Source organism: Kaistella sp. CFF1-2 (assembly GCF_059509915.1).
In genome coordinates, this window is record NZ_JCAKLF010000004.1 from 115343 (window position 1) to 170202 (window position 54860).

Below are 54860 nucleotides of genomic sequence, written 5' to 3' on the forward strand. Positions count from 1 at the left end.
CATTTTATTTTAACCAAAAATTTACGCTTGGGAACGCATATTTTGTCCATCCGAAACATGAAGTCTTCGAAAAACCAAACCTGAAAAAAGTGTCATCACGCCCATAACCAAGAATGTATAACGAAACGATTCGTGAACATGCTCTTTTCCTACAAACCCAGAATGTTGAAAGAAATTAAGGATTACCAAACCAAATGCAATCCCGAAACCAATCGCTAATTGCTGGTTTACCGAGATTAATGAGTTGCCACTACTCTCCTGAAATTGTCTTAAATCGGCAATGGAAATGGTATTCATAGAGGTGAATTGAATGGAATTGAAAAAGCCCATCAAGCCCAAAATAGGAATAAACCAATAAATCGATGTGTGAATATTCGGAATGGCTAAAAGACAAATTAAAAATCCAATAATCATGGTATTCACCATTAAGGTTTTTCGGTAGCCAAATTTGTTCAAAATTTTAATAACATAGGATTTCCCGAACATGGCTGTTAAGGCCATCGGTGCAACAATCCAGCCCGAAATCACCGCGGATTCTTTGTACGCCAATTGAATCATCAATGGTAATAATAACGGTATAGCACTAATTCCAAGTCGCGTGGCTAAGTTTCCTAGAATCCCAACTCGAAACGTTCGCACTTGAAATAAATTCAGTGGAAAAATCGGTTTGTCGGATTTTTTGGCGTGAACAAAATAATAATACAACAACAAAAAACCCAATATCAAAATGATTAAAACAGGTGTTGTTCCTTTTCCCGCACCCAATAATTCTAAGGAAATGGACAGCAATAAAGAAGCTGATGCGAAAATTAAAAAGCCTTTCAGATCAAAATTTACTTTGTCGGATTTATAATTCGGCATGTATTTCAAACTCAGGACAATTCCTAAAACCCCAATCGGAATATTAATTAGAAAAATCCAATGCCACGATAGATAATCAACCATGTAACCACCAACTAATGGACCGAGAACCGGACCAATAAGAGCAGGAACGATGGCGTAGTTCATCGCTTTGACGATTTCGTTCTTGTTAAAGGACTTTATAAGCGCCAATTTTCCAACGGGCGTCATCATACTCCCACCAATTCCCTGAACGACGCGAGCTACGACTAATTGAGTAAGATTTACAGACATCGCACAAAGAATAGAACCGACACTAAAAAAGATCAACGAAATAATAAAGATTTTTTTGGTCCCAAATTTATCTGCTAAAGAACCAGAAACAGGCATAAAAATAGCCAAGGTTAAAACGTAACTGATAATCGCATTCTGCATCCGCAAAGGTGATTCACCAAGATCACGAGCAATGGATGGCAAAGAGGTATTTAGGATTGTAGAATCCAACATCTGCATAAAAATAGAAGTTGCCAGAATAATTGGCAACATTTTCTTTATCGATGCTAGATCATTTGTGTTTTCCATCAATCAAATTTAGGAAAATCTCTTGATATCAACCTCTTCGGGTAATTGCGAATTCGTTTCGATATAATCAAATAATATTTCAGAATATACAGCTCCATTAAGCAAACCACGAGTTCCCAAACCATTAAAAACAAACATATCATTTTCCGTAGGATGACTTCCCAAAATCGGTTTTCTATCTTTAACAGTTGGTCTAAACCCGTATGGAATTTCAGTTATCGAGTACGAATTAGAGATCATTTCTTCTAATCCTGTAATTAATTGCTCTTTAGCTTTTGCATCAATTTGGGATGTTTCATTGTCGCGATCGTATGTTCCGCCGTAATAATATTCATTTTCGTTTAATGGAAAAAGGAAGAACTTTTTCTTCACAGTTTTAGAAAGTGAATATTCATCTATTTTTACTGTTAAATGATGACCTTTATTGACAACGATGGGAATCGTTTTAAAATACGGATTGTTTTTAACGCCAATTCCTTCCGCGAAAATTATTTTTGAATACGAATGGTCTCCATAAATTTTATCCTCCGTATTCAGCTTAGAATAATCGAATTGTTCTTCAATAAGAGAATTGATGTTTTTCAAATACGATTGCATCAACGAAAAGAATAAAGGAACATTAACTCGAAACGAATGCTTTACTTTTCCAGCACCAAAGGGATTTTCAACGCCCGTGAAACTAGAAAATTCGGTATCAAGAAAAGGAATTAAATCTTCATTTCCAGCCTTTTTCAACCAAGTTTCTTTCTCTTTATCATCATGAAAAATACGGTAAACAGGCTGATTGACTCTAGAATTTTGCTTTAGATAAATTTCCATTTCATCTAAAACTTTAGTTAAGCTTGTAATTTGTTCCAAAGCTCCGCTAAATGTTGTAAACTTCTTTAAAACAACCGGATTTACAATTCCAGCCGATATTTTTGATGCACCTTGCTGCCCATCCGAAAAAACAACAAATGATTTGTTATTTTTTAGTAATTGATGCGCAAAAAACATCGATGCAAATCCATCCCCAACGATAATATAGTCTACCTTTTTCATAACAAAAAAACCTGAGCAAAAATACTCAGGTTTTCTATGACTATAAAATTATTTCTTAATAATTCCACATATCGTTTTCCATTTGCAGAATTTGATCTTTAATACGATCACTTTCTTCCAATTGTTGCTCGGCATCGCCAGGAATATAATCGGAGATTGTTCCGCTTCCTAAACCTGTCCCCGACTTGTAAATAATCGAAGAAAAACGTCTTGCATTCAAAATATCATCAAACGTGATATCCGAAGAAAGGTTTCTGTTATTGAAAACTACGGCGTTAGATAGTACTTCTCTTGCATTTGGATAATATACCCAGAATAAATCGATGTACATATCATTAGACTCAATTGGCATTCCATCAGGACCAACTTGTCCCATCATCGATGGATCTTTACCCATTGCTGCAATACCTAACAAACGATACTTCATTTGAGCATCACGCTTGTCAATGTACCACATTCCTTTGATTTTAATCAACTTAACATTTTCAGATTTCACTTCATGAATATCAGTGTATTCTTTAACTTGAGCATCAGACAAAGGTTTTCCTTGCTCGTTGATTTTCTCAACACCTGCATCAGATAAACTTTCGTAACGAACTCTATTCGGAATATCTTCTGGAGCTAACCTTGTTTCGAACATTTCGTCATCATAAACCTCCGTAATCTTCCCTGCAATAATTGCATCGTATAATACTTGGAAAAGAGATTTGTTTTGGCTTACAATTCCGTCACTGTTTTTATAAATAGGTTGGTTGATTTTATCGTTCAAATCAATAATTTCCCAAACGACCATACTTTTACCTACGTCTTTCTCGTCGATATAGCCGTATTGAAGAGGTTCTACCTTGTTAGAAACAACAGAGTCACCTACTTTTATTTGATTTTCTTCTCTTAGCTTACGGAATTCTTCAGGAGATTTTGAGTTCAAAATCGTCTGAGAAAATGCAAATCCCGATGCTAAAACCAAACCACAACTGATTAACTTTTTCATTGTATGAGATCTAATAATCTTTAATCTAAATTATAACGTACCTTATTGTACATTTATTATCACCGCAGGAATCTTTTTCAAACCTTGATTTCCGATTCCGTTTGCTGAAGCGTTAATGTTATACACATAACAAACATCTCCAGATCTTAGGTTTTTCGTCATTGCAGCTACACCTGCCATGCTACTTCCGTTAATTGTCATTGCTGCTCTTCCCGGAACTTTAAACATGAAACTGTTTACACTGAAACTTACTGGCCAATCGAAATCAGGCATCGCAACCGATACATTCTGATTTGGGATCGATGATGCTGGCATACTTACGATAGATTCTCCACGAATTTGTCCAACTGGCGTTGGCAACCCTTTAATTCTGAAGGTAAATGCTTTCGTAATATTTTCCCCTTTCGGACCTTTTCCAGAAATAGTTAACGTTGTAGATGTTCCTGCTCCTGGAGTAACATTCCACGTTCCATTACCTGTTTTAGAAACCGAGGCTCCTGATGCAGAAAGCGTCGTTCTACTGTTGTCAGCTCCTAGGATTGATCCTGAAATTGGGTTAGCCAAACCACGATATAATACTTGCATTTTGTCTGCAGAAAGTAAAGCTCCACTTTGGAACGCCACAGTCTCAGCACCTGCAATTACACGGTATGTATGGTTGAAAGGTAATGAAATAGTTTTACCATTAGCATCTGTAAATGAAACTTCTCCTCTGAAAGGAATATTTTCACCAATACTTCCAGTAGCTAATGCTTTAATACCTTGTCCATTTTCTACACGATCAACACCAGAAATATTTAAGTTTGGTAATGAACTAGAATAGTTTCCGATACTTACTTTAGCCATTGCTGGTTGCCCTTGAAGTATTACATCTGGAGCAGATACAATCGCCTCAAATGCATTGAACTTGATATCTGCATCCACTTTTTCTTGAAGTAAATTCGCCAAAACGTCTGACTCGATGTTACGAGCTTCCGCTTGAAGAACTTCAACATTTGCTAAAGCGGCTACTAAAGGTTGGTTGTAGAATTTCGCTACTAACCAATTCTTTTTTCCTTTTGCATTTTCTGTAACTAGAGATTTTTTTGCTCTAGCAACTACTTGCTTCATTCTTGGATCTGCGCTGAAATTGGTTTCAATAAACGTACGCAATCCATTAACTTTTGTAACAATATCTTGTGCAGGCTTCGATGGTTTTGTTTCATCAGCATTACTGAAGAAAAAATGCGTAGATGCATCTGTATTATTCAGCGCGTTGAAATTAAAATCATCAGATTCCTTTCCTGCTCCACTTAGATCAGCAAACTTGGACATTTCTCCTTTCGCACCATCAAGACTTGCAACCAAATTATCTACCTGCTCTTTTAAAGAAAGGTATTGTCTGTTTGCTCCATCAAATGTCTCGGGAGAGTTTTTTGCCTTTTGAGCAAGTGTTTGTTCAAAAATTACGTTCTTATCTTGAGTTAACAATCGTGTTTCCTCCAAAGAACCTCTTGTATCATTATACGAACGTATAATTTCTTGATCAATCTGCATCGCCAACATCGCAATGAAAACGAGGTACATCAGATTGATCATCTTCTGACGTGGAGTCTCTTTTCCTGTAGCCATTTAAAACTTTTTTATCGAATTAATATTTAGGGTACACGGATTCTTAAGACTTCATCGCATTTAGCATACCTCCATAAACTCTGTTTAAGTTGTTTAAGTTGGAAGTAAGACCTTGTAACTCATCGTTAAATTTCGCAGATTGTTCAGCAGATTTTTGAAGATCAGCAACATATTTAGTTTGGAAATCAGAAGCTGTTTTACCATTTTCTAATTGTAAAGCATAAAGTGCATTCATACTTTCCATATGAACCGCAGCTTTGTTTAACTGATCGTTGTATTTGTGCGTAGATGCAGAAACGTCAACGGTTTGATTGATTTGGTCAACAGAAGTTGAAAATTTATCAATTCCTGAACGCAATCTTTCAAATAATGAAACGTCCAATTTAGCATCTGATAACATTTGGTCTAATTTAGAAGACAAAGATGTTTCTAGTTCTTTCACTTCCGCAACTTGTAATGCTCCAGAAGAATGTCTTGGGTTTGGTGATGCATCTTTATCCAAAAGTTCTGGATATACGTTTTCCCATGCATAACTTTCCTCCGATCTTGGCGGGTTGAAGGCATACAATGTAAAGATAAATGCTTCTGTAATAAGACCAGCACCTAGTACCCAGTTTGGATTGATAAGTCCGCCAAAAGTAGTATGAGTCATCTTAAAGAATGCACCCAAAATTACGATCGCAGCACCAATGGAATAAACAAAATTGAGTTTTGCTTCTTTAGTTTTAAACATGTTTTTTGAATTTTTTGATTATTTAATTTCTATTTGGTTTTTCTCTTGATTTTTGCCGTTCCTTCTGGAATATCTTGTACCGTACGGAAACCGATGTAGCTTCTTGCAGAATCTTTACGTTCCCAATCTCTCGCACCCGTCATTAACATATACCCAACATCTTTCCATGAACCACCACGAACTGATTTTTTCACTTCTCTATACGCTTGGTTAGATAAATTCGGGTTCAACGTTGAAGAAAACTGATATGTTGAATTGTTATAAGGAGACTCTGTCCATTCAGCAACGTTACCAGCCATATCATACAATCCGAAATCGTTTTTCGCATCTTTGAATGACTTCACTGGAGCTGTATAGGTGTATGTTCCTTTCTTTTTATCCTCGATATAATCACCTCTTTTCGGTTTAAAGTTCGCCAAATAGCATCCTCTATCATCCATCAAATAAGGACCTCCCCAAGGATACGTCGGATTTTCTCTTCCTCCTTTAGCAGCATATTCCCATTCAGCCTCCGTTGGTAAACGGAATGCCATTGCTTTTTGCTTTTTATTTTTTAACTGAGAGTTATAATCACTTTTGAATTTCGTTTTGAAACTACAAAACGCTCTTGCTTGATCCCAAGTAACACCAACTACTGGGTAGTTTTTATAAGCAGAATGCCAGAAATACCCATCATACAACGGCTCGTTATATGCATAGTTGAAATCTTTAATCCACACTGTTGTATCTGGATAAACCGCAATACTTTCTTTTTTAAGATAGTTTGCTCCTCTAGAATTATCCTTTACAGCAGATTCTACGTCCTCCCACTGATAAGCGAATTTAATTTTAGACCAATCAATAATACGTTCATTGTTGATTCTCTTATCTGCTGGTAAATACATAGATTCAAGAATTTCAGCATATTCTACATCAGGATATTGATTTGTATTCCAATGCAAAGGAGCCGAATAATCTAATTTTTTAGACGCATCATACCCATCTCTTCCTCCTTGCGAATCCAAGAAATCTTGATAAGCAGAAGCATTACCCGCTTTTTTTGCTAAATACGAGTATGGCGAACCATCAGCCACCTTTTCAGCTAAAAGAGTTCTTGCAATAGAGTCTCTAACATAGTTGATGAAAAATCTATACTCCGCATTGGTTGTTTCGGTTTCATCCATAAAAAATGAAGAAACGGTTACAGTTTTTAGCGGTGCTTTCTCAGGTGTATCGGTGAAGTCTTGATCTGCAAGACCCATAATAAAAGAACCTCCAGGGATGGCAACCATTCCGTACGGTCTTTCGGCAACAAAAGATTTGGATTTTTCTTGTGGGATAATCTCACCTTTTGTTTTGGGTTTTCCAGTGGTTCCTCCTCCACCTCCTCCACACGATGCAACTACGGTAGCTGCTGCAAGAATTGGCAATATTTTTTTCATGCTTAGTCTAAAAATTAGGCGGTAAATATATAATTTTTTTTGAAATCTTTAACATTTCTTAGCAAACGCAAAAAAAATCAAATTATTTTATTTTAACAAAAAAAATTATTCTACAGTTACAGATTTTGCTAGATTTCTTGGTTGATCTACATTTGCTCCTCTATAAACTGCAATATAATACGACAACAATTGTAAAGGAATAGCTGCGACGATAGGCGAGAAACACTCTGACGTTTCAGGCATCTCAATCACATAATCAGCCATAGAAGCTACTTGCTCATCTCCTTTATTAACAACTGCGATTACTTTTCCTTTTCTTGCTTTAATCTCTTGAACGTTGCTTACAATCTTATCGTAATGCCCTTTCTTAGGTGCAATGATCACGATAGGCATATTCTCATCAATTAAAGCGATTGGTCCGTGCTTCATTTCTGCAGCTGGATATCCTTCTGCATGGATGTACGAAATTTCTTTCAATTTCAATGCACCTTCTAATGCAGATGGGAAGTTATATCCTCTACCCAAATACAAGAAATTTGTCGCATCAACGAAATGTTTCGCTATTTCTTTACTTAGTTCATGTGTAGAATTAAGAACTTCTTCTACTTTTTTCGGAATGTTATCTAATTCGGTAATCAATCTCATGAATTCGCCATTACTTAGATTTCCGTTGTGTTTTCCAAGTTTCAGAGCGATTAGAGATAAAATTGTTAGCTGAGCTGTAAATGCTTTTGTAGAAGCAACACCAATTTCAGGCCCAGCGTGTGTATACGAACCAGCATCCGTAACTCTTGCAATTGAAGAATCAACCACATTACAAATTCCGTAAACGAAAGCTCCTTTTTCTTTAGCTAATTTAATAGCAGCCATGGTATCAGCCGTTTCTCCAGATTGAGAAATAGCAATGACAAAATCGGTAGGTTTAATGATTGGGTTACGGTATCTGAATTCAGAAGCATACTCTACTTCAACAGGAATTCTTGCGAACTCCTCAATTAAATACTCACCGATCAATCCTGCATGCCAAGATGTTCCACAAGCAATGATTAGGATTCTTTCTGCTTTATTAATTCTTTCTAAGTGATCCCAAATACCAGCCATTTTAATGATTCCTTCATCTAGTAATAGACGACCTCTCATTGTATCGTGAATTGATTTTGGTTGTTCGAAAATTTCTTTTAACATGAAATGCTCGTAACCTCCCTTTTCAATTTGCTCTAAACTTAATTTAAGTTCTTGAACTTCCGGAGTAATAGCTTCATTATCTTCTATAGAAGTAATTTGAACTCCATTTTCCAAAGAAATAACCGCCATATGACCTTCCTCCAAGTAAATTGCTTTTTGAGTAAATTCAACAAAAGGCGATGCATCCGACGCAATGAAATATTCTTTATCTCCCAAACCAATTGCTAATGGCGAACCTAAACGTCCAACCACCAATTGACCAGGGAAATCATCATGCATAACTGTGATTGCATATGCTCCATAAACTTCATTCAAAGAAGAACGAACTGCTTCTGGAAAAGACAAACTTGGATTCGTATCCATGAAATACTGAATCAAATTCACCAAAACTTCGGTATCTGTTTCCGAATGGAAAACAAAACCTTTTTCGGTTAGCATTGTTTTAATGGTATCGTAGTTTTCGATAATACCATTATGTACCAATGCAATTTTACCATTGTTTGATAAATGTGGATGTGAATTTCGATCACTTGGAACCCCGTGAGTTGCCCAACGTGTATGTCCCATACCCACATGCGCAGTTCCTTTTAAATCTGAAGAAATAGAAACCAAATCTTCAACTTTTCCTTTCGTTTTAGCTACGGAAAAAGCAGTTTGATCTTTATCTAAAACAATCCCAGCACTATCGTAACCACGATATTCTAGTCTTCTAAGTCCATTAATAACGATTTCATAAGCATCTTGAAACCCCGTATATCCAACAATACCACACATAGTATATTATTTTTTTTCTAAATTATGTTTTTATTTTTTGGTATAAGTTACCAAAAGTTGAGCTCTTTTTGCATTTCCAGCATCGGTACCTACCAATACTACTCTATTTGGTGTGTAGATTCTACTATCTACATTTGCTCCGTAAAAAGAAGAGGTTTGAGAATTTACTAGGAAAGTTCCCACTTTCATGACAAATGGTTTTGTCGTTTCTTCTTTTTCCACCATATCTTTTACTGTTTGCGTAATTGAAACATCATAATATGCTGGGTTTTTATCCAAATCAAATGCTTTAACCAATTGGAAAGATCCTAAAGATCCGAAAACCTTCATATCAGTAAGGAAATCATATACATTTTTTTCTTTAAATTCTATTGCTGTAAATGCTTTTGGTTTTTCTAAAGAATTATTCCAAACCGATTGATCTGTATAAAATCTCATTTTTGCCGAAAGAATTCCGACCTTATCATTTTTATACAATTCTTTTAATTGAGCAATCGCAGATTCTGGAATTTTTGCACCGAAGTTTGGTCCCCCCATACCTTGCGCGTACAATTTAGCATCTCCTGTAATCTCATTAGATCCAGCTAACACAGATTGAATAGCAGCACCGTTTCTATCAAAAGAAATTTGACTAAAACTTGGGTTGGAGTTCCCTAAATTAAATGTAAATGTCGCAGCGGTTGGTTTTGCTGTCCCATCCGTCGTAACATCATGCTTGTAATACATCGTAATATCGGTAGAACCAGGAATATTCATTTTCATTAAATAACCATCGTTTTCTTGAACTGAAATACGAAGTCCTTTGAAATAACGAATAAAGTTTGACAAGTTGCTTAAATCCGAAGATTTCGCTTTATCAATAATTTTCGTTTTGAAAAAATCTTTATCTAAATTAATTCGAATTCCTGCTGGTCTAGAAAGCAAAGAAGCATTATCCGCATCTTTAGTTACTTCTACTGAAGTTACATTCCCATTAAAGGCATACGAACCAATCTCAGAACCTAATCCAACAGCTTTATTAGAATAAATAGTATCATTAACAGAACCTAAGAAGTCGGTAACTTCATGAACTTTAATGGTAAGTGGCGAAGTTTTCGCTTTTCCGTATTTGTAAACTGGAAAGGTTTTAACAACCTTTTTTGCTGCAATATTATCAACCGGCCACGTATAATCATCTAACGTTGTTGTTTTAATAGAATCTTCCTTTGCATAATACTTTGGACGAATCGTCATGACAACTGAGTCAATTTTTGCATTGGTACCGAAATCCGGATCATACGAAGACATTCGTATTTGCGAAACGAAAGCCGATTTTTGCAATCCAAATTGAGGCTCCGAAAAAGCACCGATAACCACGGTATCTTTTCTTGCAGAACCGTCTATTCGTCCGTCTGCTTTTATCGTATCAAAATTTGGAATATTATATGCAATTAAATCATAGGCTACTTTGGTTCCTTGCGCAGTATCATCTTCAAAAAACTGAGATCCCAAACCATCAGGATCCGATTCGCAACTCCAAAAGAAAAAGCTTCCAGCAACTAACAATATTGTCTTGAAAGCTTTAGTTGTTTGTTTTGTCATCAATTTATGTTCTATTAATAAACTTTTTCTACAGAATCAGGTTCAACGAAATCTACTTTTTCAGTAGTCGCTTTTTCGTAAGCAGCATCCAAATCTCCTTCTAAAAACTCATCACCTTTCACAATGGTGTCCACGCAATTCATACTTTCAATAACGAAGTTCTGAACTTTAGGATCGTCTACAGCGCTCACATCGGTAATATTATCAAACGCAAGTATGTCTTTAATATTATTACTGAATGATGCTTCCTGCTCATTGTAAAGCGACATCACCAACTTGGTATTGTTGAAGTAGTAGTCGTTTTTGTAAAATTTCTTTAAGTATAAAGGGATAAATGAGGTCATCCATCCGTTGAAGTGAATCACATCTGGTACCCAGTTGAGCTTTTTGATGGTCTCTATAACTCCTCTCGCAAAGAAGATAGCACGCTCGTCATTATCATCGTAGAATTTCCCGTCCTCGTCTTCGTAGTACGATTTTCTTTTGAAATACTCTTCGTTGTCAATGAAATAAACTTGCAACCTTTCTCCAGGCAAAGAAGCTACTTTAATGATTAAAGGTTGATCGAGATCGTTGATGATAATGTTCATCCCAGAGAGACGAATTACTTCGTGAAGCTGGAATTTACGCTCGCTGATCAATCCAAATCTTGGCATAAACACTCGCACATCGTGACCTTCTCTGTGCATTTTCAACGCCATTTTGTTCACCATCATAGACATATTAGTGTCTTCTTGATAAGGGAACATTTCCGTGGTCACATACAATATTTTCTGGTTCGGCATAATATATATAGCTTATCCTGTTTTCAGATATAATTTATGCAAAATTACAAAATTTTAACCGAATTAATCGATGTTAACATTTTTTATGATGTATGAGGCAATAAGACGTCCTTGGATTTCAATTTTCATTACATTTGTGAAAAATAACCCAATGGAAATCTTTAGGACTAAAAAATCGCTTGTAGACTACATCGAGCGTAATCGAGAGATGGGAAAAAAAATTGGCTTTGCCCCTACTATGGGCGCTTTGCACGAAGGACACCTTTCTCTTTATGAAATTGCAAAAGATGAAAATGATCTTGTCATTGCTTCAATCTTTGTAAACCCAACCCAATTTAACAATCAGGAAGATTTAATTAAATACCCACGAACGGTTGATAAGGATTTGCAACTTTTAGAAAAAACGCATCATGTTGATGGCGTTTACGTTCCGTCGGTAGAGGACATTTACCCAAATGGTACCGAGAGCAAAACCTATGATTTTGGTGGAATTGACAAAGAAATGGAAGGCGCTTTTCGTCCTGGACATTTTGACGGCGTTGGAACCGTTGTTGAAGAATTATTACGACAAGTTAAGCCAAACAACGCCTATTTCGGAGAAAAAGATTTTCAACAATTGGCGATAATCAAAAAATTAGTTGAAATAACAAAGCTTCCCGTCAAAATCCACGGTGTCCCTATTGTTCGAGAAAAAAGTGGCTTAGCATTAAGTTCGCGAAATCAAAGATTAACTGAAAAACAACACGCAGAAGCTAAACTTATTCATGAAACCTTAGTTAAAGTTCAGGATTGGTTCGGGAAAATCTCTCTTGAAGAAATTAAAAATTGTGTTTTTGAAATTTTTGATGACGCTCCAGGATTCCGAATGGAATACTTCATCATTGCTGATGAGAAAACATTGAAAGAAGCCGTAAAAATAGATTCTAAGAAAAAATATCGTGCTTTTATCGTCGTGTATTTAGGAGATGTACGCTTAATAGATAATATCGCTTTGGGGTAAAAAAAAATCAGAAGCTTTCTGAGGAAAGCTTCTGAACACCAAATCACAAAATATTAATATGAAAAAAATTTACTTGCGTAAATTTGTGACCCGGCTGGGATTCGAACCCAGGACCCATACATTAAAAGTGTATTGCTCTACCAGCTGAGCTACCGAGTCGGTTTTTTGTTTTTGCTTGTGTGAGTGCCTGCGACTGGACTCGAACCAGCACATCCATAGGAAACCACCCCCTCAAGATGGCGTGTCTACCAATTTCACCACACAGGCGAGAAAAAATTCAAAATAAAGAACGTTTTTCTAAAAGTGACCCGGCTGGGATTCGAACCCAGGACCCATACATTAAAAGTGTATTGCTCTACCAGCTGAGCTACCGAGTCGGCCACTGTATCACGAGGTTTCCCCCGTTTCAAAAGTGGTGCAAAGATATGTCTTTTTTTTGAATCTCAAAATTTTTTATCACATTTGTGCAAAATAAAATTATGATTATTTCTCTAGCAGGATACATGGGTAGCGGCAAATCTCACATTGCCAAATTATTAAGCGAAAAAATAAATTTTGAACTTATTGACTTAGACAAGGAAATAATTTTGAAAAATAAATCCAGTATCGCAGAAATCTTCGAAAAGAAAGGTGAAATCTACTTTAGAAAGCTAGAAAGAGAAACTTTAGAGGAGATTCTAGCAACACGAGAAAATAGCATTCTAAGCTTGGGTGGTGGAACTCCTGTATATTACAATAACATTGAAGTTATTAACAATCGATCGGAAAGTATTTATTTAAGGGCAAATATTCCCACTTTAGTCCAACGCTTGGCTCCTAACAAGGCAAAACGTCCGTTGATTGCTAAATTAGAAGACGATGCGCTCCCTGAGTTTATTGCAAAACATCTTTTCGAGCGCACGCCGTATTATTCTAAATGCAAATACACTGTTTCAACCGACAACAAAGAGCCAGAAGAAGTGATTGCAGAAATTATTCAGATTCTTGATCTTCCTCAAGCGAAGTAAAGAATGTATCCCAATCTTCTTCGCTAAAGCTGATCATGGCATCATCTTCCATATAATCCGAAATCTCCCGACGGTCTTTCTTCGTTGGGCGACCTTCACCTTTGGCACGGTAATAATTCTGCTGCATTCGTTTCAGCTTGAGGATTTCGTATTGTTCTTTTTCGGTTCTGTCTTCAATAAAATCCGGAACCAACTTCGCCCCTACTCGACTTTTTGGAATATCTTTTACTTTAATTCGAAAATCAATTTGATTCTTCCGAATCTTTATTAAATCTCCAATTTTTACTTCACGAGAACTTTTAACTTGCTGATCTCCAATTGTCACTTTGTTTTTTTTAATCTCATCGGCAGCGATACTTCGTGTTTTATAAACCCGAACACTCCATAAAAATTTATCTATTCTCATATTTTTTGTCTACTTTTGTGCTTCAAAAATACTTAATTTCATGAAAAAAGCATGGATATGCCTACTTACAATCGGTATTGCGTTACATTCTTGTAAGGAAGATGACACTAATGATATTGAAATAATCGAGGAACCTAGCAATATTGCAGATCAAAATGCAAATGACGATAAGGCTATTGCTAAATATTTGGATGATCATTATCTTGATACACAAGGAGTGATTAAAGCATTTAGTAGCACCGATGCAGCTGATGATAATTACACCAAGCTTTCTGCAATGGATAAAACCACTTTGGAAAACGGTGTAGTGATTATTAAAAGAGCTGGTGCACAGCCAGATGCTGCGACAGCAACTACAATTGGAGCTACAGATATCCTACGTTTTATGTCAAAAAGTTCAACATTTCTTTCGAAAGTTGAAAAAGATAATTCGGTAACCTACGCTTCTGAATATAGTTTTAGAAATACGATTGATGGATCTGGAGTTCCAGAAATTGATCCGTATTATTATTATGTGAAGAAAGATGTAATGGAAAAGGCAACAGTTGAAGACGCTAAAAAAAGAAGCTACTACGAAATTGAAGGTTTACAACAAGGTTTGCAAGCTTTCAAAAGCTTTAATATAAGTGATTCCAGCAACTTTAATTTGCAAGGTGTAATCATTGTTCCATCAAGAGCCGCTTACGCGAGAGACACACATTATACCTCAACATTTAGAAACAGAAGTTTTGTATTTAACTTCCAAGTGTATAAATCGACTGCTAGACCAGCGTCACAAGAATAAGAATTTAGAAAAAATCGACATAAAAAAGGTTCCAATAAATTGGAACCTTTTTTAGTATCATTAAGTGAAAAATTAATTCTTCACATTCTTTAAAATATCTGGGAAATATTGATCTGCAAGATGCTCAAACTCGTCTCCACGCATAAATAACGACGCATCAACTTCAGAATAGGAGTTCTTACCAGCGGCACCAATCAACTCATTACACATACGAAGTGTGTTTTTATGGAAATGGTACACACGCTCACTTTTATCCGTCACATCAAGACCTTTAATTAACATCTTATTTTGCGTTGCAACCCCCGCTGGACATTCATTCGTATTACAACGTAATGCTTGAATACATCCTAAAGAGAACATAAATCCTCTTGCATTGTTACACAAGTCAGCTCCCATAGCGATTGCTCTTAGGATATCTAGTGATGTTAATACTTTTCCACTCGCAATCACTCTAATTTTATCACGAACTTGGAAATTTTTCAATGTTCTATTTACAAAAATCAAAGCAGGCTCTAATGGCATACCTACACCATCTGAAAATTCTGGCGGAGCAGCTCCTGTTCCACCTTCAGCCCCATCTACGGTAATAAAATCTGGGAAAATTTTCAGAATATTCATTTGAGCACAGATATCTTCAAACTCCTTCGTATCACCAATACAAATTTTGAAACCAATTGGTTTTCCACCCGACAATTCTCTTAATTGCTGAACAAATTTCAACAAACCAGCTGCGTCAGAAAAAGCAGTATGTGATGGTGGCGAAATAATTGTCATTCCAGGCTGTACGTGTCTAATTGCAGCAATCTCTGGTGTATTTTTCACTCCAGGTAAAACTCCACCATGACCAGGTTTTGCACCTTGAGAAAGTTTAATTTCAACCATCTTCACTGTTGGCAATGCTGAATTTTTTGCAAATAAATCTGGTGAGAATTTCCCTTGATCATCACGACATCCGAAATATCCTGTTCCAACCTGCCAAACTAAATCTCCACCCGCTGAAAGGTGATATGGAGAAATCCCTCCTTCTCCTGTATTGTGATAAAAGTTTCCTTTTTTAGCACCTCTATTTAAAGCCGTTTGTGCACGGTCACTTAATGAACCGAAACTCATAGCTGAAATATTAAACAAAGACGCATTATACGGATGTGTACATTGGTGATTCCCAACCACAACTCTAGGCAATTCTTCTACAGGCGATTTTGCATAAATGGAATGTTTAATTCCTTCATATTTTCTGTGATTTAACTCTAATTGCGTTCCGAACGCTACGGTATCACTAATATTTTTCGATCTACGATACGCTGCAGATCTTTGATTTCTTGGAAAAGGTTTTCCGTCAGTCTCTCTTTCGATAAAATACTGCTGCATTTCCGGAGAAATCATCTCAAAGAAATATCGAAAATACCCTAAAACAGGGAAATTACTAAGAATTGCATGTTTCTTCTGAAACACATTCTGAATACCGATTGCATAAATAATTGTAAAAATAGCTGGAACCCAATAACTCGCATTGGTAAAGTAACCAATAATCCAACTAAGAATGACGATAATCGCGCCAAAAAGCAAAAATTGTTTTCTCATAAAAAAGTATTAACCTTCCTGACCAAAGATAGGAAATTCACATTGAACAAATAAAAGATTTAAAAAATTGTCTAATTAGTTGATGCCTGCAAGAAATGCAGCAAAAGAGGGTGAGACCGAAACTGTCCCATCGGACTCGATTTTTTTAAGTTCGACCCACTCAATTTCATTAACAGAATGGATGTCATACGGTTTTTGAACGCGAACATAGTTCTCTGTAAAACCATACATCATTCCGTTTTTATTTTCATGCTCCCAAAGTACAGGGAATGTTTTCCCCAACTGAGATTCGTAAAATTCGTGTTTTTTCTTTTCGGATAAAATTCGCAACATTTTATTCCGTTTTTTGCGCTCAGCAATAGGTACAATGCCATCCATTTCTGCCGCTTCCGTATTGTCTCTTTCCGAATAGGTGAAGACATGCAAATACGAAATTGGCAAGCTATTCAAATACGAATAGGTTTCTAAAAAACGCTCTTCCGTTTCACCTGGAAAACCAACAATTACATCAACACCAATAGCTGCATCAGGCATTACGTCTTTGATTTTTGCAATACGATTGGAATACAATTGCGTTAAATATCGACGTTTCATTTTCTTCAACAGATCATCAGAACCACTTTGCAATGGAATATGAAAATGCGGAACAAAACTTTCGCTTTTTGACACCAATTCAATCGCCTCATCTTTCAACAAATTCGGTTCAATTGATGAAATTCGAATTCTTTCTATTCCATTAACCGTATTTAACTCTGAAATTAAATCTAAGAATGTATGTTCGTGACGTTTGTTTCCAAATTCACCTTTTCCGTAATCACCTATATTAACACCAGTAAGAACGATTTCTTTAATTCCTTTTTGTGAAATTTCTTTGGCATTTTTCAATACATTAGAAATCGTATCCGAACGAGAAATCCCTCTAGCCAAAGGAATTGTACAATACGTACATTTATAATCGCAACCGTCTTGAACCTTTAAAAAAGCTCTCGTACGATCACCAAATGAATAACTCCCGATAAAAGAATCCGCTTCTTCAATCTCGCACGAGTGGACAATACCTTCATCTGATTTTTGCAAATCTTCAAGATAACGTAACACATTAAACTTTTCCTTCGCACCAAGAACCAAATCAACCCCAGGAATCGATGCAATTTCTTCAGGTTTCAATTGCGCATAGCAACCAACCACAACCACCAAACCATCAGGATTCGCTTTCATCGCGCGTTTCACATGCAACTTACATTCACGATCCGCATTTTCAGTCACCGAACACGTGTTAATCACGTAAACGTTTGCCGATTGATCAAAATCCACACGATCATATCCTGCCGAAGTTAGTTCTCGGGCAATAGTGGATGTTTCCGCAAAGTTTAATTTGCATCCAAGTGTGTGATATGCTGCTTTTTTGGCCATGAATTCCAACAAAATTTGCGATTGCAAAGTTAGCAAAAAAAATAGTATTTGAACTTTTCTTAACCTTCAAAAATCTGTTGCAGAACTTCTAACGATTCGGGCGTTTTGAAACTAGGAATATGAAGTTGATAGTAAATAAGTAAAGAATCCATCATCATTTTCCGATTTTGGTTCTTTATTTCAATTTTGAATGGCTCTTGAGATTGTAAAATATTTTTCCAAATCGTCGAAATTTCTTCAGAAAAATACCGATTATACATTTGATTGACAAAAGCACCTTCTTCTGGATCAAGAAAAGTATGTTCAGAAAGTAAAGGCGATGCTCCTAAATTCCTTAACATAACAACCAAAAGAATTAGATGACAATGGTAATGTCCATTTTCTAGTTGATGTCGTAGCTCAATAATATTTTCGTAGAACCAATTGGAACTTTCTTCGTTTCGTAAAATTGAATTAAATACTTCCGAAATAAAAAAAACGATAGACTGGGCTTTAAAATCTGTTGCGACTTGTAATTCAGAAACCAAATCTAATTTGCTAGCAGATTTCAAATCCCCTTTAGAAAAACCTTTACTCGTCACGATTTGTAACTCATTGAGTAGACTTAAATACGGTTTTTTCTTATTCTTTTTTGCATAAATATTCTTCACATAAAAAGACTGAAATCCTGCTTCATGAGTAATCAAATGCAAAATCGCATCCTGATCTCCATATTTGGTAAGTGAAACCAAAAAACCGGTATATGTATCCATTAATTAACTACTGCAATTTTCGCTGTAGCTTTATCCGTCCCGTCCGCATTGGTCATTAATACGAAATAAATTCCAGAAGCCACTCGTTTTCCACGGTTGGTAAGATCCCATTCATAAAAACCACCACGAGAAACCGCTTGATGAACTAAATTTCCTGCCGCGTCCGTTATCCGAATATTCGTTTTTTCTGCTAAACCTTTAATACGAACATTTCCTTTATAATTTGCGTAAACCACAGGATTCGGATATACTAAAACGTCACCAAAATTACTAGTAACATTCGCAACATCACCTTGATAGACTACAATTCCGTCCAAAGTAACAAAATAAACTTTACCTGTTTTTTCATCCACTTTAACGTCTGTCACATTATTTGTTGGCAATGGCGAGTTTTCTTTCGTAAAATGATTAATCGTTCTTTCACCATTAGAACTTAGATAAAAAACACCGCCATTATTCACTGAAACCCATTTCTGATTCCCAGAATCTGCTTCTATTTGAAGAATATATCCATCTCGAAATAACTCCTCACCAATTCCATTTTCTTCAATGATGATAGGATCAACTTGTAAATTAGGATCTGAAATGGCAGAAACGGCATTATGCAAAATTCGAAGTCCGTTAGTTGTTCCAATCCATAAATCACCAGATTGATCGAGATCAGCCCCAATAGAACCTTCGCTATTAGCTGGCAATCCATTCTTCACGGAAATCTCATAAACCTTGTCATCATTCATATTTACAGCAGAACCATTTGGGTCAATCGCTAAAAAATAATTACGATATGAAGTAGGTAACCAAATTAGACCTTCTTTAATAAATGGTTTTTGTGCACCGTAGGTCCCTATTTGCTTTTGGTTAAAAGATTGTGTACTTCTGTCAAATGAATACAGAAAAGTGACATTTACATTTACATTTTGCTCATCCATTTGAGAAGTCCCATACAGGTTTCCTTTTTCATCATATTCCAAACCAACAGCCCAAGTTCTTCTATTCAGATTATGTAGTTTAATAAACTCGAAATCTTTAGATGCAGAATTATACTTAAACTGTAAAAAACCGTTGTTAATATTACCATATCCATTATAAACTGCTATAAACGTTTCTGATAAATCTAAAGGATTAGAAACAGCATCAATAATATTATAGCGAGCTGGATTATTTTTGAAAAAAGACGGGAAAATCCAATCGGAGCCATCAAAGTAATAAAACCCACGATTTGGATTCATAAAAATCGGTGCAGCCAAATTATTCCCACGCGCCCCAGAAGAAACAAGAATCTTATCTTTAACTAGAGAAATTTTATATGATGTATTAAAATAGGGTCCACTTGGTTTAAATTTTTGATCCGACTCATTTAAAAGTCCCTCATATTTTGAGCCTAAAAACAATTGAGAATTGGAAAACCATCCTGTATTTAATTCTTCAGAACTTGATTTCGTTTTAATTTGAGTTCCAGAAGCATTAAAAACTGAAACCGACGTGCTTGTTGCCACCAAGGTTTCATCATTTTTAATAACTAAATCCTTAATAGATGTAAATGTTTGAGGAATTGCAGAAAACGAAATTCCATCACCAACAAAAACTTGAGTCGCAGAAGTATATCCAATCTTTGTAGATGATGCTGAAATATTTGAAAAAGTTCCTGTAGCATTCTGTGTCCACGTTGAATTTATTGGGAAACTCACATTAATTTCATGCGATTTCAACCCTGAATTAGTGACTGCAAAAACTTTATTATTGAAAATAACGGCTTCTTTAGCTGAATCATAGGAACCAGAAGCTCCAAAAAATGCCGTATCTCCAAATTCTTTATTATCTAATCGGAATAACGAAACGCCATAACCCACGGAAATCACTGCTAAATTTCCAGAAATTGAAATATGATTAATTCGTTTAGAACCTGTATATCCTGTAGCTAAAGGAATATCAACCACAAATGTAATTCCATCAGGAGAAATCACATCCATCGTACCATTTTCGTATCCAACTAAGCCAATTTTTGTTTCGTGATTATAGTCAAAAGCTGAAATTTTCACTTCGTGAAGCCCATTCGCCTTAGAAAGCTTCGAAATTTCACCTGTTGCAGGTGTATAATAAAAAATTCCGTTTTCTGTTGCAGCAATGAGTTTTCCTTGATCTTCACGAATCTGAAGAACATTGTTATAGGAAAATAAATCTGACCAACGATTGGAAGAAATCTTTTGGGCTGAAACTCCAAAAGCAGCCATAATAAAAGCAAACAGATAAATTCTTTTCATAGACTATGCTAAAATCTTTTCATCAATAACGTGATTGTTCCAAGCAATATTTTTGACTTGCTTGTTTTTATCAAAATAAAAATCAATTCGCCCCAAAAGTAAGCCCGCCCAACCGACTTGGTTTATCAAAACATTTTTACCTTGTCTATTGGTGTATGTCTGGGGTTCTGGTAAAAATGTATGTGTGTGACCACCCAAAATCAAATCGATATTTTCAGTTTGTGGTGCTAATCTCACATCACAAATTTTATCTTCATCGAATTTATATCCAAGATGCGAAAGGCAAATAACCAAATCACATTTCTTTTCATTTTTCAGAAAGTTGGAATAATGTTGAGCCACAGAAACAGGATCATTATAGACCGTTTCTTGATATTCTTTTTTCCCTACAAGCCCATCCAATTCAATTCCGACACCGAAAATTCCAACTTTAATTCCGTCTTTAATAAAAATCTTGTACGGTACCGTTTTACCATCTAAAATGGTGTTTTTGAAATCGTAATTCGAACAAATAAAAGGAAATTTCGCATTAGGCAGAACATTCAAAAAACCCTTCAAACCATTGTCGAAATCGTGATTCCCCATCGTTGAAGCATCATACCCCATCATGGACATCAACTTAAACTCCAACTCACCACCAAACATGTTGAAATAGGGAGTTCCTTGAAAAATATCTCCAGAATCCAATAACAAAACGTTGGATTCTTGTTTTCTGATTTCAGAAATCAAATGGGCGCGTCGTGCAAAACCGCCTTGATTCGGGTTTCTCGTATATGAAGCATCAAAAGGCTCAATTCGACTATGTTGATCGTTGGTATGCAATATCGTTAATTTCTTTTCGCTTCCATCCAAAATAAGAGATTTTCCAAACATGATATTCGGAACCAAAGACATCCCGACACCGCCCGCTGCTGCTATTTTTAAAAACTGCTTTCTATCCATTTCTCTGCTTATTTTTTTAGGGTCAAACGAATATCTTTTGGAGCAACCGCGTTCGGATGCGCTTTAAACTCTTCAATATAAAGGTCTCTCAATTTCAATCCCGTCATAATCATCGTTCCTTTTTTGAAAAAACTCATATTATCACCGCCCATGGCAAGATAATCCGAAGTTGCGATGTAATAGGTTTTTGCTGGATCTACTTTTTTGCCGTCAATAAGAGCTGTTAAAAGTTGACCACCTTTGGTTTCAATTGTAATTCTGGAAACCGGATTATTTTTCAAATTTTCTAAATAATAGGCAAAAAGATCTTGAATTTCTTTTCCTGATAATTTAACAACAACCAATTCGTTTTCGAAAGGCATTACTTCAAAAACATTTTTTAGCAAAATATCACCTTGCCCAATTGTTGAACGGATTCCGCCAATGTTAATCAACGCGGCATCAATTGCGGGTTGATTATTCTTTTTTGCCCACTTTACAGCCGCATCATAAGTATAATCTGCCAATAAATTTCCCAAACTGGAATTATCGCCTTGTTTCGTCAACTCCACTTCCGTGTACGAAAGTTTTGCGCTCATTTGCTTTTCTAACGATTGTTTGTAAGGAGCGATAACGTTTTTCATCGTCGCATCCTCTTCTAAATCACTAGAAATAGATGTATTTTTTTGAGGCTGAACTTGATTCAGACTCCAATTTGTTTTGCAAGAAACGAGTGTTAAAGCCAAAACTGGATACACCCAAAACCTTTTCATCATAACAATCATTCTAATACGTGCAAATATAACTATATGTATGTTAAAACTCATTTTTTTTCCACTTTTTAAAAGAATAAAATCCTAAATTTGTTTTTTAATTATCTGTATTTATGAGCAATTTAACTGGAGTAGGCGTTGCATTGGTTACGCCTTTTCATGAAGATCTATCCATTGATTTTGAATCGCTAACGAGGTTAGTAGATTACAACATCGAAAATGGAACTAATTTCCTTGTAGTTTTAGGAACTACAGCCGAATCTGCAACACTTTCTAAGGAAGAAAAAAAACAGGTAACAGACCATATTATTAAAGCAAATAATGGTAGATTACCTTTGGTATTAGGAATTGGCGGCAATAATACGCTCGAAGTAAAGAAACAGATAGAAGAAACAGACCTTTCTGCTTTTGCAGCCGTACTTTCCGTTTCTCCATATTACAACAAACCAAATCAGGAAGGGCTTTATCAGCATTACAAAGCTTTAGCTGAAACGGGTAAAAATATTATCATTTACAACGTTCCTGGAAGAACAGGGCAAAATCTTGAAGCAAGCACAACATTGCGTTTGGCAAATGACTTCCCAAATCTATTCATGATTAAAGAAGCGGCTCCGAATATGAGTCAATATTTCGATATTCTTCGTAAAAAACCAGCAAATTTTAGTTTGGTTTCTGGTGATGACGAATATACACTTCCAGTGACTTTAGCTGGTGGAGATGGTGTGATTTCTGTGATTGGACAAGTTTATCCAAAACAATTTTCAACAATGGTTCAGCTAGGTTTGGAGAGAAAAGTTGATGAAGCGTATAAAATCCACAATAATTTGGTTGAAATCACGCGTTTGATTTTTGCTGAAGGAAATCCCGCTGGCGTAAAAACGGTTCTTTCGGAAATGGGAATTATTAAAAACTACCTTCGTCTTCCTCTTGTAAAAGCTTCTGAAGAATTGCAAGCGAAGATTAAAGCGGAAATGAAAAACATTCAGTAATCGATGCCGTTACGACCAGCAACTTTAGATGATGTCACACTTATTCAAGATTTAGCGAATGAATCTTGGAAAGACACCTATGGCAAAATTTTAAGTCAAGAACAGTTGGAATATATGTTAGACTTGATGTATTCTTCTGAAAACATTGTCAAACAGATGAACCAAGAAACGTATCATTACCATATCATCCAAAACCAACAGCTTGATCCTGTTGGTTTTATTGGTTTTGAAACCAATTATGAAGATAACACAACCAAATTACATCGTTTGTATCTTATTCCGTCCGCTAAAGGTTTAGGATTAGGAAAAGCAACGATGAATCAACTAAAAATTTGGACGAAAGTTTACAACAACAATCGCATCATTCTCACCGTAAATAAAAACAACTCGGCGAAAGAGATGTATGAAAAACAAGGTTTCAAAGTCTATCACGAAGGTATTTTCGATATTGGGAACGGTTACGTGATGGATGATTATTTAATGGAATATACCTTTGGAGAATAATATTAATCCATAAAATTGTTCGTAGAAAAAAAATAAAGGCAACCTACCGATATTTGAAATAATCGGTTATATTTGTTAAAAAGAAAAAAGAACTTAATGAAGATTTTTGTAAAATTTGATTTCAACACCTTGTGTAAAAAAATCCTGGAAGAACAATTTCAGAAAATGGGCATCCGTTACAAAATGCTTAATTTCGGGGAAATAGAGTTCCTAGAACCTCTAAAAAAAGAAACACAAAAAAGTGTTATTGGGAATCTTGAGAACTACGGAATTGAAGTTATTGAAAATCAGAAAACCGCATTGGTTCAAAAAATTAAAGATGCCATTGTAGAAATGGTTTTTTCCGATGTACCTGTCAATGTAAAATCATCTATTTATCTTTCTGAAAAACTAAATCATAGCTACGGCTATATTTCTAATGTTTTTTCCGAAGTCACTTATTCTTCAATTGAAAATTTCATTATTTTACAGAAAATAGAATACGCAAAACACCTGCTTGTTATTGGCCATTTATCTTTAACAGAAATCGCTAACAAGCTGAATTATTCTAGCGTTGCACACTTGAGTACACAGTTTAAAAACACAACTGGGATTACGCCTACGCAATTTCAGAAAATTGTTAAAAAAAGAAGAGAATTATCGTACAAAACCCAGATTACTAATGAATAAGGATTATACTTTTATCATTCTAGCAGATGATGACCAAGATGATAGAATGTTATTTACCGATGCTTTCGATGAACTAAAAATTTCTACCAAAGTACAAACTTTTTGTGACGGAGCAGAGCTAATGACCTATTTGAATAGCGAAAACGCCATATTGCCAGAAATTTTATTTCTAGACCTCAACATGCCGAAAAAGAATGGAATCGAGTGTTTGAAAGAGATTAAAGCAAATGAAAAACTTGATAAAATAGCCGTTGCCATCTACTCTACTTCGTCTTCCGAAGAGCATATTGAAGAAACGTTTGTTATTGGCGCCAATATTTACATCAAAAAACCAAACGATTTTAACGCATTGAAAAAAGTATTGCAGGACGTGGTTACCATGAACTGGCAATACCATACATCAGGCATGAATATGGAAAATTTCCTGCTGAGAATTTAATTTCCGCATGAAGAAAATCAAAATAGACCGTTCCAACTTTCTTTTAACGCTCATCTGCGTTATGGCGTTGGCATTGGTTTTTTTCTTGATGGCCCTCACCTACAAACATGTTGAAAAGCTCAACCAAAACTCAGCGCAAGTACACAATTCGTTAGAAGCCGCACTAAAACTTGAAATCCTATATGCCGACCTTAAAGATATCGAGGTAGAACGTCGTAATTACGTTATCCTAAAAGATGAAAATGCGCGCATTCAGATTTTAAAAAACATGAAGGAAATTAATTCTAATTACGAATTCCTTCAGACCTATTTCAAAACCAATCCTGCTCAAGAAAAAAATTTCGTACAACTTGGAAACCTCATCCAAAAGAAATACGAAATCGTTAATCGAGTTGTGAGTCCAAAATTTAATTTCAAAGACAAAGCCGAACTTCAAAAATCGCTACAAGAAGGAGAAAACATCATGTCGGCCATCCATAAAACGATGAATACGATGTTAAAAACCGAAAGTAATTTACTGAAGAGTAAAAAAAATGAATTCGATTTTCGCCAAAAATCAACACCATTTTATTTGTACGTTATTGCACTTTGTTCGCTTGGTTTAATTGCATTTGCTTTCTTTAGAATGTTGAAAGAATCGCGTTTAATCAAAAAAACCAATGAAGAACTTGAGCTTGCATTTAAGAAATCAACATTAGCAGAAACCGTTGGGAATTTTGGAATTTGGACATTGGATAGCGATAATAATAAATTTCATTTTTCGGATAATCTGTACCGTCTTTTCGGCTATAATCCCAATTTTAAAACATCAAACGATGCACAAGTTTTTGGAAGCCATATTCATCCAGAAAAAAAAGATGAAATCGCAGAATTTGTAAAAACCTTATCTCTAGACCCTATTGTATCAAAGATAACCACTAAAGACGGCGATACCAAAATCGTACGAATTAGCCAGCGCCAGTTTACCGATTCCACAGGAAAAGTATTTATTCTCGGGATCACCACGGACATTAGTAACGAAATTAAGAATAAAGAAAACCTCGTGAGCGTAAGTAAGGAGGTTTTATTCTACAACTATATGAGTAAAGATGCCGAACAAATTGGTGGATTCGGCTTCTGGAGATGGTTTCTTAATAACGATTCGTTTATTTTTTCGGATAATCTAAAGCAGATTTATGGTTTTGGTTACAACAGAATGGTTAAGGATCTGTATGATCTAAACTCCCGATTACATCCCGATGATGTCGCAAAAGTGCAGCAAATCTACGAAAGAATGCATAAGGGCGAATCTAATATCGAGATTTTCACCCACCGAATTTACCGTGAAGACAATGATCAGCTTCGGTATTTACGAATCATCAACAAACTCATTCGTGATAAAGAATTAGGCTCGTATTATTTAGTTTTCACTCAAGATATTACCGAAGAGACACTTCGTAACGAAAATATTGAAGAAAAAAACCGCGCCTTAGAAATTCAAAATAAGGAGTTGATGGCTTTCAATTACGTTGCTAGTCACGATTTGCAAGAACCTCTTCGTAAAATTGAAACCTTCCTTTCGAGGTTATGTGACAAAGAATACGACCATTTATCGGACAACGGAAAACAGTACGTCGATCGTATTTTAGCGTCTGCTGGACGAATGCGAAAACTTATTGATGATCTTTTGCAATTTTCGAGAACAACTCGTTCAGAACAAGTCTATGAATTGTCGGATCTCAACCAACTTTTCGAATCGTCTTTAGATAGTCTTCATGATAAAATTGAAGAAACGCATGCCGTTATCCAACGGGACAAGTTTCCTATATTAAAAGTCATTCCGTTTCAAATCCAGCAGTTATTCACCAACCTTATCAGTAATTCTCTAAAATACAGTAAAGACAATGTTGTCCCACACATCAATATCTCTTGCGAAATCGTTAAGGCGCCAAAAGAATTAAGCGAGCGAGTTCAATCCATCGAGCGTTATTACAAATTTGAATTCAAGGACAATGGCGTAGGCTACGACCATATTTATTCCCCTCAAATTTTTGATTTATTTACTCGTTTGCATGGAAAATCTGAATATGAAGGAACAGGAATTGGACTTGCTATTTGTAAGAAAATCGTTGAAAATCATCACGGGATTATCCTAGCCTATGGCGAAGAAAATGTAGGTGCCAAATTCACCATTTATCTTCCCGAAATCACTTCCTAATTTGATGTAAAAATTCAAGCAAAAGCCTATCTATAGGACATCCGTTATAATTCTATAAGCTTTCATACAAATATTGTAATAGCAATTTTGCCGAAGATTTGCAATTTTGCTACGTTCAATCGCATGAAACGATAGGTATGAAAAATAAAGATGGATTAATTGTAGGAGCATTAGTTGGAGTCGCAGTTGCTGTTTATTTTATCGCCAAAAGGAAAGGCAAAGGAACACAATGGAAAGATGACCTATCAGAAAAAGTAAACCAGTTTTCTGAAAATGTAAAAATGGAGTTTAATGAAAAACGTACGGAAGTAAAACAGAATATTGCTGATAAAGTTTTTGATTTCGCTGTGGAAAACAGACAATCAATTGCCCAAGTTGCAAGTTACGTTATGCCGTACGTATTGAAAAACTTCGTAAAAAAGAAACTATAAAACACAAATGATTATCGCAAATACATCGCTCCCACTCAACTGATGTATTTGCGGAAAACCGCGATGTATCGCACTTTCTAATGAAGCGTATGTTTTACATTTTAAGCGCCATATTCTTTGTATTATGGTATTATGGATTTATGATAAAGAATATTAGTGGGTGGATACATTTCATATTCTTACTTGGTATTTTTTCATTAATCATCCAAATTTATTTAGATAATCGAAAAGTGAATCATGATAACAAATGACCTTTTCATTAGATAATCAATTCTCTCTTTTTTTAAAGCTTGTCAAAATCTGATAAGCTTTTTTTATGATATCTTACCCCAATTATAGCGCTTGCTGAAAAAACGCATATAATGATTTCGGATCCGTTGATGATCCGGATGCTGCAACTGAGGATCGGTTTTTAATAAAATATCAACCAAATCTTTAGACGCTTTGATAATCTTAGAATCCACAACTAAATCCAATTTTTTAAAATCAACGACACCACTCTGCTGCGTTCCCAAAATATCTCCAGGGCCGCGCAGCTGCATATCTACTTCAGAAATTTTGAATCCGTCCGTTGTTTCTACCATGGTTTTTATTCGCTTTCGACTATCAGCCGAAAGCTTATCGGAAGACATCAAAACACAAAAACTTTGCTCCGCACCACGACCTACTCGACCTCGCAACTGATGTAGCTGAGACAAACCAAAACGCTCTGCACTTTCAATAATCATTACGGAAGCGTTGGGAACATTCACTCCCACTTCAATTACCGTTGTAGCAACCATGATTTGTGCTTTCCCGCTAGCGAAATAGTTCATGTTCACATCTTTATCTTCAGGTTTCATTTTCCCATGAACCATCGTCACATTGTAGCCTTGAAAGAAATCGGTAACATGCTCAAAACCTTCCATTAAATTTTTATAATCCAAGGTTTCAGATTCCTCAATTAATGGGTAAACAAAGTAAATTTGACGTCCTTTTTCGATTTCTTCTTTTGCAAATTTAAACACCGAAAGTCGATCTTTTTCTTTTCGATGTGCGGTAATAATTGGTTTTCTCCCCACAGGAAGTTCATCAATCACCGAAACATCCAAATCCGAATAAAAACTCATCGCTAACGTCCTCGGAATCGGCGTTGCGGTCATCACCAAAATATGCGGTGGAATTTTATTTTTCGCCCATAATTTGGCTCTCTGAGCGACACCAAAACGATGCTGCTCATCAATAATCGCTAAACCCAAATTTTTGAACGTCACAACATCCTCCAAAACCGCATGTGTACCTACTAAAATAGACAAACTTCCATTCAATAAACTTTCGTGAATCAAGCGTCGTTCCTTGGTTTTTGTAGAACCTGTAAGAAGTTTAATTTCAACCGAAGTATCCTTTAAAAGCTCTTTTAAACTGGCAAAATGTTGTTGAGCCAAAATCTCCGTTGGCGCCATTAAAACACTCTGAAAACCATTATCCAAAGCTACTAACATCGAAAGTAAAGCCACCATGGTTTTCCCAGAACCAACATCACCTTGCAATAAACGATTCATTTGAATCGGCTTTTTCATATCGTTTCTGATTTCCTTGACGACTCTTTTCTGAGCATTGGTTAATTCAAACGGCAAATGATCTTGATAAAATCCTGTAAAATGCTCACCGACCAAAGGAAAAGGATTTCCTATTGCAGTTACTTCGTGCTTTTTCTTTTTCAAACCATAACTTAACTGAAAAAAGAATGCTTCTTCAAATTTCAAACGTCGATTTGCATGTTCATAGTGCTCCCAATCTTTCGGAAAATGAATATTTATTAAAGAATGCAATCGAGACATCAACTGCAATTTTTTCATCAGAACATCGGGCAGATTCTCTTCAATTAAATTGGGTATTTCGGCACAGATTTTCTTTAAAACTCCTTGGAAAAATCTTTGTCCTAATCCTCTTTTCGTTAACTTTTCCGAACTTGGATAAATGGGACGTAGGCGCGTTTCTTCTTCACGACTTTCCACTCCTTCAATTTCGGGATGCGCCATCGAAAATCGATGATTAAACACATTTACTTTTCCAAAAATATAAACGTCTTTATCTTGCGGAATCTGCTCTTTCATCCATTGGCTATACTGAAACCAAACCAAATCCATCGTCCCCGTTTCATCGGTAAATTTTGCGCTTAGACGCTTCATTTTCCCATGTTTGATTTCTTGAAGTTGGGTGATTTTTCCTTTCAATTGAATATCCAACGTTTCAGATTCCACCAAATCTTTTACGAGATAGACTTTACTTTTATCCAAATAACGTAGCGGATAAAAATGGAGCATATCTTCTATCGTGGATAATCCCAAAACAGATTTAATGATTTTGGCCCGATCGGGACCAATACCTTTTAGAAATTCAATAGAAGTTTCGAGTGTCATCATGAGAAGATTCGAATTTCGGGAAAATAATCATAACTAAAAAGCCTGCAGCTGAAAAAATCAGCTACAGGCTCAAAAAACAACCCTGTTTAAAAGCTTTGCAGCCTTTTTTGGTTCCATTTGAAAATAATAAATTATGAAAGAAAAATGAACTGAATCAATTGGTGAGTGCCATGTTAAAAACGAGGTTCAAGTGGTCTTTTACGACGATCATCCCGCCCATTTTTTTTGGAGGCACAATGCCAAAATCGCTAAACTTCACCGTTTCTTGACCTATCAATCGGTTCTTAGAACTCACAAAGTCAATGGTATATTTTACGGTTTTCGTCATCATCTTCACCTCTACCGTAGCGATATACTTATTATTTTCTTTTTTTGAAAAATTTAAAAATTTGATATGTAAATTAGGGTACTGAGTTGCATTTAATGTTTTTTGAAAATCCTTGGTCATCGTTCCGTTTCCGCAATCAAAATCTTTGACCAATAATTTTATTTTTGGGAGATCATTTGCAGTAAACGAAGGTTTGTTGTTGTCAAAATAAAAATCATAATTGGCGCATTTAAATTTATTAACATTCGTACTTCCGTTTATCTGAAGGCTATTCTCTTGTGCATTTATCAATATTACTCCCAAAAACCAGCTGGCTAGTAATATGAATTTTTTCATTTTATCTTTCGTAAAAATGAAGGGGCGAGGCTTGTCGCCCCTTCGGATTATTTTGGGTTGTTTTGTCTTAGAAAGCAATTACTGCTTCTAATACAAATCCATTGAATTTACCACCGTTCAAAATACTTGTAGATGCATATCCGTCGTATTTTTGGTTTACATATTCTGCTTTTGCAAGAATGTTTTTCGTCATAAACCAACCTCCTCCGATGTTGAAACGATCTACTTTGATATCATTTCCAGAGATTAATTCTCCTTTTACTTGGTTGTATTTACCACCGATATAGAAGTTTTCATCTGCACCAAATCTGTATAGTAATTCCGCCGCATATTGATTATAGCTTCTTCTATCTGTTTCTGAGAAGTTACGCCCAGAAGCATTTTCATAGGTTCCGAAGAATTCTAATCCTTTATATCTTACAAATGGATTCACCATAAAAGAAGTTGTTTTGTTCTTGAAATCTGGAACAACGGCACCTGATAGGAAATTCCCTTTAGAAGTCGCTGCTGCATTTTCCATCACAAAATAGTATCTAGAACCTGCTCTATCACCATCGTACAAGTAAATACTCTTACTGTGTGCACTGTTGTAAACGGATCCCGTCAAACGAACTCTAAGATCTTCATTTACTTGCTTGTCATATCCAATTTTTGCGTGGATAGACGGGCTAGATCCTCCACTTGTTGCATCCTGGTTCAACTTACCATTACTTACCCCAAGCATCCCGATGAAACCGTCTCTTTGGTAGTATGCTTCTGCAAAAACGAAGGTTGCATAAGAATCCATTAATAAGTTTCCAACGAATGGATTTTTAATTGCATACGCGTTATCCGTTCTTCTGAAATGCGCATCACCATAGTTGATCTCATCGTGACCAAACTTCAATGTTGAGTATTTCATTACATCTTTCAAGAAGTCTTTTTTAATGAAGTCTAATTTGTCAATTTGCAAATAACCTCCTTTTACGTATGGTTCTGGGTGGTGTCTTGAAGACAAGAACGTACGCAAGTGCAAATTAACACCATCATACAAAGCAACATCGATATCTAAATTTGCTGTTGCAAGATTGAAGTTATTTCCAATATTATAAAGCTGAGTCGCTGGAACATTTTGATCGGCTTTTGACTCGTGTTGTAAAGCCTGGAACTGAAGTGCAAATGCACCACCAACTCGTACTTTTAGTCCGTCGAAATTAGAAATAGAATCTTTCTTATTTTCGAACATATTAACTGCTCTTTGATCTCTAGGATTCATATTATCAATTGGGAACTCTTGCGCATTTGCAAAGCTTACCGCTGCCATTGATAGAGCTAAACCTGCTTTTAATAGGGTTGATTTCATAGTATAAAAATATATTGGTTACTTAATTTGATAATACTTATTCAGCTTGGATAGTTACTTTTACCGTTACAACATCTCCTGTTTTTACTCCCATAAAACCTGGACGACTCATTCCAAACTCAGACATTTTAATAGTCTCTGTACCTTCGATTACATACGCTGCTCCTTTTTTCGTTACACTTACTGGGAAAGAAACATTTTTAGAAACACCTGCGATCGTCATTTTTCCAGATACGGTAGATTTACCAATACTGATTGTTGACGCTTGGAAAGAAATGTTCGGTGCTTTAGAAGCGTTTAATGCATCATAGGCCTTATTATCCATCATTTTTCCTTTTGCGCTTTTCAGATTCTTAACCGGAACAGAAAAACTTACGTTGGTAATTGCGTTTCCATTAACTACTCCAGAAAAAGTAGCGTTGGATCCTGACATTTCCCAGTCGTGAAGACTTGAAGTTCCAGATACTTTAATCACGGATGATTTCTGATCAATTTTTTGCGCACTAATTGCTGTTGCAAAGAATAAAGGAAGGACCAATAAACTTGATTTCAGGGTTGCTTTTAGAAGTTTCATTTTCTTAATAATTTATAGTTAATACTTGGTTTTTGTTCTCTTATTTTTACATACCAAAGATAAAAACATTCATTATTATATTGAAATTTTATTAAATTATAAATATCGTATTAACTATTTTTTATACAAATAATACATAATTTAAATTATATTTTTATCGATTCAATAATTTTTTTTACAACTTTATAAAGAAAATTTTATTGAGCGAAGATTAGTCTACCAATTAGGTATTTTACTTTAAAAAATTAAAGCAAAAAACGCTGACAAATGTCAATTATAAACGATTGGTAAACTTCTAGAATTTCGATATATTCTATATCCGAAAAATGAAAATCGGAAAATTATTTTCGATTAATGAAATCTATTTTATTTTCGAGCAAATGGAAATCTTGTGAAAAAAGCAACAAAAAAGCCACCCAAATTGGGTGGCTTTTTACTATTTATTAAGAATTAATCTCGAATTTTTGATTTAAATTTTTTCTGAAAATCGGACCATTGCGCTCGGTTCGTAATTTTCCGATGTGAATCTTGCGAAATAAAGCCCAAATAAGGCTCCAATTCCTTCGCACTAAGTTTCCCTTGCAGCTTAGTAATAACGGATCCACTTTCATCCAAAAAGATAATGGTAGGCGCTGCGGTTACATTCATATAACTCGCAAATTCATTAAAACCATTAACTTGAGGTTTCAAATTGAAATCTTGACCGTATAATTTCAAAACCGAAAGGTCGCTCGCATTGTATTTCACCGGATAAAAACCTTCGTTTATTTGGTTTTCGATAACGGGATGCGAAAATGTATTCTGCTCCATGTCACCGCAAACCTCGCAAGGTTCTTTATAAATCATCATGAGTATTTTCTTAGGTTGCTCTTTTTGTTTCGAAACAGCCTCCGAAACATCCATCCATTTCACCTGCGCTTGTAAAGATGAAACTAATAAAATCGATAAAAAAAACAATCCCTTTTTCATACGCATGAATTAAAGGGGCAAATATTACTTTACTCCCTGCATTAATTTTTTCACCCAAGGTGATATCAAAATCAATACCACTCCCGCGATTAAGGCATAAACACCTAACATTTTATACCCTTCGGTATAGTTCATTAAGGTTACCGCAGGCGCAGCATGCTCATCCGTATCCGCCATACTAGCTCCGATCAACCCAGCAACATATTGTCCGTAAGCAGACGCCAAAAACCACATTCCCATCATAATTCCTTGCAACTTCGCAGGTGACAATTTCGTCATAATAGACAATCCAATAGGCGACAAACATAATTCACCAATCGTAATCACCAATAAAGCTAATGTGAAAATATCTAAAGAACTAATCCCGCTATCTGCGAAGAATCGGGTTGCGAACAACACATAATATCCTAAACCTAAGAAGATAAATCCTAGACCAAATTTGATAATCGTATTCGGCTCGAATCCTTTTTTCCCCATCCACAGCCAAAGCAAACCAAACAAAGGCGCTAAAGCGATAATAAAGAACGCTCCTGCTGAGTTATTCACCCCATTCGGGTCTACCGTCATGCCAACCAAGGAATCATTTAAATTCTTTGCAGCAAAAATACTTAATGAACCTCCACTCTGCTCATAAATCCCCCAAAAAACGATAGAGAAAAGAATGAATACCAAAGCAGCAATAAGTTTCTTACGTTCTGCTAATGTCACTTTCGACATTTCATAAAACAAATACACCAAGGTTGCCGGACCAATGATATACATGAAATAATCCGTGTACTCCGGTTTTGAAACCATAATTTGAATCAATGGAATACATAATAACGTTCCGATGTAAACTGCATATTCCACCCATTTAGGAAGCGCTTTTGTTTTTACAATCGCTTCTGGATGACCAGGCTGAAGCCCAATAGGACCCAATTGTCTTTTCGTAAAATGAAAATTAATTAAACTAACAATCATCCCAACCGCTGCAAGACCAAAAGCCACATTCCAGCGATGCGCCTCGTCAATAAGATCAGCGAACATATAACCTTTCCCAATCGCCACACAAATATATCCACCCAAGAAAGCACCTAAGTTAATACCCGCATAAAACAAGGAAAAACCCGCATCTGTTCTTTTGTCCCCTGCTTTATACAGTTCGCCCACCATTGTGGAGATATTTGGTTTGAAAAAACCAGTACCAATAATAATAAAGGACAAGCCTAAGAAAAAGAATTTATGAGGATCTGTTGCCAACAAAGCACTTCCGGCAATCATTAACAATCCACCCCAAAATAGAGATTTACGGAAACCCAAGATTTTATCTGCAAACAATCCACCGATAAAGGTAAACGCATAAACAAATGCTTGCGTTGCACCATATTGCAAATTGGCTTCTTTTTCCTGAAAACTCAATTGATGAATCATGAAAAACACCAACATACCGCGCATTCCGTAAAAACAGAAACGCTCCCACATCTCAGAAAAAAACAAGCTCCAAATCTGCTTTGGATACTTTCCTTTAAAATCTTGTATTTGTTCTAAAGTATACATAAATGAAAAATGGCTGCTTCGCTAATGAAACAACCTCGCTAATTTATAAAAAAACCTCTTATTACTAAGAGGTTTTTCCTATTTTTTACAAGATGAAAGCCTTAGCTTACACCGTGCATCATCTTTTTCAATTTTGGTGAAATAAGCATTAAAATAACTCCAGCGATACCACAAAGCACCACAAACACCATGAAGAATTCATACAAGTTTGAAATTTCGAATCCTGCGAACGAATGGTTTTCCAATGGAATTTGATTCGTAGAAAGTAATTCTGTCTGTTGTGGAGTAAGTGTTACTTTCTTATCCAAAACATCTTGAAGATTAATTCCCAATTCTTGTGCTTTTTTATGCTTGTCACCCGTTGCTGGAAGAATCGCTCCCAACGTTCCCGCTAAAGCATAACCCGCAGCATTCGAAATAAAGAAAACTCCATACAACAAAGAAGCGAAACGCTTTGGAGAAAGCTTTCCTACCAATGACAAACCAATTGGCGATAAACAAAGTTCCCCACATGTTTGTAAGAAATATAGTAATACCAACCATTTGATTGCTAACAATCCGCTATTTCCAAGGTCTTTTACGTTATGGGCAATGATGAAATACGCCAAAGCCATAATTAACAATCCAATAGCTTGTTTGAAGGGCGACGCTGGTTCTTTTCCACCCGCTCTCAATTTATCCCAAAGGATTGAGAAAGGAACAGCAAGCATTACGACGAATATACCATTAAAAATCTGCACCATCGAAGCTGGCATTTCCCAACCAAACAAGAATGTTCTGTCTGTTTGATAATCGGCAATAAATGTCAGTGAAGATCCAGCCTGCTCAAATGCAGCCCAGAAGAAAATAATAAAGAATGAAACGATATAGATAACTAAAATTCGTTGTGTTTCAATTTTCGTTAATTGTTTATCTAAAAGAATTAAAATCGCTAATGAAATCCCTGATGAATAGATAATTGGATAAATAATTCCTTTTACTAATGTTCCGATTTCAAAATTCGAGAATCCAAATTCACCAACAGAGAAATAACGGAACGCAAAGAATAAAACAAAGAACAAGATTCCAGTTCCTAATAATGCACTTGGAGCGAATTTCGCTTGATCTTCGGCTGAAACCTCTGTTTTTGATTTCTTTGGAAGACCACCAATAGGATTCCCTTGAGGATCAACAACGTATTTGTTTTTAAGAATAATGAAAATTACCGTTCCTAAAATCATGGCGATACCTGCTAGTAAATATCCCCATTTGAAGGCGTGAACATCTCTTTGTCCATCAACAACAACATCAGCAAAAAGTGGAACAAAATACTGGCTTAAAAGCGCACCAATATTAATCCCCATATAGAAAATCGTAAATGCTGAGTCTAATTTCGTTTTCTCTTCCGCAGGATACAAACTTCCCACCATCGAAGAAATATTTGGTTTGAAGAAACCGTTACCAAAGACAATAACCAATAGACCGAGCCAGAACACCATTTTTGATGACTCTAAGCTACTTTCAAACGTTACCGCACTATAGAACAACAAAAACTGACCGATCGCCATTAGGGTTCCTCCTAAAATAATACAATAGCGATTTCCTAAATATTTATCTCCGATAAAACCACCCAAAAGCGGCGTCAAATAACATAATGCCAAGAAACCACCGTAGATAATAGAAGCATTTGCTTCACCAAGCATTAATGAGTTTACCATGAAAAGCGTAAGAATCGCTCGCATTCCGTAGAAATTGAAACGCTCCCACATTTCGGTACTAAACAACACCCAAAGGCCCTTAGGATGTTTTGTTTTCGTTTGAACTGTATCCATTGTTAATTGTTAAATTTTCGTTAAGAATGACAAATATAACTTTTTTCTCCTTTTGACAAAGGGATTTACAAAAAAAGGAGTGATTAATTCACTCCTTTTTCTTTCATGATCTTATTTAAACTTTTCAAGATCAATAATCCTATGACGAAAGCAACCATCAGTAAACCGAAATTTACCCAAAAGAAATTCGCTTTATTATCATAATCATACCACATACTTGCTAAGATACCAGACAATTTGTTACCAATAGAAATCGCAAGGAAGTTTCCTCCCATCATCAACGCCGTTAATCTTGGTGGTGATAATTTAGACACTAAAGAAAGCCCCATTGGTGATAGACATAATTCTCCAATTGTAATTACGCCGTAGGCTGCTACAAGCCATAAAGCCGAAACTTTCATCGCGCCATTGTCTCCCGCGTAAACCGCTGCAACCATCACCAAACACGATAACGCAGAAATAAAGATTCCTAAGATAATTTTACTCGCCGTTGTTGGTTCTTTGCCTCGACTTCGAAGTAAAGCGAAAAAGCCGACCACGACAGGCGTTAAAACAATTACCCAAAACGGGTTGATGGACTGAAATAACTCGGTGTTATACAAGAAAACTTTAGAATCGGGATGCGAATCCAAGGTTGCTTTTTGTTCTGGTGAAATATTTTTAAAATATACATCTTTCCCTATCGCCTTAACTCCGTTACCTTCCGCATCATTTTCAGCACGAAACTGACTGTCATAAACAGGAACTTCAGCATCTTTATATTCTTTTCCATCAACCAAATAAACACTTTCTAAAGGCTTTTCTAGTGCTTTCGGAACTGTTCTATCGGTATAATAATCTCCCCAATTTGTTAGAGCTGTTCCATTTTGTTTGAAAACCGCCCAGAACATAATACCTACAGCAAAAATTGCTAATAAAGCTCCAATAGGTTTTTTATCCTCTTTGCTTGCACGCAAATACAAAGACAAATAAAATCCAATTACTGGCAAACATGCAAAGATAAAGGCATCTGTAGAATCACTTCCGAAGATATTTCCAGGAATAATCCAACCTAAACCTCCAACTAAAATCGCAGGAAGGAAAACTTTTAGTAAAATTCCACCAATACCCACGTCGCCTTCTTGTTTTGGTTTCAACACATTAGCAGATTTTACATGTTTCAATCCGATGGTAAAAACAATTAAACCAACATACATCCCGACTCCAGCGGTGATAAACGCTTCACCCCAACCAAATTTGTTACGCATAAATGCGGCAATAATGTTACAAATAAAGGCTCCAACGTTAATTCCCATATAGAAAATATTGTAACCAGCGTCTTTATTTGCTTTATACGGTTCTTCCGAATATAAATTTCCTAAAAGTGTAGAAATACTTGGCTTAAAAAAGCCATTTCCGATAATAATTAAAGCCATAGAAAGGTAAAATATAGGCATTTCCTGAGACAATCCCAAACCAATATATCCAGCTCCCATTAAAGCACCACCGATGTAAATTGCTTTCACATAGCCTAAAATACGGTCTGCTAAAAATCCACCCAAAAACGGTGTTAGATAAGTAAGGGCAATGAAAGTTCCGAAAATATCATAAGCTGATTTATTTGGGATTCTTAACCCACCTGTATCTTGATCCTTCATATAGAGAACGAATATCCCGAGAATCAAATAATAACCAAACCTTTCCCACATTTCTGTGAAAAACAAATACGGTAAACCCTTAGGGTGCTTGCTTTTCATTGCTGTTATTTTTCAAATTTTTCAAAAATAAGATTTTTATTTGATTGACCTAACAAACAACAGAATGTTTTCCTAGTTTTTCTTCTAAAAATAAAAAAAATCATTCCGTATTTAGGAATGATTGGAAGGTTTATCTATATTTTTTACTTTTCGGAAATTCTACTTCTACTTTTTTTCGAAGGCTGGTTTATAGGCTTCATAATACTCATTAATTCGATCGATCATTTCTTTTCTTCCTTCCTGTATTTCTTCAATATCTTTTGGTTTTATCGTGCTAAGTGCTTTTACCAAGTCTCGATATTCATTTTCTACCGGTTGTTTTTTGTAACCTTTAGCATTCTTCACTAAAAAGTTGTACGGATTTTTCTCATAAAAATCAATCGCCATTTGGATGATTCTTTTATAATTGGCAACATCCGCTGAGAGAAACAAATAAACGGATTCATCAAGAAGATGTCCTTTTTCACCTTTTGCAAAATATCCTAAATCGCATTTGTTAAAATCCGTAGCTCTCATTTTTCCAAGATAATTCAGAAAACCACTTTCATTATATTTTCCCTTTTCATAATACTCCTGCGCTTTTTCAAAATAAAACATGGGATGCGATTGGGCATCCAGTTTTTTAGCTTCCGCAAAAAGACTTTTTGTGTCAAATTCAACCGATTTTGTTTTGGCTTGAATAGAATCTGCGGCATCAACCAAGCGTTTGTAATACAGCCAGAAATCAACGTCTTTATTTCCGGTGGGTTCTGCTTGGGCAAAAAAACTTTGACTAGAAATTAAAAAGCCAACTACGAAAATCCATTTTTTCATCATTCGTTGTGAATTTGAGCAAAGATAAGTTTTAAAAGAAAAAGCCGACTTCAAATTGTGAAATCGGCTTCAGTTTTTATAGATTTTGAAGGATGTAATCCGTCATTTTCTTGTACAATTGCGGTCGGGTATTTCCACCGTAGATTCCGTGATCTTTGTCTGGATACGCCATAAAATCGAATTGCTTGTTGTTTTGAATCAAAGCTTCAGAAAACTCCAATGCATTTTGGAAATGCACGTTATCATCTGCCGTTCCGTGAATCATTAAGAATTTCCCTTTCAACAATTTCGCATGCGTTGTTGGTGAGTTATCATCATAACCTGAAGGGTTTTCTTGCGGAGTCAACATGAAACGCTCAGTATATACCGAATCGTAATATCTCCAGTTGGTAACTGGCGCTACAGCGATTCCTAATTTAAATACATCCGCTCCTTTTGTCAAAGCCAAACTCGCCATATAACCACCAAAACTCCATCCGAAAATCCCGATTCTTGACGCATCAACATAGGATTGCTTTCCTAACCATTTTGCCGCAGCAATTTGATCTTCAATTTCGTATTTCCCAAGTTGTTTGTAGGTCACTTTTTTATATTCTGTCCCTCTATTTCCTGTTCCACGTCCATCTACGCAAACTACGATATAGCCTTTCTGAACTAAATGACCGAACCAAAATCCATTTCCTTGATCCCAAGAATTAGAAACCGACTGCGATCCTGGACCCGAATATTGATACATGAAAACAGGGTATTTCTTCGTAGGATCGAAATTTTTCGGCTTCATGATGTATGCATTCATTTGATCACCAACTTCATTTGGAATTGTTGTAAATTCTTTAATTGGAAGATTATCCGCTTGCAATTTTTCCAGCTGCGCTTTGTTATTTCTAAGCTCACGAAGTGATTTTCCGTTTGCATCTTTCAACGTATACGTACTTGGCTGCGCCGCAGAAGATGAATTCTCGATGAAATAATGGAAGTTCTTTGAGAAATTAGCCGAATTGGTTCCGTCTTTTGCCGAAATCACTTCGATTTTTCCAGAGTTGATATTAACTTTAGAAATAACTTTATTGATACTTCCGTTTTGCGTTGTTTGGATGAAAGCTTCCTTCGTTTTTGGGTTGTATCCGTAATAATTCAATACTTCCCATTTCCCTTTGGTTACTTGTTTTTTCAACTTTCCGCTTTCGTCATACCAATACAAATGCTTGAAACCATCACGCTCCGAAGCCCAAAGGAATGAATTATCATCCAAAAACTCCATAGTTACGTTATCCGTTTCAATCCATTTCGGATCAGTTTCTGTAAATAATTTCTTTACTGTTCCCGTTTTGGTATTCACCTTCAAAACATCCGACGCATTCTGCGTTCTTTGAGATGTAATCAAAACGATTTCATCTGCTTTTGCTGTTTGAATTACATTCGGGATATAGTAGTTTTTGAAAGCACTTAAATCAATATTCGAAACTTTTCCTTGATCCAAACGGAACAAATGAGCCGAAACTTTTGAGTTCTCCTCACCTGCTTTTGGATATTTGAAACGCATTTCCGTAGGATACAATTGCCCTTTGTAAAGTGGAATGTACATTTCGCGAACGTTAGACTCATCGAAACGAACAAAAACTAACGCATCTGAATTTTTCGTCCAAGCAAATTGTCTTGCATGACCAAATTCTTCTTCATAAACCCAGTCTGACAAACCATTAATGATTGAATTTTTCTTTCCATCATTCGTAATTTGAGTGATTTTACCCGAAGCTAAATCCTGATAAAACATGTTATTATCGGCAACGAAAGCGACTTTGGTTCCATCTGGAGAAAATTGTGGTTCTTGAACGTAGTTTCCGTTGTTTATTTCCACTACTTTTCCGGATTTCAAATCTTTAACATCAAATTTTCCTAAAAAAGAATGTCTGTAAATGGACTCCGAATTTTTTAGCAATAAAATTTTGGATTCGTCATCCGAAAATTCATAACTCATAAATTTTCCATCCACAATATTTCCTTCTTTCTGAGACGTGTTGTAGGAATATTTTGCGATACCACCACTTTCGATAACGGCGTAGTTTTCGCCATTTTTAAGCGACGCAATTCCTGCAATCCCTTGTCCTCTGTAGTATCCTGAATAGATTTTATCTAAGGTAATTTCTTGTGCAAAGAAACTTTGAGTAACTGCAAAAATCGCAGCCGAAATAAAAAACTTTTTCATATAAAACGCTAAATGATTATGAAGTTTCCAAATATAGTACTTTTAGTAGATATTTCTCGAAATTTAAGCTTGAATCTCTCCACAAACATTGAATGCATTTGAAAATAAAAAAGCCCGAAATAAATCGAGCTTTTATAAATTTTAAAATTCTATATTTCTAAGAATTGTAAATCAATTTGTAGTATTCATCCGCCATACGGTCGCTTCCGAATTGAATTTTCACATCATCCATTGCCGTTTGCGTGATTTTGCGCCATTCAGTAGGATTTTCATAATAGGTTGGAATAATTTGATTTTCTAAAATATCGTACACTTGCTCCAAATCGTAGTTATCCTGATCGTAAACCGACATATTTTCGTAATCGCAAATAGGGACAACAAACGAATTTACACCTGGTTTTGCAAACTCTGGAATCCATCCATCATCGGTAGAAAAATTCACAGAACCATTCATCGCTGCTGTCATACCCGACGTTCCCGAAGCTTCTCTTGGGACACGAGGATTATTCAACCAAACGTCTGAACCTTGCTTCAACGATTTACTTAAAGCCAATTCGTAGCCTGTTAGCACCGCCATATTGTTTTGAACTTTACTTTCTTCTACCAAAGTATTAAACACCGAAATCGCTGAATAGTCCATTGGATACGGTTTTCCTGCCCAAATAATCTGAACTGGATATTTCGGATTGTTCAATAATTTTGTGAAACGCTCTTTATCTTTCAACAACAAATCGGCTCTTTTGTACCCAGCAAATCGTCTAGCCCAAACAATCGTTAAAACTTCAGGACTGAAAAGCTTCCCGCATTGATCCGCAACGATTTTAAACAATCTTTTCTTCAAATGTTTTTTACGGTAGTCAAACGCTTCTGTATCATCTTCGTCTTTTGCAGAATACAATGGCTTATCTGCCCAATATTTAAATTCCTGCGCATTGGTAATCGATTTAATCTCACAAATTCCGTCGTATTTACCCCACATTTGTCGAGAAACTTTTCCGTGAAGTTGAGAAACACCATTCGCAATTCGAGCCATTTTCAAAGCGCAAAGCGAGTGATTGAACATATTTTCTTGAACTCCGCCAATCGCTTGAACCTCATCCATAGACAGACCAGAAAAATACGTCATATCATAACAAAGATTGACATTGTGCTTTTCGTTCCCCGCTTCTTCTGGTGTATGCGTTGTGAAAACTAATTTTTCTTTTACTTTGGCTAAATCGCCACCGTATTTTTTCAACAAATAGAATGCTGCTGGCAAACCGTGCGCCTCATTCAAATGATAGACATCACGTTGCAAACCAATCTCGTCCAACAATTTTGCACCACCTTTTCCCAAAAGAATGTATTGCGCCAATTTTGTTGCTTCATTGGCATCGTATAAGCGATGACAAATTGTTTTTGAGATATGATCGTTTTCCGGAACATCCGTAGAAAGGAAAAACATCGGTGCCGTGTGGAAAACTTCTGGATCAAGATACCAAACTTTCACCCAAACCGGTGCGCTGTGAATCTCAATTTGGAATTTGATTCCCGTATCTTGAAGATAGCTGTACATTTTTTTCGTCCAAACCGGATTCAGCGTTTGATCGTGATTACGCGCTTGATCGTAGTAGCCAAACTTCCAAAGAATCCCGATCCCTACTAAATCTTGCTTCAAATTATATGCACTTCGCATATGCGACCCTGCCAAAAATCCCAAACCTCCTGAATATATTTTTAAAGCCTGATCTATCGCAAACTCCATTGAAAAATAAGCCACTTTTGTAGAATATTCCGAGTTAATCGGAAAAGGCATCTGATAGTTTTTAAAATCCATATATACTGATATTAAAATTATAGTAGCACAAAGGTAGCATTTTATCTGCAGTACGTAAGTGTCTCAAATACTGAAAAATATCAATATTTAAAGCATTTTCGGGCTTTATGCTGAACATAGAATTTTCGTTTTGTTTATGAACTTTTTGTTAAAAAAGAGCAATTCGTATTTCACTATCAAAATAAGTTGTACATTTAGTAGGTAATTATTTGAATATCAAAATATTCTATAATGAAAAAAACATTTTCTGATGAAGATTTAGTGAAAAACCTTTCACTTTATTATCTAAACCAGCATCTCAAAAAGAAGCCGATAGGGCGTTATCACGACCAAATTGATCAATCGGCGCTCCACGAACGAGAAAAGTATAAAAAGAAATCTGAAATCTTGCTTCTCAATGCGTTCATGCACCATTTCCCACAAATACAGTTTGAAAATCTCACCTGCGAAAGCCCCGATTTTATTGCAACGTTTAATGGAAAAAAGCTAGGAATAGAGCTTACCGAGGTGATTAATCATTTGGAAATGAAAAAGATTGAAGGCATTTTGAACAAATTATTCCGCCAAGCTGAAATCGAATTAGAAAAGGAAAACACTGCGAAATTTCGTGGTGTTTATTTTTTACAATTTCGTGAGAATTTAGAAGAACATGTTTTTCATAATTACGATAAATTATTGACCGATATTTGCAAAAGCGTCCAAAAACAAAAGCCTTTTGGCTGCGTTAAAACCTTAAAAAAATCGCACCATCGTAGAAATGTGTTTATCACACATGACTATACACAAAATCTTTTCGACACGCTTTGTTCTGAGAAAATATTAGAACTTATCCAAAAAAAGAACTTAAAATTCCCATTCTACGATCAATCGGTTGACGAACATTGGTTGGTCATGGTTTCCAACATGAATTCTTTAGCTTCGCGTTATTCTATTATTCAAAACAAAGAAAATCTCAATGCTATTCAATCGCCTTTCCACAAGATTGTTCACTTAGAAAACTTATGCGGAAATATGACGTATATAAAGTAGTTTTTACTCAACATAACCGAATAAAAACTAACTTTAGCTTAAATAAAAGCAGTATGAAAGATCTATTTATTAAACGATTTTTGTATTATAAAACGTTGGGAGATCAAACTTTTGATCAAATTTCAGAAGAAGATTTCTTTTGGCAGTATAATGAAGAAAGTAATTCGATTGCGATAATTGTAAAACATATTGCTGGGAATATGCTTTCGAGGTGGACGAACTTTTTAAAAGAAGATGGTGAAAAACCGTGGCGCAATCGAGATCAAGAATTTGAAAACACCTTTACAACCAAAGCCGGAGTCATCGAATATTGGGAAAAAGGCTGGACTTGTCTTATGGAAGCTTTAGAACAAATCACCGAAGAAAATCTCAACTACGTCATTTTTATTCGAGGGGAAAAACATACCGTTTTGGATGCGGTTTTACGCCAACTAGCCCATTATCCGTATCATGTTGGGCAACTAATTTACATCGCAAAAATGCGAAAAGATCAGTCTTGGAAATCACTTTCCATCCCGAGAAATCAATCAGAATCCTTCAATCAACAAATGAAAGAAAATCTGAATGACAATGCATCACCGGTTTGTTATGCGCAAAGCAAAGACGTCCGCGATGAGTATAAATCTTAGTGAAAATAAACGTCATCATACATGACACCTGCTTCAATTCGGGTTGAAATCCAGTTTTCTCGTGGAACAATCGGACACGAATAATCGTATGCATTGTAAGCGCAGTACGGATGATACGATTGGTTAAAATCAATAACCATCGTATTCCCTTTAGGAATCGTTAAATCCAAATATTTTCCACCGCCGTAGGTTTCTGCTCCCGCCGTTTCATCTTTAAAAGGTAGGAATAAATGATCTGCATATTCCGGTTTTTTAATCAACGTTAAGTTTTGATAAAGTGTCACCGTGTGCTTCTTTCCGTTTAAAGTAAACGTTGCTTTTCCATATTCCACATACGGGCGTGTTTTTCCAGATGACGTGTTCATATCAAAAGGAATCGCATTTGGAGTTCGCACAAAATTGGCAACAACACGATATTTCAAATCAATTGGAAAGAACGGATGCGCTTTAAAATTGGCGTAATTTTCACCGCGCAATGGCGTATCCTCTTTGCTAAGATAGCCTTCGTTCAATTCCTTTTGAAATTTTAGAATTTCTTTTTTCTGCTTTTTAATTGATTGTCCAAACACCAATGTTGAACTCATTAAAAGCAGTAGAAAACCTAGTATTTTATAATTGAAATTCATTTTAAGAAATTTTAATTCGATAGACGTCTGTTTCGTTACGGCGAATATTTTCTACAAAGAAACCATGTTCTTCGGGGATAATTTCGGCAAAATCAAAGGATTTGCAGTCTTTCGGTAAACCCGAAAAAATAAGCGTAAACCAGTAATCCTTCATCGGCGGAACTTCCGTCCAATATGGGAAAATCGTAATATTATCTGCAAAAAGCAACTTACTTTTATGATCACTTCCTTTATCCAAAAGAAAGGTCGTTTGCCAAATCCGAATGAGATTGCCCCACATCGGCGATTTCGGAAAACAACAATGAACAATCACTTGTTTCTCCTCCTCTACTTGCGTTTTGAATTCGAGTAAAAGTTCTTCTGCTATAAAAGGTTTTTCAATGGTTGCCATAACTAATCAAAGGTATGAAAAAGAAAAAGCATCCCAAAAGATGCTTTTTACTTTCTATGTTGCTTGGAGTTTTAATTTAGTATTCCAACTCTAATTTTTCCTTACTGAACGCACGAACTTGATCTGTAAGTTCTTTATTTTCTGCTAATTTCTGTCCGTACGATGGAATCATTTCTTCCAATTTGGCTTTCCATTCGCCATTTAATTTCTCTGGGAAACATTTTTCAAGAACCGTCAACATTGCTGCAACAGCCGTAGAAGCACCTGGAGAAGCTCCCAAAAGTGATGCTAAATTCCCTTTGCTATTCACCACTACTTCCGTTCCGAATTCTAATTTCCCGCCTTTCATTTCATCTTTTTTGATAATTTGAACACGTTGACCTGCAACTTTCAATTCCCAATCGTCTTCTTTTGCATCTTTCACAAAGTCACGAAGTGCCGCCATACGCTGATTTTTGTTCATCGCAACTTGCTGAATCAAATATTTCGTCAACGGCAAATTATGCCACCACGCACCAAACAACGAACGAATATTTTTAAAATTTACACTTTCTGGTAAATCCAAATAACTACCTTCCTTTAAAAATTTTGTTGAGAAACCCGCGAACGGACCAAAAAGTAAGGCTTTTTTACCATCAATAATTCGTAAATCCAAATGCGGAACCGACATTGGCGGTGCATCAACTGTCGCTTGCGTGTATACTTTGGCCTGATGTTTTTCTACCAATTCTTGATTATGCGTCACCAACCATTGGCCAGAAACTGGGAAACCTCCATAACCTTCACTTTCTTTAATATCTGAACTATCCAAAAGTGGCAACGAATATCCGCCAGCTCCGATAAATACAAATTTTGCAGAAACGGTTTGTTTATGATTATTTAAACGATCTTTTACCTCAGCAGTCCAAGAACCATCTTCTTTCACATCCAAATCCTTCACTTCATGGTACAAGAAAACCTCAACCGCAGAATCTTCTACAAGAAAACGACCCATTTTACGTGTCAAAGAACCGAAATTAACATCCGTCCCCATATCCATTCTGGTTGCTGCAATCACTTCATTTTCCTTTCTCTTGCTCATAATCAACGGAACCCATTCTGCCAATTGCGTATGATCTTGAGAAAATTTCATTCCTTGAAACAAATGTGATTTTGTAAGTGCTTCATGTCTCTTCGTTAAATACTGCGCATCATGCTCACCAAAAACCAAAGACATATGCGGACACGAATTAATGAAGTCTTTTGGTTCGTTAATATGTCCTTTTTCAATTAAATAAGACCAAAACTGCTTGGAAACCTCGAATTGTTCAACAATTTTTTCCGCTTTGGAGATATCAATACTGCCGTCTTCTTTTTCGGGTGTGTAATTCAATTCGCAGAAGGCAGAGTGTCCTGTTCCTGCATTATTCCATGCTGCGGTGCTTTCTTTGGCAAAACGTCCCAATCGTTCGAAAATCGCAATCTCCAAATTGGGATCAAATTCATGAAGCAAAGTTGCCAAAGTCACACTCATAATTCCACCACCAATCAGTACAACATCGTATTCTGGTTTTGGAGTTCTTGTCTTGATCTTTCTATGCATAACTTTATTTTATGCAAATTTCGGAAATCCTACTAAAATAGCTTGCGAAATTAGATAGAAATTCTCGGTTGAACGTATAGGTAAATTGATAAAAAGTGGCAAAAAGTGCCTAATAGAACGAAAAAGTGAAAAATCGCATGGTTAAAATGCAACTTTTTAATTGAATAACATAAAGCACCAATGGTATAAGCGGCTCCCCCGGCCAACAACCAAAAAATGCCCTGTCCGCCTAAGTTTTTAGATAAATTATCGAAAGAAAAAACAATGATCCAACCCATACCAACATAAAGTAATGTTGACAAAATCTTGAATCGACCGGTAAAGAAAACCTTTAATAGTGTTCCCAATAAAGCGATTCCCCAAACAGTAAGCAAAATCAAGTTTCCACCTTGATCTTTCAAAGTAACCATCGTGTAAGGCGTATAACTTCCTGCAATAAAAATGAAAATCGCAATATGATCGAAAATTTTATATCGATATCGGTTTCTAGGTTTTGTTGATGCATGATACACGGTAGAAGCCGTGTACAAAATGATCATCGTGAATCCGAATATAAAAAAGCTTACCCAAACACGCCAATCTTGATAATGAGACGCTTTTACCATCAACAAAATCAAAGCGACAAAGCTTAAGATAATTCCCGCAAAATGCGAACGAATATTCAACCTTTCCTCCAAGGGAGCGTAAGGTTTTAGCATTTTTCGAAGTTCGGATGTCTTCAACGAAAAAGAAAAATTAGTTTAAGATCGTTGTTAATTTCTGGAACTGCTTTTCTGCATTACGTTCTTCGTAAAGAATACGATATACTGTATCAATAATTGGTGTATTCATATTTTTTTCTTTCGACGTTTGATAAATAGAATCGGCAGCGTAATACCCTTCCGCAATCATATTCATAGATTGAATCGCAGATTTCACGGTATAGCCTTTTCCAATTAGGTTTCCTAAGCTTCGGTTACGTGAAAACAACGAGTACGCTGTTACCAGTAAATCTCCCAAGTAAGCACTTTCATTAACATCACGAGGCGCTTCGTAAATCCCTTCTAAAAAGGTTTCCATCTCACGGATTGCATTCGAAACGAAAACCGCCGTAAAGTTGTCTCCATAACCTAAACCACTCGCTATACCCGCACCAATTGCATAAATATTCTTTAAAATAGCGCTGTATTCGTTTCCTAAAATATCACGGCTGCAATGCACATTAATAAAACGAGAAGAGAAAAGTTCAGACAACAAATCAGAAGTTTCTGCTTCAGCCGTTGCAATCGTTAAATACGACAAACGCTCCATAGCAACTTCTTCCGCATGACAAGGTCCCGCTAAAACCGCCTGACATTTGAAACCAATATTAAAATCTTCTTTTAAATACGTAGCGACAATATCATTCACCTTCGGAACAATCCCTTTAATAGCAGAAACAAAAATTTTACCTGTATAATCTGCAGTTAAATGCTTCATACTTTCCTCCAAATAAATAGAAGGTGTAGCCAAAACAACCACGTCACAAGCCGTAACCAACTCGTTAATATCGGTTGTAATAGCTAATTTTTTTGTATCAAAATGAACCGCTGTAAGATAATTCGGATTATGACCGCGAGTTTCAATAGCGCCTTTTACAAACTCATTTCGAACGCACCAATGCACAACTTTCGAGTTTTCCAAAAGCATCTTTACAATCGCTGTTGCAAACGAACCACTCCCAACAACGCCTACTTGCGCTTTTGGAGTTATTGGTGTTGATTTTTTAGCTCTTGTTTTCTTTTCCACTTTCGGTTCTGGTTTTGATTTTTTCTTTGCCATGATGTACGATTGCCCACAAAGATAGCAAGATTATTATATCTAAACCCGTATCTGAATTAAACAGCGTAGGATTATCGTTAAAAAATATATTTAAAATGACTAAAAACAAGTTTGTATTTTCTTAAACACACTTAATAAATCTACACAAAGCGGATGAGAATCAACCCATTATTCAGATGACAAGCATATCTCTTATTTCTTAAAAACTTTATGAAAACCTTAACATTATTTTATTTAAAATTTACGTTTTGAAAGTAGATTATTAGATTTCATAAAAAATAAAAATTTTAACTTTGCACCCATTTTTTAATTAGCAAATGAAAAAATTAAAGAAAAGTAAGCTTTTATTAGGAATCCTTCTTGCCGTAACCTTTACTCAAGCTTTGGTTATTGCTGGATTAGTAAGCAAAAAAGATGATAAGACCTACGAAGTAAATCTAGTAAAAATCAATACTCAAAAAGACAGTATTGATTATTTACGCATGAAAAACGACCTCAACCAAATTGATTTTACTGTAAATCAATTGAATCGATTTTTAATAACGAAGAACATTACAAACGAAAAAATTCAAGCCTTAGATAAGGATAGTTTGTCGGATGCCGTATATCTTGCAAAGCAAAGCAACCGTTACAGTCAGTATTTAGTAGATTTGCAGCAAAAATTGCAAACCATTCCTTTAGGACATCCAACGGGAGGTTATATTTCATCCAATTTTGGAGTTCGTAAAAACCCAATTCCTCCTAAAACGCCACAAATCTTAATGGCCTCTGTAAAGCCAGTAAAAACGGAAGAGGTGAAAAAAGACAGTTTAGGAAATCCAATTCCAAATCAAACTCAAGTTGCAAATACTAAAAAAACAGCTCCAGCTGCAGAACCTGATCAAATGCAGTTCCACAAAGGGATGGATTATGCGGTTGCTTACGGGTCGGATGTGCAATGTACTGCAACAGGAAAAGTAATTTTTGCAGGACAAAAAGGCGGCTATGGAAATTGCGTGATTATTTCGCATGGAAATGGATTAGCAACTTTATACGGACACCTTTCTAGCATCATGGTTAAAGCAAATGATGATGTGAAAGTTGGCCAAGTGATTGCAAAAAGTGGAAACTCAGGACGTTCAACCGGACCGCATTTACATTACGAAGTACACAAGAATAACACGCCCGTAAACCCGAAATTATTTTTGAATTTATAATTTTACAAGATAGAACAAAGCCTCCAAAATTGGAGGCTTTGTTTTTGAAAATATGAAAGTAAATTAGTTCAATTTATAGTGGGTTTGCGTAGAAATAATTTTCCCAGTTACCCGTATCAAACTGCCATACCGCTCCGTTATTTGGTGTACCTGCTGGAACCGTACGATTAGGAAAGTTCTCTATCATTAGGTAAAGAGTAACTTCGGGGTCAGTAACTTCAATAATATTAGATCCATTTATGTAGTTATTTGAGTTCGCCTCAAAGAACTGAAAATTATTACTGCTATCATAAACCGCACTACCGAACAATGTTCCTGCATATGACGTATTATTATTTGCTGTTCCCAAGTTTTTCCATCCAACATAATCTACTCCCGTATTGGATGAAGAAATTCTTAAATGCACCCACTGTCCATCATTATTCCTAATAAATGATTTTATTGTAAGCCCCAAATTAACCATCCATACTCCCTTTGTCAACTTTATTGAAACATTAGAATACTTCCATCCACCTCCATCTGATGTTTGAACACCAGGTGTAAAGGTCCCAACAATAACACTTTTTAAAGCATTTGGTAAAACCCACTGTCCAACGCCGTCTGCATTACTCATTAAAAGTTTGCCAGCACCTTGAGTACCATCAACAATCTTTATCGCTCCATTTGTAGACCCATTATTAATATCCAAACGCCTTGTTGGAGTCGTAATTCCAGTTCCTACATTCCCATCTTTTGTGATTACCACATCATCAACTTGTTGAGGCGCAGTTGGCGCTCCTGTAGTAGGATTCGTTGTAGCCGCACTACTCTTACCATCGATGTGGAATTTTTGCTGAGGGTTTTTAGTATTCACCCCAACTTGAGCGTATCCGCTCAAGCCAATAGCTATAAATAATAATGATATATATTTTTTCATAATATTAATCTAAATAGTTGTTGAATTAGTTAACTGGGACTGCATATAAATAGTTTTCCCAAAAACCACTGGTTGTATAGAATTTTCTACCCGTATTTACGCCGTTAACTGTAGTGGCTAGGTTTTCAATCATCAAATTTAAAACAAGCGTGTCGCTAGTCACTTCAATAAGACTCGATCCGCTAACAAAATTATCATTATCGGCTCCTCCTGGATTCACATCTTTAAATCCGTGAATTTGACCAGCATAAGCCGTTTTATCTGCTGCCGGGCCTAAATGCGTAAAACCAGATTGATCAATTGTAGATGTTGATACAGATGATGATAAATACATATGTACCCAAACTATTTGTCCGTTTGCAAGATTAGATTTCAATGTACTTCCTGCATTTACAATCCATTTCCCTTTGGTTAAAGTAATGCTTGCATGTAAATCTTTGTATTTATCTGCTGAGTCATCGGAGCCAGCATAAATTTCTCCACCTCCAGAATCCCTTCTAAAAACTCCTCTTACAACATCTTTTAGAGCCGAAGGCATCTGCCATGTTCCTACTCCATTTGCGTCACTCATTAATACTTTTTCATCACCTTGTGTACCATCTACAATTTTGATAGCTCCAGGCGTAGCACTATAAATTTCAACTCTCTTTGTTGGAGCTGACGTACCAATACCTATATATCCATCTTTAGTAACTACAACATCATCTGCTTGTTGAGCAGCACTAGGAGTGCCAGTTGTTGGGTTTGTCGTTGTTGAAGAACTTTTTCCGTCAATATGGAAAACCTGTTGAGGATTTGTTGTGTTAACACCTACTTGTGCATTAGCAGTGAAGGCTAACGATAATCCTATTAGTATACTATATTTTTTCATGATATTTAAAATTTTTAAAATTATTCAACAGGAATTGCGTGAAAGTAGTTTTCGTAAGCATCTGTGCTGAAAACAAAAGAACCGACTCTTTCGTCATCTCTAGGCAATCTGTTAGAATTATCTATTAGCAAATAAAGTCTCACATTAGCTGTAACATTAATAACCGAAGATCCGCTAATAAAATTAGAACCTTGATTCCCATAAGGATTACTAGCCGTATTTGGATTGGCAAAAATTAAATTTGCGTAGGTTGTTGTTGATCCGGCAGGACCTAAATGTTTAAACCCAGTTTGAACAACCGAAGTCTGAGAAGTTGATAAATAGGCATGCATCCAAAATCTAGCACCTAAAGCTTCTGTAGCACGAACAGTAAGACCTGCATTTACAATCCATTTTCCTGGGGTAAGATCAATATAAATTTGCGTATATAGTTTTTCACCAATATAATTTGCAGTACCATTAGAGGTTATTACAACCGCAGTTTTTGGGTATACTCCTAATGCTGTAGATTTAAATGAGTTCGGCATTACCCATGTCCCAACACCATTTGCATCACTCATCAGAACTTTTCCAACGCCTTGCGTTCCATCTACGATTTTTATGGCACCATTCGTCGTCCCATTGTAAATATCCAATTTCGTAGCTGGGGTTATGTTTGCGATACCTACGTTACCTGAGGTTGTTACCACAACATCATTGGCAACTTGAGCAGGAGTAAGTGCTGTTGCTGGGTTTTTAGGATTATCTTTTCCACCATCCACATGGAAAAGTGCTTTTGGCGCAGGGGTATCAATACCAACCTGATTTGTTTGAGCATAAAACATGCTTCCTATGCTCAAAAACGAGCAAAGAATGTATTTTTTCATATAAGGGTTTTTTAATTAAAATGAATAATTTCTAGCTTATGTATTTAGCAATAGAAATTGGAGGAGGACGAACTCTAAAAGTTCGATGTTGTGCGTTTACAAGAAATTGACTTTGATTATCAACAATATCATCATCATTAATAATCAAAACTATTTTCAATGAAATTGAAGAAAGAATGGCAACAGCTGCACGTTGTACCCGATCTCCAAGTTTTGATATCGAATTTGAATTTTTAAAAACCGAAGTTTCACCGCTGTTTTCCAGAGCATAACGAACCCGATTTACTTTATTTTTTTCAACTAAAATTGACTGCTTTTCGATTTTATTTGAAACTAAAACTTCAATTACTTTGGTCTTTGTTTCAATTTTGGCGTTCTGTTTATTCTCAATTTGGGGCTTTACATAAACTTCTTTTAAGCCAACAACTTGAGCTCCTTCACTTATATATAAAACATTCGAAATGTTTTCAACTTCATAAATTTCCTGTTGCTCGATCGCATCCGAATCATTAGAAGTTTGTAGAGAGTCTTGGAAAGAATATGTTTCTGCCGATATAAAAGATAAAGCAAATAAAACACAAAATGCACTAACCAATTTCTTTGGCTGCGCTTCAATAAAAGAGGAAAAATAAATAGGTAAATATTTTCTCATCAATTGTGTTTATAATAATCTCTATTTATCGACTATTAGACATACTAATGAAAAACAAAAAAATCTGGATTAAGAAGAACCTAACGGTACCCAAACAAAAATCCCCAGCTAAAAATTTGCACTAACAATTAAGGAATGCAAATTTCACTTAATCCAGAATTTAAATCGATTGAATAATTCAACCGCATCACTTGTGTTTTTCTGAGTTCAAAAGTAGCCCTTCCTATATAGTACACCAAGTGTTTGCCTTTCAAAAATCCAGAATAAACACAACTAAATCACAAATACATCAAATTGATTATCAATTAATTAAAATGCACTTTGAATATATTTTATGATCAATTTTTTGAAATAGAATAAGCTTCTATTTCTATTCAAATTTTAAAAAAAATTAAATCAAAATTTTCTTTAGAAAAATATCAAATTATGAAAAAAAACTTTTTATAATTGATTTTCGATACAATAAAAGCAAACCTTGTCGTATCGGTCATTTCTAGAATATATTCAAACTTTATATCAAATTCAAATAAAGTCTATTTTACAAAAAACAATTGCTGATTATCAACACTTTAAAGCGAAACACTGTTTTCATTTAAGCGATTGATCAAAACTATAAAATTTGAATTTCTTTTCAATTATACCTTAATTTGTATTTAATACAAAAGAGGTTTAAGAACACAAATGATGGAATGAAATTTTCCAGAAAAAAGCGCACTCTTCTAGGTTAGAATCAACCAGAAAAGAGTGCGCTTTATGATT

General features: G+C 35.7%; 49 protein-coding genes and 3 tRNA genes. 13 read left to right on the plus strand and 39 right to left on the minus strand.

All coding sequences use genetic code 11. The annotated features are described in order from the left end of the window. Positions 1–21 precede the first annotated feature (21 nt). The 9 genes from AC5XHR_RS11720 to AC5XHR_RS11760 form a co-directional block, all read right to left on the minus strand. Positions 22–1422 carry an MFS transporter gene (locus AC5XHR_RS11720; RefSeq protein ID WP_495950982.1) on the minus strand — a complete coding sequence of 467 codons (1401 nt, stop codon included), beginning with the start codon at positions 1420–1422 and terminating at the stop codon, positions 22–24. 9 nt (positions 1423–1431) lie between these two features. Next, positions 1432–2463: an NAD(P)/FAD-dependent oxidoreductase gene (locus tag AC5XHR_RS11725; protein WP_495950983.1), complete on the minus strand. Its 1032-nt coding sequence runs from the start codon at positions 2461–2463 to the stop codon at positions 1432–1434. 55 nt (positions 2464–2518) lie between these two features. Further along, the gene (gene porN, locus AC5XHR_RS11730; RefSeq protein WP_495950984.1) at positions 2519–3454 is read right to left on the minus strand and encodes a type IX secretion system ring subunit PorN/GldN; all 936 of its coding nucleotides are present in this window, start codon (positions 3452–3454) and stop codon (positions 2519–2521) included. Between the two features lie 42 nt (positions 3455–3496). Next, positions 3497–5065, minus strand: a complete 1569-nt coding sequence (porM, locus tag AC5XHR_RS11735; RefSeq protein ID WP_495950985.1) for a type IX secretion system motor protein PorM/GldM — start codon at positions 5063–5065, stop codon at positions 3497–3499. Positions 5066–5108: 43 nt separating this feature from the next. After that, positions 5109–5798: a type IX secretion system motor protein PorL/GldL gene (gene porL / locus AC5XHR_RS11740; RefSeq protein ID WP_495950986.1), complete on the minus strand. Its 690-nt coding sequence runs from the start codon at positions 5796–5798 to the stop codon at positions 5109–5111. A gap of 29 nt (positions 5799–5827) precedes the next feature. Beyond that, positions 5828–7219: a T9SS ring complex lipoprotein PorK/GldK gene (gene porK / locus AC5XHR_RS11745; protein ID WP_495950987.1), complete on the minus strand. Its 1392-nt coding sequence runs from the start codon at positions 7217–7219 to the stop codon at positions 5828–5830. 105 nt (positions 7220–7324) lie between these two features. Beyond that, the gene (gene glmS / locus AC5XHR_RS11750; protein WP_495950988.1) at positions 7325–9178 is read right to left on the minus strand and encodes a glutamine--fructose-6-phosphate transaminase (isomerizing); all 1854 of its coding nucleotides are present in this window, start codon (positions 9176–9178) and stop codon (positions 7325–7327) included. Positions 9179–9208: 30 nt separating this feature from the next. After that, the gene (locus tag AC5XHR_RS11755) at positions 9209–10759 is read right to left on the minus strand and encodes a DUF4270 domain-containing protein (protein ID WP_495950989.1); all 1551 of its coding nucleotides are present in this window, start codon (positions 10757–10759) and stop codon (positions 9209–9211) included. A gap of 14 nt (positions 10760–10773) precedes the next feature. Beyond that, entirely contained in the window at positions 10774–11544 is a 771-nt protein-coding gene (locus AC5XHR_RS11760) for a glycogen/starch synthase (RefSeq protein WP_495950990.1), read from the minus strand. Positions 11545–11695: 151 nt separating this feature from the next. Here AC5XHR_RS11760 and panC point away from each other — a divergent pair, with 151 nt between their 5' ends. Continuing rightward, positions 11696–12544: a pantoate--beta-alanine ligase gene (gene panC, locus AC5XHR_RS11765; RefSeq protein WP_495950991.1), complete on the plus strand. Its 849-nt coding sequence runs from the start codon at positions 11696–11698 to the stop codon at positions 12542–12544. A gap of 86 nt (positions 12545–12630) precedes the next feature. Here the strand turns inward: panC and AC5XHR_RS11770 are convergent. The 3 genes from AC5XHR_RS11770 to AC5XHR_RS11780 form a co-directional block, all read right to left on the minus strand. After that, positions 12631–12703 (minus strand) — tRNA-Lys (locus AC5XHR_RS11770). Between the two features lie 25 nt (positions 12704–12728). Next, positions 12729–12811: transfer RNA gene (locus AC5XHR_RS11775), tRNA-Leu, on the minus strand. Positions 12812–12848: 37 nt separating this feature from the next. Next, positions 12849–12921 (minus strand) — tRNA-Lys (locus tag AC5XHR_RS11780). A 102-nt stretch (positions 12922–13023) separates the two neighbouring features. Between AC5XHR_RS11780 and AC5XHR_RS11785 the strand changes: the two genes are divergently transcribed. Next, positions 13024–13551, plus strand: coding sequence for a shikimate kinase (locus tag AC5XHR_RS11785; RefSeq protein ID WP_495950992.1), 528 nt, complete (start codon positions 13024–13026; stop codon positions 13549–13551). Here AC5XHR_RS11785 and AC5XHR_RS11790 read toward each other — a convergent pair. Beyond that, positions 13517–13957: an RNA-binding S4 domain-containing protein gene (locus AC5XHR_RS11790; RefSeq protein WP_495950993.1), complete on the minus strand. Its 441-nt coding sequence runs from the start codon at positions 13955–13957 to the stop codon at positions 13517–13519. The two genes, AC5XHR_RS11785 and AC5XHR_RS11790, sit on opposite strands and share 35 nt — an antisense overlap. 40 nt (positions 13958–13997) lie before the next feature. Between AC5XHR_RS11790 and AC5XHR_RS11795 the strand changes: the two genes are divergently transcribed. After that, positions 13998–14741 carry a hypothetical protein gene (locus AC5XHR_RS11795; protein ID WP_495950994.1) on the plus strand — a complete coding sequence of 248 codons (744 nt, stop codon included), beginning with the start codon at positions 13998–14000 and terminating at the stop codon, positions 14739–14741. Positions 14742–14813: 72 nt separating this feature from the next. On the opposite strand, the gene AC5XHR_RS11800 is transcribed toward AC5XHR_RS11795, so the two are convergent. The 6 genes from AC5XHR_RS11800 to AC5XHR_RS11825 all read right to left on the minus strand — a co-directional run bounded on the left by AC5XHR_RS11800 (position 14814) and on the right by AC5XHR_RS11825 (position 22445). Next, the gene (locus AC5XHR_RS11800) at positions 14814–16322 is read right to left on the minus strand and encodes an FMN-binding glutamate synthase family protein (RefSeq protein ID WP_495950995.1); all 1509 of its coding nucleotides are present in this window, start codon (positions 16320–16322) and stop codon (positions 14814–14816) included. 75 nt (positions 16323–16397) lie between these two features. After that, complete coding sequence (gene mtaB, locus AC5XHR_RS11805; protein WP_495950996.1) at positions 16398–17735, minus strand: tRNA (N(6)-L-threonylcarbamoyladenosine(37)-C(2))-methylthiotransferase MtaB; 1338 nt, start codon at positions 17733–17735, stop codon at positions 16398–16400. 59 nt (positions 17736–17794) lie between these two features. Continuing rightward, the gene (gene recO / locus AC5XHR_RS11810; protein ID WP_495950997.1) at positions 17795–18487 is read right to left on the minus strand and encodes a DNA repair protein RecO; all 693 of its coding nucleotides are present in this window, start codon (positions 18485–18487) and stop codon (positions 17795–17797) included. Continuing rightward, positions 18487–20748, minus strand: coding sequence for a type IX secretion system anionic LPS delivery protein PorZ (porZ, locus tag AC5XHR_RS11815; RefSeq protein WP_495950998.1), 2262 nt, complete (start codon positions 20746–20748; stop codon positions 18487–18489). Before porZ ends, recO begins: the two co-directional genes overlap by 1 nt. Positions 20749–20751: 3 nt before the next feature. Further along, entirely contained in the window at positions 20752–21690 is a 939-nt protein-coding gene (locus AC5XHR_RS11820; protein ID WP_495950999.1) for a bifunctional metallophosphatase/5'-nucleotidase, read from the minus strand. An 8-nt stretch (positions 21691–21698) separates the two neighbouring features. Continuing rightward, a complete protein-coding gene (locus AC5XHR_RS11825) occupies positions 21699–22445 on the minus strand; it encodes a 5'-nucleotidase C-terminal domain-containing protein (RefSeq protein ID WP_495951000.1) in 747 nt (248 codons plus the stop codon). Positions 22446–22555: 110 nt separating this feature from the next. Between AC5XHR_RS11825 and dapA the strand changes: the two genes are divergently transcribed. From dapA to AC5XHR_RS11860, 7 genes are all read left to right on the plus strand, one after another. After that, positions 22556–23431: a 4-hydroxy-tetrahydrodipicolinate synthase gene (gene dapA / locus AC5XHR_RS11830; protein WP_495951001.1), complete on the plus strand. Its 876-nt coding sequence runs from the start codon at positions 22556–22558 to the stop codon at positions 23429–23431. 3 nt (positions 23432–23434) lie between these two features. Next, a complete protein-coding gene (locus tag AC5XHR_RS11835; protein ID WP_495951002.1) occupies positions 23435–23935 on the plus strand; it encodes a GNAT family N-acetyltransferase in 501 nt (166 codons plus the stop codon). A 96-nt stretch (positions 23936–24031) separates the two neighbouring features. Beyond that, on the plus strand, positions 24032–24604 hold the full coding sequence (locus AC5XHR_RS11840; protein WP_495951003.1) for a helix-turn-helix domain-containing protein: 573 nt from the start codon (positions 24032–24034) through the stop codon (positions 24602–24604). Continuing rightward, the gene (locus AC5XHR_RS11845; RefSeq protein ID WP_495951004.1) at positions 24597–25043 is read left to right on the plus strand and encodes a response regulator; all 447 of its coding nucleotides are present in this window, start codon (positions 24597–24599) and stop codon (positions 25041–25043) included. The genes AC5XHR_RS11840 and AC5XHR_RS11845 overlap by 8 nt, the downstream gene beginning before the upstream one ends. 7 nt (positions 25044–25050) lie before the next feature. After that, a complete protein-coding gene (locus tag AC5XHR_RS11850; RefSeq protein ID WP_495951005.1) occupies positions 25051–27240 on the plus strand; it encodes an ATP-binding protein in 2190 nt (729 codons plus the stop codon). Between the two features lie 137 nt (positions 27241–27377). Further along, positions 27378–27671 carry a hypothetical protein gene (locus tag AC5XHR_RS11855; RefSeq protein ID WP_495951006.1) on the plus strand — a complete coding sequence of 98 codons (294 nt, stop codon included), beginning with the start codon at positions 27378–27380 and terminating at the stop codon, positions 27669–27671. 89 nt (positions 27672–27760) lie between these two features. After that, positions 27761–27922 carry a DUF5670 family protein gene (locus tag AC5XHR_RS11860; RefSeq protein ID WP_495951007.1) on the plus strand — a complete coding sequence of 54 codons (162 nt, stop codon included), beginning with the start codon at positions 27761–27763 and terminating at the stop codon, positions 27920–27922. A gap of 63 nt (positions 27923–27985) precedes the next feature. Here AC5XHR_RS11860 and recG read toward each other — a convergent pair whose 3' ends face one another. From recG to glgP, 11 genes are all read right to left on the minus strand, one after another. After that, positions 27986–30073, minus strand: coding sequence for an ATP-dependent DNA helicase RecG (gene recG / locus AC5XHR_RS11865; RefSeq protein WP_495951032.1), 2088 nt, complete (start codon positions 30071–30073; stop codon positions 27986–27988). 157 nt (positions 30074–30230) lie between these two features. Continuing rightward, positions 30231–30740, minus strand: coding sequence for a hypothetical protein (locus AC5XHR_RS11870; protein ID WP_495951008.1), 510 nt, complete (start codon positions 30738–30740; stop codon positions 30231–30233). Between the two features lie 67 nt (positions 30741–30807). Continuing rightward, the gene (locus tag AC5XHR_RS11875; RefSeq protein WP_495951009.1) at positions 30808–32082 is read right to left on the minus strand and encodes a hypothetical protein; all 1275 of its coding nucleotides are present in this window, start codon (positions 32080–32082) and stop codon (positions 30808–30810) included. Positions 32083–32119: 37 nt separating this feature from the next. Next, positions 32120–32656, minus strand: a complete 537-nt coding sequence (locus AC5XHR_RS11880; protein ID WP_495951010.1) for a YceI family protein — start codon at positions 32654–32656, stop codon at positions 32120–32122. A 450-nt stretch (positions 32657–33106) separates the two neighbouring features. Next, on the minus strand, positions 33107–33625 hold the full coding sequence (locus AC5XHR_RS11885; RefSeq protein WP_495951011.1) for a thioredoxin family protein: 519 nt from the start codon (positions 33623–33625) through the stop codon (positions 33107–33109). A gap of 24 nt (positions 33626–33649) precedes the next feature. Next, the gene (locus AC5XHR_RS11890) at positions 33650–35161 is read right to left on the minus strand and encodes a peptide MFS transporter (RefSeq protein WP_495951012.1); all 1512 of its coding nucleotides are present in this window, start codon (positions 35159–35161) and stop codon (positions 33650–33652) included. A gap of 101 nt (positions 35162–35262) precedes the next feature. After that, positions 35263–36972, minus strand: coding sequence for a peptide MFS transporter (locus AC5XHR_RS11895; RefSeq protein WP_495951013.1), 1710 nt, complete (start codon positions 36970–36972; stop codon positions 35263–35265). 83 nt (positions 36973–37055) lie between these two features. Further along, positions 37056–38708 (minus strand): peptide MFS transporter, encoded by a 1653-nt coding sequence (locus tag AC5XHR_RS11900; RefSeq protein WP_495951014.1) that lies wholly within the window; start codon positions 38706–38708, stop codon positions 37056–37058. 165 nt (positions 38709–38873) lie between these two features. Further along, complete coding sequence (locus tag AC5XHR_RS11905) at positions 38874–39524, minus strand: hypothetical protein (RefSeq protein WP_495951015.1); 651 nt, start codon at positions 39522–39524, stop codon at positions 38874–38876. A gap of 73 nt (positions 39525–39597) precedes the next feature. Beyond that, entirely contained in the window at positions 39598–41727 is a 2130-nt protein-coding gene (locus tag AC5XHR_RS11910) for a S9 family peptidase (RefSeq protein ID WP_495951016.1), read from the minus strand. 157 nt (positions 41728–41884) lie between these two features. Next, the gene (gene glgP / locus AC5XHR_RS11915) at positions 41885–43543 is read right to left on the minus strand and encodes an alpha-glucan family phosphorylase (protein WP_495951017.1); all 1659 of its coding nucleotides are present in this window, start codon (positions 43541–43543) and stop codon (positions 41885–41887) included. Between the two features lie 231 nt (positions 43544–43774). Here glgP and AC5XHR_RS11920 point away from each other — a divergent pair, with 231 nt between their 5' ends. Both AC5XHR_RS11920 and AC5XHR_RS11925 read left to right on the plus strand, forming a co-directional pair. Next, the gene (locus tag AC5XHR_RS11920; protein WP_495951018.1) at positions 43775–44572 is read left to right on the plus strand and encodes a hypothetical protein; all 798 of its coding nucleotides are present in this window, start codon (positions 43775–43777) and stop codon (positions 44570–44572) included. A 53-nt stretch (positions 44573–44625) separates the two neighbouring features. Then, complete coding sequence (locus AC5XHR_RS11925) at positions 44626–45201, plus strand: DUF1572 family protein (protein WP_495951019.1); 576 nt, start codon at positions 44626–44628, stop codon at positions 45199–45201. Here the strand turns inward: AC5XHR_RS11925 and AC5XHR_RS11930 are convergent. From AC5XHR_RS11930 to AC5XHR_RS11950, 5 genes are all read right to left on the minus strand, one after another. Then, positions 45198–45827 (minus strand): DUF1684 domain-containing protein, encoded by a 630-nt coding sequence (locus tag AC5XHR_RS11930; protein WP_495951020.1) that lies wholly within the window; start codon positions 45825–45827, stop codon positions 45198–45200. The genes AC5XHR_RS11925 and AC5XHR_RS11930 overlap by 4 nt on opposite strands. A 1-nt stretch (position 45828) precedes the next feature. Beyond that, a complete protein-coding gene (locus AC5XHR_RS11935; protein ID WP_495951021.1) occupies positions 45829–46218 on the minus strand; it encodes a hypothetical protein in 390 nt (129 codons plus the stop codon). A 76-nt stretch (positions 46219–46294) separates the two neighbouring features. Beyond that, complete coding sequence (gene mqo, locus AC5XHR_RS11940) at positions 46295–47800, minus strand: malate dehydrogenase (quinone) (protein WP_495951022.1); 1506 nt, start codon at positions 47798–47800, stop codon at positions 46295–46297. 50 nt (positions 47801–47850) lie between these two features. Next, a complete protein-coding gene (gene trhA / locus AC5XHR_RS11945; RefSeq protein WP_495951023.1) occupies positions 47851–48498 on the minus strand; it encodes a PAQR family membrane homeostasis protein TrhA in 648 nt (215 codons plus the stop codon). 37 nt (positions 48499–48535) lie between these two features. Next, positions 48536–49600 (minus strand): NAD(P)H-dependent glycerol-3-phosphate dehydrogenase, encoded by a 1065-nt coding sequence (locus tag AC5XHR_RS11950; RefSeq protein WP_495951024.1) that lies wholly within the window; start codon positions 49598–49600, stop codon positions 48536–48538. 317 nt (positions 49601–49917) lie between these two features. On the opposite strand from AC5XHR_RS11950, the gene AC5XHR_RS11955 reads away from it, so the two are divergent. Then, positions 49918–50796, plus strand: coding sequence for a M23 family metallopeptidase (locus tag AC5XHR_RS11955; protein WP_495951025.1), 879 nt, complete (start codon positions 49918–49920; stop codon positions 50794–50796). 73 nt (positions 50797–50869) lie between these two features. Here AC5XHR_RS11955 and AC5XHR_RS11960 read toward each other — a convergent pair whose 3' ends face one another. From AC5XHR_RS11960 to AC5XHR_RS11975, 4 genes are read right to left on the minus strand one after another with little or no spacing between them, the layout of a single operon-like run. Next, positions 50870–51712 (minus strand): hypothetical protein, encoded by an 843-nt coding sequence (locus tag AC5XHR_RS11960; RefSeq protein ID WP_495951026.1) that lies wholly within the window; start codon positions 51710–51712, stop codon positions 50870–50872. A gap of 25 nt (positions 51713–51737) precedes the next feature. Beyond that, positions 51738–52583 carry a hypothetical protein gene (locus AC5XHR_RS11965; RefSeq protein ID WP_495951027.1) on the minus strand — a complete coding sequence of 282 codons (846 nt, stop codon included), beginning with the start codon at positions 52581–52583 and terminating at the stop codon, positions 51738–51740. A 20-nt stretch (positions 52584–52603) separates the two neighbouring features. After that, entirely contained in the window at positions 52604–53449 is an 846-nt protein-coding gene (locus AC5XHR_RS11970; protein ID WP_495951028.1) for a hypothetical protein, read from the minus strand. Between the two features lie 31 nt (positions 53450–53480). Continuing rightward, on the minus strand, positions 53481–54101 hold the full coding sequence (locus AC5XHR_RS11975) for a hypothetical protein (RefSeq protein WP_495951029.1): 621 nt from the start codon (positions 54099–54101) through the stop codon (positions 53481–53483). Positions 54102–54860: the final 759 nt, after the last annotated feature.

Bases quoted from the DNA above. Each gene is read 5' to 3' on its own strand.
- AC5XHR_RS11720 (WP_495950982.1), bottom strand. From the start codon at position 1,422: ATGGAAAACACAAATGATCTAGCATCGATAAAGAAAATGTTGCCAATT.
- AC5XHR_RS11725 (WP_495950983.1), bottom strand. From the start codon at position 2,463: ATGAAAAAGGTAGACTATATTATCGTTGGGGATGGATTTGCATCGATG.
- porN (WP_495950984.1), bottom strand. From the start codon at position 3,454: ATGAAAAAGTTAATCAGTTGTGGTTTGGTTTTAGCATCGGGATTTGCA.
- porM (WP_495950985.1), bottom strand. From the start codon at position 5,065: ATGGCTACAGGAAAAGAGACTCCACGTCAGAAGATGATCAATCTGATG.
- porL (WP_495950986.1), bottom strand. From the start codon at position 5,798: ATGTTTAAAACTAAAGAAGCAAAACTCAATTTTGTTTATTCCATTGGT.
- porK (WP_495950987.1), bottom strand. From the start codon at position 7,219: ATGAAAAAAATATTGCCAATTCTTGCAGCAGCTACCGTAGTTGCATCG.
- glmS (WP_495950988.1), bottom strand. From the start codon at position 9,178: ATGTGTGGTATTGTTGGATATACGGGGTTTCAAGATGCTTATGAAATC.
- AC5XHR_RS11755 (WP_495950989.1), bottom strand. From the start codon at position 10,759: ATGACAAAACAAACAACTAAAGCTTTCAAGACAATATTGTTAGTTGCT.
- AC5XHR_RS11760 (WP_495950990.1), bottom strand. From the start codon at position 11,544: ATGCCGAACCAGAAAATATTGTATGTGACCACGGAAATGTTCCCTTAT.
- panC (WP_495950991.1), top strand. From the start codon at position 11,696: ATGGAAATCTTTAGGACTAAAAAATCGCTTGTAGACTACATCGAGCGT.
- AC5XHR_RS11785 (WP_495950992.1), top strand. From the start codon at position 13,024: ATGATTATTTCTCTAGCAGGATACATGGGTAGCGGCAAATCTCACATT.
- AC5XHR_RS11790 (WP_495950993.1), bottom strand. From the start codon at position 13,957: ATGAGAATAGATAAATTTTTATGGAGTGTTCGGGTTTATAAAACACGA.
- AC5XHR_RS11795 (WP_495950994.1), top strand. From the start codon at position 13,998: ATGAAAAAAGCATGGATATGCCTACTTACAATCGGTATTGCGTTACAT.
- AC5XHR_RS11800 (WP_495950995.1), bottom strand. From the start codon at position 16,322: ATGAGAAAACAATTTTTGCTTTTTGGCGCGATTATCGTCATTCTTAGT.
- mtaB (WP_495950996.1), bottom strand. From the start codon at position 17,735: ATGGCCAAAAAAGCAGCATATCACACACTTGGATGCAAATTAAACTTT.
- recO (WP_495950997.1), bottom strand. From the start codon at position 18,487: ATGGATACATATACCGGTTTTTTGGTTTCACTTACCAAATATGGAGAT.
- porZ (WP_495950998.1), bottom strand. From the start codon at position 20,748: ATGAAAAGAATTTATCTGTTTGCTTTTATTATGGCTGCTTTTGGAGTT.
- AC5XHR_RS11820 (WP_495950999.1), bottom strand. From the start codon at position 21,690: ATGGATAGAAAGCAGTTTTTAAAAATAGCAGCAGCGGGCGGTGTCGGG.
- AC5XHR_RS11825 (WP_495951000.1), bottom strand. From the start codon at position 22,445: ATGATGAAAAGGTTTTGGGTGTATCCAGTTTTGGCTTTAACACTCGTT.
- dapA (WP_495951001.1), top strand. From the start codon at position 22,556: ATGAGCAATTTAACTGGAGTAGGCGTTGCATTGGTTACGCCTTTTCAT.
- AC5XHR_RS11835 (WP_495951002.1), top strand. From the start codon at position 23,435: ATGCCGTTACGACCAGCAACTTTAGATGATGTCACACTTATTCAAGAT.
- AC5XHR_RS11840 (WP_495951003.1), top strand. From the start codon at position 24,032: ATGAAGATTTTTGTAAAATTTGATTTCAACACCTTGTGTAAAAAAATC.
- AC5XHR_RS11845 (WP_495951004.1), top strand. From the start codon at position 24,597: ATGAATAAGGATTATACTTTTATCATTCTAGCAGATGATGACCAAGAT.
- AC5XHR_RS11850 (WP_495951005.1), top strand. From the start codon at position 25,051: ATGAAGAAAATCAAAATAGACCGTTCCAACTTTCTTTTAACGCTCATC.
- AC5XHR_RS11855 (WP_495951006.1), top strand. From the start codon at position 27,378: ATGAAAAATAAAGATGGATTAATTGTAGGAGCATTAGTTGGAGTCGCA.
- AC5XHR_RS11860 (WP_495951007.1), top strand. From the start codon at position 27,761: ATGTTTTACATTTTAAGCGCCATATTCTTTGTATTATGGTATTATGGA.
- recG (WP_495951032.1), bottom strand. From the start codon at position 30,073: ATGACACTCGAAACTTCTATTGAATTTCTAAAAGGTATTGGTCCCGAT.
- AC5XHR_RS11870 (WP_495951008.1), bottom strand. From the start codon at position 30,740: ATGAAAAAATTCATATTACTAGCCAGCTGGTTTTTGGGAGTAATATTG.
- AC5XHR_RS11875 (WP_495951009.1), bottom strand. From the start codon at position 32,082: ATGAAATCAACCCTATTAAAAGCAGGTTTAGCTCTATCAATGGCAGCG.
- AC5XHR_RS11880 (WP_495951010.1), bottom strand. From the start codon at position 32,656: ATGAAACTTCTAAAAGCAACCCTGAAATCAAGTTTATTGGTCCTTCCT.
- AC5XHR_RS11885 (WP_495951011.1), bottom strand. From the start codon at position 33,625: ATGAAAAAGGGATTGTTTTTTTTATCGATTTTATTAGTTTCATCTTTA.
- AC5XHR_RS11890 (WP_495951012.1), bottom strand. From the start codon at position 35,161: ATGTATACTTTAGAACAAATACAAGATTTTAAAGGAAAGTATCCAAAG.
- AC5XHR_RS11895 (WP_495951013.1), bottom strand. From the start codon at position 36,972: ATGGATACAGTTCAAACGAAAACAAAACATCCTAAGGGCCTTTGGGTG.
- AC5XHR_RS11900 (WP_495951014.1), bottom strand. From the start codon at position 38,708: ATGAAAAGCAAGCACCCTAAGGGTTTACCGTATTTGTTTTTCACAGAA.
- AC5XHR_RS11905 (WP_495951015.1), bottom strand. From the start codon at position 39,524: ATGATGAAAAAATGGATTTTCGTAGTTGGCTTTTTAATTTCTAGTCAA.
- AC5XHR_RS11910 (WP_495951016.1), bottom strand. From the start codon at position 41,727: ATGAAAAAGTTTTTTATTTCGGCTGCGATTTTTGCAGTTACTCAAAGT.
- glgP (WP_495951017.1), bottom strand. From the start codon at position 43,543: ATGGATTTTAAAAACTATCAGATGCCTTTTCCGATTAACTCGGAATAT.
- AC5XHR_RS11920 (WP_495951018.1), top strand. From the start codon at position 43,775: ATGAAAAAAACATTTTCTGATGAAGATTTAGTGAAAAACCTTTCACTT.
- AC5XHR_RS11925 (WP_495951019.1), top strand. From the start codon at position 44,626: ATGAAAGATCTATTTATTAAACGATTTTTGTATTATAAAACGTTGGGA.
- AC5XHR_RS11930 (WP_495951020.1), bottom strand. From the start codon at position 45,827: ATGAATTTCAATTATAAAATACTAGGTTTTCTACTGCTTTTAATGAGT.
- AC5XHR_RS11935 (WP_495951021.1), bottom strand. From the start codon at position 46,218: ATGGCAACCATTGAAAAACCTTTTATAGCAGAAGAACTTTTACTCGAA.
- mqo (WP_495951022.1), bottom strand. From the start codon at position 47,800: ATGCATAGAAAGATCAAGACAAGAACTCCAAAACCAGAATACGATGTT.
- trhA (WP_495951023.1), bottom strand. From the start codon at position 48,498: ATGCTAAAACCTTACGCTCCCTTGGAGGAAAGGTTGAATATTCGTTCG.
- AC5XHR_RS11950 (WP_495951024.1), bottom strand. From the start codon at position 49,600: ATGGCAAAGAAAAAATCAAAACCAGAACCGAAAGTGGAAAAGAAAACA.
- AC5XHR_RS11955 (WP_495951025.1), top strand. From the start codon at position 49,918: ATGAAAAAATTAAAGAAAAGTAAGCTTTTATTAGGAATCCTTCTTGCC.
- AC5XHR_RS11960 (WP_495951026.1), bottom strand. From the start codon at position 51,712: ATGAAAAAATATATATCATTATTATTTATAGCTATTGGCTTGAGCGGA.
- AC5XHR_RS11965 (WP_495951027.1), bottom strand. From the start codon at position 52,583: ATGAAAAAATATAGTATACTAATAGGATTATCGTTAGCCTTCACTGCT.
- AC5XHR_RS11970 (WP_495951028.1), bottom strand. From the start codon at position 53,449: ATGAAAAAATACATTCTTTGCTCGTTTTTGAGCATAGGAAGCATGTTT.
- AC5XHR_RS11975 (WP_495951029.1), bottom strand. From the start codon at position 54,101: ATGAGAAAATATTTACCTATTTATTTTTCCTCTTTTATTGAAGCGCAG.